Genomic DNA, 53230 nt, shown 5'->3' with positions numbered 1-53230 from the left:
CCCCCCCCCCCCCCCCCCCCCCCCCCCCCCCCCCCCCCCCCCCCCCGCCCCCCCCCCCCCCCCCCCCCCCCCCCCCCCCCGGGGAGCGGGGGTCACGGGGACCCTGCTCCCGCGGTGATCACGGATCGATGAGCGTTCGACCGTCCATGATCACCGCGGGGCGGGGGTCACTCTCCGGCGGGCTGCTCCTGGGCGGGCTGCTCGTCGGCGGCCGGGGCGGCGGCGGGGGCGGCCGTCACGGCGATCCGCTGCGGCCGGGCGGCGGCGTGCACGCCGGCGACGCGCACGGTGAGCACCCCGGCGTCGTAGGTCGCGCTGACGGCCTCGGGGCCGACCGTGGTGGGCAGCGCGAGGGCGCGGCGGAAGCTGCCGTAGCGGAACTCGCTGCGGCGCACCGCACCCTCGGACCGCTCGCGGGTGTCGCGCCGCTCGCCGGAGACGACGAGGCGGTCGCCGTCCAGCTCCACGGTCACGTCGTCGGCGGTCAGCCCGGGCAGCTCGACGCGCACGAGCGCGTCGTCGCCGTCGCGGTCCACCTCGACGGCGGGGCTGAACCCGGTGCCGGGGCGGGCGGCGGTCCGCACGGGCGCGGCGAACGCCGAGCGCACGAGGGCGTCGAACTGCTGGTCGAACTGGCGGGCGAGGGAGAGGCTGTTCACGGTGTCCTCCTGGACTCCCGGCGCTCGGGGTGAGCGCCACCAGCTCGTACAACGTGAGCCGCCCCGGCTCAATCCCGTCGTTCGCTGGCGGCGTACGGTCCGCCGCACCACGATCGCGGTATGGACTACGTGAAGCTGGGCTCGACCGGTCTCGAGGTCTCCCGCCTGTGCCTGGGGTGCATGAGCTACGGCGAGCCGGACCGCGGCGGGCACCCGTGGACGCTGCCCGAGCACGAGAGCCGCCCCTTCCTGGAGCGGGCCCTGGACCTGGGCGTCACCTTCTTCGACACCGCGAACGTCTACTCGAACGGCTCCAGCGAGGAGATCGTCGGGAAGGTCCTGCTGAGCCGGGTCCGCCGCGAGGAGGTCGTCATCGCGACCAAGGTCCACGGCCGGATGCGCCCGGGCCCCAACGGCGCCGGGCTGTCGCGGCACGCGGTGCTCACCGAGGTGGACGCCAGCCTGCGGCGGCTGGGCACCGACTACATCGACCTGTACCAGATCCACCGCTGGGACCCCGCGACGCCGGTGGAGGAGACGCTGCAGGCGCTGCACGACGTCGTCCAGGCCGGCAAGGTCCGCTACCTGGGGGCCTCGTCGATGTGGGCGTGGCAGTTCGCCAAGGCGCTGCACCTGCAGGAGCTCAACGGCTGGACGCGGTTCGTGACGATGCAGGACCACTACAACCTCCTGTACCGCGAGGAGGAGCGGGAGATGCTGCCGCTGTGCGCCGACGCCGGGATCGGCGTGATCCCGTGGAGCCCGCTGGCGCGCGGCAAGCTGACGCGCGACTGGGACGCCACGACGAACCGCTCGGAGACCGACGAGTTCGGCAAGACGCTGTACCGGGACTCCGACGCCGACGTCGTGGCGGCCGTCGCCCGCGTCGCCGAGCGCCGCGGGGTGCCGCGCGCGCAGGTCGCGCTGGCGTGGGTGGCCCGCAACCCCGTGGTGACGGCGCCGATCGTGGGCGCCACGAAGCCGCACCACCTCGAGGACGCCGTGGCGGCCCTGGAGCTGGAGCTGACCGACGAGGAGGTCGCCGAGCTGGAGGCGCCCTACGAACCGCACGAGGTCGTCGGCTTCTGACCCTCCCCCTCCCCCTCCCCCTCGCCGTGATCTTGCTGGGACTCCCTGCAAGATCACGGAGGGGGTCACGGCGGGGGTCACGGCGGGGGTCAGGGCAGGGCGAGGACCGCGCGGGCCAGGGACGCGTGCGTGACGACGGTGGAGACCACCCCGCTGCGCAGCACGGCCGCGGTGGCCTCCGCGCGCACGCCGGCGTCGCCGGTCGCCATCGCCAGGACCTCGGGGGTGCGGCGCAGCTGCTCGCCGGTGACGCCGACGACGCGGTCGGCCAGCCCGGGCACCTCCCGCCCGTCGGCCCCGAACAGCACCCCGGTGATCTCCGCGACGGCACCGGCGGCGGTCAGCTCCCGCACGAGGGCGGGGTCCATCGCCTGCAGGGAGTCCAGGGCCGTGGACTCCCCCGGCAGCCAGGCGCCGATGGAGACGACCGCGCGCGTCATGCGCTCGTGCTCGGCGAGCGCCTCGGCGATCCCCGACTGCGCGCGCAGGCCCTCGGCGGCCGCGGCGTCGGGCACGGCCAGCGGCGCGTAGAACGTGGCCGCGGTGGAGGCGGTGGCCTCGGCGGTGCGGCGCACGAGGTCCACGGCGCTGTCCTCCACGTCGGGGCGCGGCAGGGCCCCGGACAGCTGCACGAACCGGCAGCGCAGCGGGCTGCGCACGGCGGCCGCCAGCACCGAGATGGCCCGCCCCCAGGCCAGGCCGACGACGTCCTCGGGGACGACGACCTCCTCCAGCAGCCCCGCGGTGAAGCGGGCGATGGTGCGGCGCTGACCCAGGACGGTGTCCTCCTCGGGCAGCAGGACGTAGGCCGCGCGCACCCCGAAGCGGGCGCGCAGCCCCTCGGCCAGCTCGGCGTCCAGCGAGGAGGGGACGGTCACCCGGATGTGGACGAGGCCGGCCGCCCGCGCGTCCTCGAGCAGCCGGGCGACCTTGAAGCGGCTGACGCCCAGCTCACGGGCGATGTCGACCTTCGTCCGCCCCTCGACGTGGAAGCGCTGAGCGGCGACGGCGGCCAGGGCGAGGCCGCTGTCGGTGGTGCCCGCGCGGGCCGGCGCCTTCGCCATGGTCCACCCCTCCCGGTCGACGTCCCGCCGTGCGGCGGGACCCAGTTGACACACCCCTGTGCCGCCGGTCACTATCGCACAACTGAGACTACCCCGCTCACATGAGCGGCAGGCTCGGTCCTGGACTGTCGACGAGGACACTGGAGGGGACGATGGCCGGACGCCACACGCGACGGGTCGCGCTCGCGGGGGCCCTCAGCGGCGCCCTGCTGCTGACGAGCTGCTCGGGCGCGGGAGGCGGTGGCGGAGGTGGCGGCGGCGCGGGCGGCGGCGAGGACGGCGGCGCGCAGAGCATCAACGTCATCATGGTGAACAACCCGCAGATGGTGGACCTGCAGGAGCTGACCCCGCGGTTCACCGAGGAGACCGGCATCACGGTCAACTACACCGTGCTGCCCGAGAACGACGTCCGCGACCGCATCACGCAGGAGTTCTCCAGCCAGGCCGGCCAGTACGACGTCGCCTCGATCTCCAACTACGAGGTGCCGTTCTACTCCGAGAACGGCTGGCTGGCTCCCCTGGACGACTACATCGCCGAGGACACCGAGTTCGACCAGGACGACATCCTGGACTCGATGGAGAGCTCGCTCACCGGCTCCGACGGCTCGGTGTACGCCGAGCCGTTCTACGGCGAGTCGTCCTTCCTCATGTACCGCACCGACGTGTTCGAGGAAGCCGGCCTGACGATGCCGGAGAACCCGACCTGGCAGGAGGTCGCCGACCTCGCCGCCCGCGTCGACAACGTCCGCCCGGGCATGCGCGGCATCTGCCTGCGCGGCCAGCCCGGCTGGGGGCAGGTCTTCGCCCCGCTGACCACCGTCGTCAACACCTTCGGCGGCACCTGGTTCGACGAGGACTGGAACGCCCAGGTGGACTCCCCCGAGTTCACCGAGGCCACGCGCTTCTACGTCGACCTCGTCCGCACCCACGGCGAGGCCGGCGCCCCGCAGGCCGGCTTCACCGAGTGCCTGAACAACATGACCCAGTCGAACGTGGCCATGTGGTACGACGCGACGTCGGCCGCCGGGTCGCTGGAGGCCGAGGGCTCCCCCGTCGCCGGGCAGATCGGCTACGTGCCGGCCCCGGTCGTCGAGACCGACTCCTCCGGCTGGCTGTACACCTGGGCGTGGGGCGTGCAGGAGGCCTCGCAGAACAAGGACGCCGCGTGGGAGTTCATCTCCTGGGCCTCCAGCCAGGGCTACGAGGAGCTCGTCGGCCAGGAGCTCGGCTGGGCGCGCGTGCCGGCCGGCAAGCGCACCAGCACCTACGAGAACCCCGACTACCAGGCGCAGGCCGGCCCGTTCTACGAGGCCACCCGCGACGCCATCCTCGCGGCCGACCCGCAGGACCCCGGCGTGCAGCCGCGCCCGGCCCCGGGCATCCAGTTCGTCGCGATCCCCGAGTTCGCGGCCATGGCCACCGAGGTCTCGCAGTTCGTCAGCTCGGCCATCGCCGGCCAGACCAGCGTCGAGGACGCCCTCGCGCAGGGCCAGCAGGTCGCCGAGCAGCAGGTGACGCAGGTCTACCAGGAGTGAGGCGCCGGCCGGCCCGCCCCGCACCCGCGGGGCGGGTCGGCCGCACCCGTCCCGCGCGCCACCCCGACACCCGCACCGACTCCCCGCAGGAGCAGACCGATGAGCACGGGCACCGACACCCCGAGCGCCCCCGGCGGCCGGTCGGCCGCGGGCAGCGCCGTCGCACCGCCCCCCACCACCTCCGCGACCGGCGCGCGCCGCGTCTCGAACTGGGCCCGCCGCGCACCGCTGATGCCGGCGTTCATCTTCCTCTTCATCGCCACCCAGCTGCCGTTCATCACCACGATCGTCATCTCGTTCACGAACTGGAACGCGCTGCGACCGGGCAACCGGTCCTTCATCGGCTTCGACAACTACGTCGAGGTCTTCTCCAACGCCCGGCTGCGCGAGTCCGTGTGGAACACCGTCGTCCTGACCGTCGTGGTGGTCGGGGTCAGCCTCGTCCTGGGCATGCTCATCGCGCTGCTGCTGGACCGGAAGTTCTTCGGCCGCGGCGCCGTGCGCACCATGATGATCGCCCCGTTCCTCGTCGTGCCGATCGCCGCGGCGCTGCTGTGGAAGCACGCGCTGTTCAACCCCTCCTACGGCCTGCTCAACGGCGTGCTGACGTGGGTGTGGGGCCTCTTCGGCAGCGACAGCCCCCCGCAGCCGGAGTACCTCACCGTCGCCCCGATGATCTCCATCCAGGTGGCGCTCATCTGGCAGTGGACGCCGTTCATGATGCTGATCCTGCTGGCCGGGTTGCAGTCCAAGCCCGCCGACGCGGAGGAGGCCGCGCGCATGGACGGCGCCAGCGGCTGGCAGATCTTCCGCTACCTGACCTTCCCGCACCTGCGCCAGTACCTGGAGCTGGGCGGTCTGCTGGGCGCCATCTACATCGTCCAGAACTTCGACGCCGTCTTCACCATCACCTCCGGCGCCCTGGGCACGGCGAACCTGCCGTACACGATCTACCAGACGTTCTTCCAGGCCGGTCAGTACGGCCTGGCCTCGGCGATGGGCGTCGTCGTCGTCATCGCCACGATCATCATCGCGACGTTCGCGCTGCGGGTCGTCTCGACCATGTTCAAGGAGGAGGGCGCCCGATGAGCACCGCCGCCCGCACCGCCCCCGCCGTCCGGCCCAGCGCCGGGCACGTCCCCACCAGCCGCCGCGAGCGCCGCGCCCGCGAGCTGAACCGCGGCAACCCGCTGTGGGGCCTGCTGGCCTGGATCGTCGGCCTGCTGTTCGTCGCACCCGTGCTGTGGATGGTCCTGACCTCCTTCCACTCCGAGACCGACGCGGCCACCAACCCGCCGGCCGTGGCCGCCGCGCTCACCCTGGACGGCTACCGCAGCTTCTTCGCCGCCGGCCCGTGGCCGCCGCTCATCAACTCGCTGTCGGCGTCCGTCGTGTCGACGATCATCGTGCTGTGCCTGGCGATCCCCGCCGCGTACGCGCTGTCGATCCGGCCGGTCAAGCGGTGGAGCGACGTCATGTTCTTCTTCCTGTCGACGAAGTTCATGCCCGTCGTGGCGGCCGTCCTGCCGCTGTACCTGTTCGCCCGCTACGCCGGGCTGCTGGACAACGTCACCTACCTGGCGCTGCTGTACACCGCGATGAACCTGCCGATCGCGGTGTGGATGATGCGCTCCTTCCTGGCCGAGGTGCCGGTGGAGATGCTGGAGGCCGCCTCCATCGACGGCGCCGGGCTGATCCGCACGCTGCGCTCGGTCGTCGCCCCCGTCGCGGTGCCCGGCATCGCGGCCACCGCGCTCATCTGCTTCATCTTCAGCTGGAACGAGCTGCTGCTGGCCCGCACCCTGACGGCGGTCGTCGCGCAGACCTCCCCGGTGTTCCTCACCGGGTTCGTCACCAGCCAGGGCCTGTTCCTGGCCCAGCTGTGCGCCGCGGCCACCGTCATCTCCCTGCCCGTGCTGGTCGCCGGCTTCGCCGCCCAGGACAAGCTCGTCCAGGGCCTGTCGATGGGCGCGGTCAAGTGACCGGCCCGGCGGCCCCGTCCACCCACACCCCCGGAGAGCTGCTGTGACCTCCACGACCTCCGCCGTGCCGCTCTCGCCCGCCACGCTGACCGAGGTCGGCCGCCGGGTGCCCGTGCCCACCTACGACCGCTCGGCGCTGACGCCGGGGATCGTCCACCTCGGGGTCGGCGGCTTCCACCGCGCCCACCAGGCGATGTACCTGGACCGGCTCATGGAGCGGGGGCTGGCGCACGACTGGGCGGTCCGCGGCATCGGCGTCCTGCCCCACGACGCGCGCATCCGCGACGCGATGAACTCCCAGGGCGGGCTGTACACGCTGGTGCTGAAGGACCCCGACGGCGGCCGCGAGCCGCGCGTCGTCGGCTCGGTCCTCGACGTCCTGCTGGCCCCCGACGACCCGGACGCCGCGGTGGAGGCCATGGCCGACCCGCGGATCCGCGTGGTGTCCCTGACGGTCACCGAGGGCGGCTACAACGTCGACGCCGTCACCGGCGAGTTCCTGCTCGACACCCCCGCGGTGGCCGCCGACCTGGCGCCGGACGCCGTGCCGAGCACGACGTTCGGGCTGGTCACCGAGGCGCTGCGCCGGCGCCGCGACCGCGGCCACGGGCCGTTCACCGTCATGTCCTGCGACAACATCCAGGGCAACGGGCACAACGCGCACAAGGTGTTCGTCGCCTTCGCCACCGCCAAGGACCCCGAGCTGGGCGCCTGGATCGACCAGCACGTGTCCTTCCCCAACTCCATGGTCGACCGGATCACCCCCGGCACGACCGAGGAGGACCGCGCCGAGGTGCGCGAGCGCTTCGGGGTCGAGGACGCCTGGCCGGTCGTGTGCGAGCCGTTCGTGCAGTGGGTGCTGGAGGACGACTTCGTCGCCGGCCGGCCGCCGCTGGAGGAGGCCGGCGTGCAGGTCGTCGAGGACGTCGAGCCCTACGAGCTGATGAAGCTGCGCCTGCTCAACGCCAGCCACCAGGCGCTGTGCTACTTCGGCCACCTGGCCGGGTACCGGCTGGTGCACGAGGTCGCGCAGGACCCGCTGTTCGCACGGTTCCTGCTGGACTACATGGAGCGCGAGGGCTCCCCCACCCTGCCGCCGGTGCCGGGCATCGACCTGGACGCCTACCGGCGCGAGCTGGTGCACCGCTTCTCCAACGGCGAGGTGCGCGACACCGTCGCCCGGCTGTGCAACGAGAGCTCCGACCGCATCCCCAAGTGGCTGCTGCCCGTGGTGCGCCACCAGCTGGCCACCGGCGGGGAGTTCCACCGCGCCGCGGCCGTCGTGGCCAGCTGGGCCCGCTACGCCGAGGGCGTCGACGAGCAGGGGCAGCCCATCGAGGTCTCCGACCGCCTCGCCGAGCGCCTCGTCGCCACCGCGCGGCGCAACCGGGAGGACCCCACCGCCTTCATCGCCGACCGCAGCCTGTTCGGCGACCTCGTGGACGACGAGCGTTTCGTCGCCGAGTACACGAGGGTCCTGCGCTCCCTGCACGAGCGGGGGGCGCGCGCGACGCTCGAGGAGGTCGTCGCCCGCTGACGCCACCGGTGCGGCGGCGGTGACGCCCCCCGCCGCACCGGTGGCCCCGGTCGCCGCCCGCCGCGGTCAGCGCCAGACGTCCAGGACGACGTCGCGCAGCCGCTCGCTGAAGCGGCCGTCGTCGCTCGCGCCCGCCAGCAGGCGGCGCAGGTCCGCGTCGAAGGCGCCCAGCCGGTCGCCGAACAGGTGGGGCGCCGCACCGGACAGGGAGTGGACCGCGGCGAGGACCTCCTCGGCGCTGCGGACGACCACCGGGCCCGGCACGACCAGGCGCTGGGGGCCGGTGAACCCGGCGGCGCGGTAGACGGCCTCCTCGTCACCGCCCGCGGTGTCCGGCAGCACCGACCGGCCGGCGCGCGGGCGCGGTCCCAGGTAGCGGCGCACCAGGTCGGTGACGGCCGGCCACGGCGGGCGGGGGTGGGGCAGCGGCTGGCCCGCGTCCTCCGAGGCGTCCAGGCCCCGGTGGGTGGTGGCGTGCACGTGCACCAGCGCCCCGCCCGGCAGCAGCAGGCCGCGCACCGCGGCGGCCACCCGCGGGCGGTCGGTCCAGTGGAACGACTGCGCGAAGGTGACCACGTCCACCCGCGGCAGGCCGGCCGGCAGGTCCTCCGCGCGCAGCCGGACCCACTCGGTGTTCGCGACGCCCCACCGGCGGGCCAGGTCCTCCGCCTCGGCGAGCATGTCGGCGTCGGCGTCCACGCCGATCGCCCGGGCGACGTGCGGGGCCATCGGCAGCGTCAGCGACCCGGGACCGCACCCCACGTCCAGCAGCGTCCCCGTGCCGTCCAGCCCCAGCGCCCCGACCAGCGCGGTCACCACCTGCGGCGGGTACGGCACCCGGCCGACGGCGTAGTGGGCGGCGCTCCCGGCGTACAGCGTCGGGTCCCACGTCCACCCGCGGTCCACGGCCGAACCGCCCCGCGCGTCCGTCACCCCGCCACGGTGGCAGCCCGGTGGGACCACCGCCAGGTGCTCGCACGTGGTCGTCGCGCGGTGCACCCGGCCCGGCGAGATCCAGCTCAGCGACTCGGAGCGTCCTGCGACCCGTCTGGCGATGCCAGCGGTCAGGAGCACCGACGCGCCGCTGCACGGCTCCGAGGCTTGATAAGTTTATCATCGTGCGTTCTGCGATCAACAACCCGTTCAACCCGGGGTCGGACATCGTGCCGCAGGTGTGGGCCGGCCGGACGACGCAGCTGGACGACTGGCGCAGCGTCCTCCGGCCCCGCCTGGCGAGCGGCCTGCCGGAACGCGGCCGGACCGTCCTCGGCGAGCCCGGTCTCGGCAAGTCCGCCCTCGTGCGCAAGATCGCCTCCGAGGCGGCCGGAGCGGGCGACTGGACCACACCGCAGATCAGGGTGCCGCTGGGGTCCGACCCGCTCAAGCTCGTCGCCGGCGCCCTGCTGGACCTCGCCCACGTCGCCGGGTTGCCCCCGCGCAGGGAACGTCGTCTCCAGGAACTGCTGGGCCGCGTCGAAGCCGTCGCGGTGAGCGGTGTCTCCCTGAGCCTGCGCCAGGGCGACGGGGCGGACCCGCACCTGGTGCTCAGCGAGCTGCTCGTCGAGATCGGCCGTGCCGCCGTGGGGCGGGGCGTCGTGTGCCTCCTGCACGTGGACGAGGTCCAGAACATCACCGACGAGCGAGCCCTCTCGCAGCTCCTCATCGCGCTCGGCGACGCCCTCACGCACCGGACCGTCGTCGACGGGCCGGGAGGAGTGCGGTTCGAGCGGTCCCTGCCCGTCGCGGTCTACCTGACCGGACTGCCGGAGTTCGAGGACCGGGCCGGGGCGCGCAAGGGCGCGACGTTCGCCCGCCGCTTCGCCACGACCGTCCTCGAGGCGATCGACGACGACGACTTGACCACGGCGCTCCAGGTGTTCGTCTCACCGGGCTGGGAGGTGACGGACGACCGGGGTGGCCCGGCCACCGTCCACATGACCCAGGACGCCGTCGCGCTGCTCGTCGACCTCTGCCGCGGGGAGCCCTTCCTGTTCCAGCTCGCCGGGCAGGAGGCCTGGTACGCCGGCGAGGACACCACCATCACCGCCGCCCAGGTCGAGGCGGGGTGGAGGGCGGCGCAGCGCGAGGCGTCCGCCCACGTGGAACGGATCCTCGGCCGACTGCCGCAGCGCGAGCGCGAGTTCCTCGAAGCGATGGCCCGGCTCCCTCCGGCGGACCGGACGCTCACCCGCATCGCCGCCACGGCCGGTTTCACGTCGGCCGCGGCAGCCGGACCCACGTCCCAGCGCCTCGACACCGTACGCGGGATCATCGGCCGAGGAAGGCCCTACTCGTTCCGGCACCGGGCGGTCGAGGCGTACCTGACGAGCGACTGGCCCGCCGTCCGGTAGCCGGGGCTGCACGAGGTGGACCTGCGGTGCGGACCTCCCACCCCTCCGCTGTCCGTCACCCGCCCTAGGCTCTCCGCGTGGTCGACGGCGCCCCCGCCCGCGGCCGGGCCGAGCGGCTCGTCGCGCTCCTGTTCGTCCTGCAGCGGCGCCGGCGCGCCACCACCGGCGAGCTCGCCGCCGAGCTCGGGGTCTCCGAGCGCACCGCCGCGCGGGACGTGGCCGCGCTGCGCGAGTCGGGTGTGCCGGTGTGGACCGAACCCGGCCGGTACGGCGGGGTCCGGCTCGTGGACGGCTGGCGCTCGCGGCTGGACGGCCTGACCGAGCGGGAGGCGGTGGCGCTGCTGGCCATGAGCCCGCCGCGGGCGCTGGCCGACCTGGGACTGGGCGGGGCGGTCGCGGCCGCTCACGCGAAGCTGTCCGCCACGCTGCCGGCCGCGCTGGGCGAGGAGGCCCTGCGCGTGGCGCGGCGCTTCCACCTCGACGCGCCCGGCTGGTTCGCGCGCCCCGACGGGGGCACCGGGGGCACCCACCTGCCGGCCCTCGCGCACGCCGTCCTCACGGACCGGCGGGTGGCCCTGGCGTACGCGCGCGGCGACGGCGAGGTGCGGCGCGACCTGGTCCCGCTGGGCCTCGTCCTCAAGGCCGGCGCCTGGTACCTCGTGGCCGCCGGGGACGGCGAGGACGGCGGGGCCGTCCGCACCTACCGGGTCTCGCGCGTGCGGGCCGTCGCCGACGCGGGACCGGCCGAGCGCCCGGCGGGGTTCGACCTGGCGGCGTGGTGGGCGGCGTCCTCCGCGGCGTTCGAGCGGTCCCTGCGGCGCGTGCCCGTGCGGGTGCGGCTGAGCCCGCGCGGCCTGCGCGCGCTGCCGCGCGTCCTCGACCCGGGCGTGGCGGCCGAGGCGCTCGCGGCGGCGCAGGCACCGGCTGCGGACGGGTGGACGGAGGTGGTCCTGCACCTGGAGGACCCCGCGATCGCAGCCGGTCAGCTCCTGCCGCTGGGGACCGAGGTGGAGGTCCTGGACCCGCCGGCGGCGCGGGCGGCGTTCGCGGCGACCGCCCGCGCGATGGCCGCGCGCCACACCCCCCGACACCGCCCGCGCACCGGATGACGCGCCTCAGCGGTACCCCGTCGTGTCCGCGGGCCGGCCGGTGTCCACCACCTCCGCCACGTAGCGCCACCCGTCGGGCCGGCTGCCGTCGACGTCGTCGACGCCGTAGACGCGCGCCAGTTCGCCGCTGGACGTGGTGCGCCCCGCGAACCGGGCGTGGGCGGGGTCGGCGGCCAGGGCGGCGACCGTCCGCCCGACGAACGTCGGCGTCTCCGAGATCGCGAAGTGCGGCTCCTGGGCGAGGGCGTCGCGCCAGGTCTCCTCGGTGACGCCGAAGGTGTCCAGCATCGCCTCCGAGCGCAGCCAGCCGGGGGTCAGGGCGAGCGCCGTCACGCCGTGCGGGGCCAGTTCCGCGGCCAGCGCGGTCGCCAGCGGGTGGGCGGCGGCCTTGGCGACGTGGAACGCGAGGGTGGTGCCCTCGCGGTAGCGGCTGTTGTGCTCGGCGGTGCCGTCGGTGAGGAGGACGACGAGGCCGCGACCGGGCCGGTCGAGCCGGTCGGGACGGCCGGTGCGCAGCAGCAGCGGCAGCAGGTGGTGGGCGGTGACGACGTGGCTGTCCACGCCCAGCCGCACCATGCGCAGGCTGGCGGCGAGGTCGTGCTCCCAGACGGGCTTGCCCCAGTCCAGGTGCCCGTCGCCGCCCCACACGCCGTCGACGAGGACGTCGAGGCGGCCGTGCTCGTCCTCGACGCGCGCGGCCAGCGCGGCGACCTGGCCGGGGTCGAGGTGGTCCACGCGCAGCGCGGTCGCGGTGCCGCCCGCGGCGCGCACGAGGTCGGCGGTCTCCTCGATCGTCTCCGGCCGCCCCACCTCGGAGCGGCGCCCGGCGCTGCTGCGGCCGGTGACGACGACGTGCGCGCCGGCGCGGCCGAGCTCGACGGCGACCGCGCGGCTCGCCCCGCGCGTGCCGCCGGCGACGAGGGCGACGCGGCCGCTGAGGTCGGGAGCGGCGCTGGAGCGCTGGTCGGGGTGCTGGTCGGTGTCCACGCCGGCCACGGTGGGCGCGGACCCCGACACCTGCTGTCGGGGTTCGCGCAGGAGTCCTCGGCGCGCCCGCCCGGGCGCGCGTGATCGCTCCGTGACGGGGCAGGGGGACACCATGACGAACCCCCGCCACAACGGCCTGAGGTCGGTCGCCGACCAGTCCGAGGAGGAGCGCGGCGGGCCCGGCAGCGTCCTGTCCCGCCAGAGCCGCGACCACGCCGACCTCGACGCGCTCATGCGCGCGCACGACGCCGAGACCGACCCGGACGCCCGCGGCCGGATCCTCGCCGAGCTCGGCGAGCGGGCGCTGCGGCACGCCTTCGCCGAGGAGACCGTCCTGTTCCCCGCCTACCGGCGCTTCCTGGCCGGGGCGGACGACGAGCTGACCGCCCACATCGAGGGCGACCACCAGCGGGTCAACGACGCGCTGGAGGCGCTGCAGCGCTCCGACCCGCGCTCACCGGAGCACGAGGAGACGGTCCGGGGCGCCTTCGCGGTGATCCGCCACGACGCGCACGACGAGGAGGACGACCTGCTGCCGCGCCTGCAGCGGGCCGTGGGAGTGGAGGAGCTGCGCGCCATCGGCGCCGCCTGGGAGGTCCAGCGCCGCGCCTCCCCGACCCGCCCGCACCCGCGGGTCCCCCGGCGGCCTCCGGGCAACGTCCTGGCCGGGATCCCGCTGGCCGTCACCGACCGGGTGCAGGACGCCGTCGACCACGCCCTGCCGGTGGGCGCCGGCCGCCGCCGGCGGGCCCTGCCGGTCGTGCCCGCGCTCGCCGCCGTGGCCGTGCTGGCCCTCGGGCGGCTCCTGACCCGCCGCCGCCACCGCTGACCCTCCCCCGCCGTGGTCGTGGACGCTCACCCGCCCACGACCACGGCGAGGGGTCCGGGTCAGTCGGAGAGCGAGAAGACGGTGGTCGACTCGTACGTCTCGCCGGGACGCAGCACCGTGGACGGGAACTGCTCCTGGTTCGGGGAGTCGGGGAAGTGCTGGGTCTCCAGCGCCAGCCCGTCGCCCTGCCGGTAGACGGAACCGCCCGTGCCCACGAGGGTGCCGTCGAGGAAGTTGCCCGAGTAGAACTGCAGCCCCGGCTCCGTCGTGGCGATCCGCAGGGTGCGCCCGCTGTGCGGGTCGCGCAGCTCGGCCGCGTCCTCCAGGTCGTCCTCGCTGTCGCGGTCCAGGACCCAGTTGTGGTCGTAGCCCTGCCCGCGCAGCAGCTGCTCGAACGGCTGGCGGATCCGCTCCCCGACGGGCGTGGCGCGGCGGAAGTCCATCGGGGTCCCGGCCACGGGGGCGATCTCCCCGGTGGGGATGAGGGTGTCGTCGACGGGCGTGTACGCGTCGGCGTCGATGGTCAGCTCGTGGTCGTAGATCGTCCCGGAGTCCTCCCCGGCGAGGTTCCAGTACGTGTGCTGGGTGAGGTTCACGACGGTGGGCGCGTCGGTCGTCGCCTCGTAGTCCACCCGCAGCTGCTGGTGGCGGTCGAGGGAGTAGGTGACGGCCGCCTGCAGCTCGCCGGGGAAACCCTGGTCGCCGTCCGGGCTGGTCAGCTCCAGCCGCAGGCCCACCTGGGCGCGGCCGGGCAGCGGCGTGGCGCGCCAGACGCGCTTGTCGAAGGAGTCGGTGCCGCCGTGCAGGGTGTTCGGCCCGTCGTTCAGCGGCAGCTGGTGCTGCACGCCGTCGAGGGTGAACGTGCCGCCGGCGATGCGGTTGCCGTAGCGGCCGATGACCGCGCCGAAGTACGGGCCGGGGTTGTTGGAGGTGACGTAGCCCTCGAGGTCGTCGAAACCGAGGACGACGTTCTCCACCTCGCCGCGGGCGTCGGGCACCTCCAGGCTCTGGACGATGCCGCCGTAGGTGAGCACGCGCACGGTCATGCCGCCGTTGACGAGTGTCCAGCGCTCGACGGGCGTGCCGTCGGGGGTGGTGCCCCACGCCTCGGCGGACACGCCGGCGCGGTGCCCGCCGTGGTGCCCGCCGCGGCGGTCGTGGTCGGGGGCGGCGCTGGCGGCGCCGGCGCCGGTCGCGGCGAGCAGGCAGACCGCGGCGGCGGCGGTGAGGGTTCGGGTGCGAGCAGGCTGACGTGCGGAGTTCGACCGCATGTGGGGGTTTCTCCCGTCGGTGAGGCCTCGTTGCCCGTCCCGCCGCCGGACGGCGACCGGGACGCCCGGAACCTAGGACCGCCGTCACCGGGTGTCAACGGCGAGCACCGCCCGGTCCCGGAACTCCCCCGTCCGGGTGTGACCACGGACGAGGAGGGACGATCAGGCGGGGAGCCCCCGGGAAGGGGTCAGGCGGGGACGCGGTCGCGGGTGCGCCGGCGGCGGGCGACCGCCAGGCGCAGCAGGTCCGCGCGCTCGTCCGGCGGCAGGTCCTGCGTCGAGCGCTCCTCGCGGGCGTCCAGCCAGCCGCGCAGCCGGCCCGGGTCGTCGGTGATGATGCCGTCCACGCCCGCACGCACCAGGACCCGCCACAGCGCCGGCTCGTTCACCGTCCACACCCACGTGCCCAGCCCCGCGGCACGGTGCAGCGCCGGCACCTCCGGGCAGGCCACGACGGCCGCCGCGTGCGGGTTGCACGCCACGGCCCCCGTGCTGGCCGCCAGTTCCCGCGCCGCCGCCGCCACCTCGGCCGGGTCGGCGCCCAGCGCCGCCTGCAGGTCGCGCTCGGGGTCGTCCAGGGCCGCCAGGAACGACGCCAGCGGCAGCGGCTCGCCCGGGCGCAGCACCAGCACCGCGCGCGGCAGGTCCGGCGCGGCGACGGCCAGGGCCCGCACCGTCGCCAGCGAGAAGCTCTGCAGCACGCAGCGCTGCGCCACCCCGGTCCGGCGCAGCACCGCGACCGCGACGCCCGCCTGCTCGGCGGTCCAGTCGCCCTTGAACTCCACGAGCAGGCCGCGGCCGGGGTGGCGGGCCAGCAGCTGCGCCACCCGCCCCAGCGACGGCACGCGCTGCCCGGCGAACGCCGGCGAGAACCAGCCGCCCGCGTCCAGGCGCTCCAGCCGCTGCCACGGCGTGTCGGCCACCGCACCGGTGCCGTCGGTGGTGCGGTCCAGCGTCGCGTCGTGCAGCACCACGGGGACGCCGTCCGCCGTCAGCTGCACGTCCAGCTCCAGCAGGTCCGCGCCCGCCCACAGGGCCGACTCGAACGCCGCCAGCGTGTTCTCCGGCGCCGTGGCGCTCGCACCCCGGTGGGCGACGACCAGCGGGCTCCGGCGAGGACGACGAGGTCCCGGCTCCGACAGCGGTTCCCACTCCGACTCAGAGACCAGCACCGTGCGCACGCTCCCGGTGGTCGTTCGCGGTGCCCCGGGGCGGCCGCCGGTGGTCCGGCCACCGACCTCCGCGGGCCTTCAGGACGACGCTAACCCGGCCGGTGCCCGGGCCGGCGCGACACGGGCTCGCGTCCGGCGAGCCGTCACGAGGAGTTCACCGCCGCGCTCCCGGTCCCGGTCCCCCACCGCCGCCGGTTCACCCGGCGTTCGCCGCCGGGGCCGGGCCGGGCTGGCAGTGCGGGCACCACCAGGTGCGCCGGCGCTCCGGGTCGCCCGCGACCTCCGCCACGACCCGCACCGTCGTCCCGCAGCGCAGGCACGGCTGCCCGGCCCGGCCGGAGACCCAGTGCCGCCGCCCCGGCCGGGTGTCGCCCGTGGTGACCTGCGCCGCACCGGGGGTCGAGACGGAGAAGCGCAGCATCCGCGCGACCAGGTCCACCGCGCGCGCCAGGTCCGGGACGTCGGACACCGGCGTCCACGGCGAGAGGCCGCGCAGGAAGCACAGCTCGTCGGCCCACAGGTTCCCGATGCCGGCGAGGTTGCGCTGGTCCAGCAGCGCGGCCTTGACCTCCCGGTCGGGCTCGCGCGACAGGCGGGCCACCGCCCGCTCGACCACCTCCTCGCGGGTCAGCTCCTCCGACAGCAGGTCCGGGCCCAGGTGGCCGACGACGGTGTGCTCGGCCTCGGTGGGCAGCAGTTCCACGACGGGCATCCGCAGCGCGAGGGCCGTCGGCCCGTCCGTCTCCAGGACGACGCGGACGTCCGGCTGCAGGCGCTGCGGCAGCCGCCTGCCGGGCGCCAGCACCGTCCACTCCCCGTCCATGCGCAGGTGCGTGTGCAGGGTCGTGGGCACCTCGGGGCCGTCGAGGCGGGTCAGCAGGTGCTTGCCGCGCGAGACGGTGCCCAGGACCCGCGCGCCGGCCAGGTCGGCCGTCGCGAACCGCGGCACCCGCAGGTCGCTGCGGCGCACGGTGCGCCCGCGCAGCCGGTCGTCGAGCCGGTGCGCCACGCGGTAGACGCTGTCCCCCTCCGGCACGCCGACCAGCCTCGGCCAGGCCGCTGCCCCGCGCGAGCCGGGCCCCGCGGCGGGCCCGTGCCCGGTGGCGGGAGCGCTCGCCCGCGCCCAGAGTGGGGCGTGGCCGGGGCAGGCCGCCCGACCTTCGGATCGAACACCACGGACGAACGGGACCCGACATGTACCTGCACGTGCAGAAGCTCATCCACGAGATCGCCGAGGACGAGCCGGACCCCGCGGCGGCCAACGCCCTGCAGGAGGGGCTCGGCGGCCAGTTCGGCGAGATGCGCACGATGATGCAGTACCTCTTCCAGTCGATGAACTTCCGCGGCGCGGCGGCCAAGCCGTACAAGGACCTGCTGCAGGGCATCGGCACCGAGGAGATCAGCCACGTCGAGCTCATCGGCACGACGATCGCGCGCCTGCTGGACGGTTCCCCGCGCTACCAGGGCAAGCAGACCGACCCGCTGGACGCGCCGGCCGCGGGCGGGACGACCCCGCTGAGCATCGCGCTGGACCACGGCAACATCCACCACTACCTGGTGGGCGCGCAGGGCGCGCTGCCGGTGGACTCCGCCGGCAACCCGTGGAGCGGCAGCTACGTCTACAACTCCGGCAACCTCGTGCTGGACCTGCTGTACAACCTCATGCTGGAGTCCACCGGCCGGCTGCAGAAGTGCCGCATCTACGAGATGTCGTCGAACAAGACGCTGCGCTCCACCGTCAGCTACCTCATCGTGCGCGACCAGGCGCACGAGAACGGGTACGCGAAGGCGCTGGAGACGCTGGGGGTGGACTGGAAGAAGCTGCTGCCGATCCCGAAGACCAACGCGGAGCGGTTCCCCGAGGTCAAGCAGATGGTCGACCTGGGCTGGCAGAGCAAGCAGTACACGTTCGACCTGACGGGCGCGTCGGAGGCCGCGAAGATCTACCGCGGCGCCTCCCCGTCCAACGACGGCACGCAGCTGGACGGCACGTCGCAGGTCCCCGAGGGCGCTCCGCTGACGATCGCGGAGGAGCGCTACGAGGAGTTCGCACCGGGCCTGGACCCGGAGCTCCTCGAGCTCATCCAGGCCACCGCCGACCTGGAGATGGCCGAGCCGGAGATGACGTACGGGCCGCTGACCCGCGACTCCTGACCGGCCGCCCCCTCACGACTCCTGGCGCGTCCTCCACCCCTCCTCGGACCGGGAGGGGTGGAAGACGCGCCAGGAGCGCGTCGGGGGGCGTCGAGGGGGGCGTCAGGCGGCGTCGAGGAACTGCTCGGCGAGCTCCAGGGCGAGGGTGCGGTACCCCTCGGCCTCGAACAGGACGGTGACCCGGTCCTCCTCGTAGTGCATGACCTGCCCGGCGCCCCACTCCGCGTGCACCACGACCGAGCCCACCGGGAACGGCTCGTCGGCGGCGGCGACGGACTGCTGCGCGGCCGTCCCGGCGCGGCAGGTGTCGCAGTGCCCGCACGGCTCGCGCAGCTCCTCGCCGAAGTAGCCGAGCAGGAACTGCCGCCGGCAGCCGGTGGTCTCGGCGTAGCCGCGCACCATCTCCAAGCGTGAGCGCTCCACGCGGCGGCGCTGCTGCGACAGCTCGACCGCCGCTCGCGCGGCCTCGCCGGGCGCCGGACCACCGGCGGTGGGGACCAGCCGCCCCTCGGCGTCCTCGCCGACGGCGCCGACCTGGACGAGCAGGTTGACGATCCCGGCCAGCCGGGTCGCGGACGTGCCCAGCTCGCGGCGCAGCTGCGCGGGCGGCACCGGGCCGTCGTGCGCGCGCACCGCCGCGGCGACCTGCCGCAGCGGTTCCTCCTTCGCCACCCCGGCGGCGAAGAACCTGCGCAGCCCGAGGTCCTCGGGGCGGTGGTGCAGGACCGCCCGCGCGGGGTTCCCGTCGCGCGCGGCCCGGCCGACCTCCTGGTAGTAGCTGTCCAGGGAGTCGGGGACGTGGGCGTGGACGACCGCGCGCACGTCGGGCTTGTCGATGCCCATGCCGAAGGCGTTGGTGGCCACGACGACGTCGAGCTCGCCGGCGAGGAACCGGTGCTGCACGTCGTCGCGGTCGGCGCGCCGGCGCCCCGCGTGGTAGTGGTCCGCGTCCCGGCCGGCGGTGCGCAGCGCGGCGGCGTACTCCTCCGCGTCGCGGCGGCGGGCGACGTACACGAGGACGGCGCCCTGGACCGCCAGCACGCTGTCCAGGACCTCGCGCCGCTGCACGTCGGCGTCGCGGTGGTGGCGCACCTCGAGGTCGATCTCGGGGCGGTCAAAACCCTCGACGACGACGAACGGGTCGCGCAGCCGCAGGTGCTCGGCGATCTCCGCGCGCACCTGCGGGCTGGCCGTGGCGGTCAGCGCGACGACCTGCGGACGCCCCAGCCGCTCGGCGGCCGAACCCACCCGCAGGTACTGCGGGCGGAAGTCGTGGCCCCAGGAGGAGACGCAGTGCGCCTCGTCCACCACGAGCGTCCGCGGCCGCAGCCGCGCCAACTCCTCGACGACCTCGTCGCGGGCCAGCTGCTCCGGTGCCAGGAACACGAACTTCACGCCGCCGGCGCGCAGCTGCTCCTGCGCCTCGCGCCACGCCGGCGCGGTCAGCTGGGAGTTCAGCATGACCGCGCCACCGCGGCGGGCGTCCTCGCGGATGCCGTCGACCTGGTCGCGCTGCAGCGCGATGAGCGGGGAGACCACGACCACCGGCGCCGTGTGCATCAGCGAGGGCACCTGGTAGACGGCCGACTTGCCCGCGCCGGTCGGCATGACGGCCAGGACGTCGCGGCCGTCGGCCACGGCGCGCATGGCCTCCGCCTGCCCGGGGCGCAGCGCCTCGTAGCCGAAGGCCTCGCGGGCGGAGGTGCGCAGCAGGTCCAGCGGGTCGAAACCGCCGTCGTCGATCGTCACGGTACGGGCATACCCCCGTTGACGTTGATCACCTCGCCGACCACGTAGCTGGACTCGGGGGAGGCGAGGAACACGTACGCGGGGGCCATCTCGGCCGGCTGGCCGGCGCGGCCCAGGGGCGTGGAGGTGCCGAAGGAGGGCATGGCGTCGTCGGGCTGGCCGCCGGAGACCTGCAGCGGCGTCCACACCGGCCCGGGGGCCACGACGTTCACGCGGATGCCCTTGGGCGCCAGCTGCTGCGCCAGCGCCTTGCACATCGTGGTGATCCCGGCCTTCGTCGTCGCGTAGTCGACGAGGTTCGGGGACGGCTGGTAGCCCTGCACGGAACTCGTGCCGATGACCGTGGAGCCGGGCGGCAGGTGCGGCACGGCCTCCTGCACGATCCAGTGCAGCGCGTAGAGGTTCGTGCGCATCGTCTCGTCGAACTGCTCGCTGCTCAGCTGCGTGACGTCCTCGACGTGCTGCTGCTTGCCGGCGACCACGGCGATCAGGTCGATCCCGCCGAGCTCCTCGACGGTGCGGCGCACCAGGCCGCGGGCGACCTGCTCGTCGGAGACGTCGCCGGGGGCCAGGACGGCCCTGCGCCCGGCCCGCTGGACGAGCTCCTCCACCTCGTTGGCGTCGGCCTGCTCGCTGGAGAGGTAGCTGAGGACGACGTCGGCGCCCTCGCGGGCGAACGCGATGGCGGCGGCGCGGCCGATGCCGGAGTCCGCCCCCGTCACCAGCGCCCTGCGGCCCTCCAGGCGGCCGGTGCCGCGGTAGGTCTCCTCGCCGTGGTCCGGCTTCGGGGACAGCTGCCCGGCCAGGCCCGGGCCCTCCTGCGGCTGCGGTTCGAAGCCCTCGGAGTGGTAGAGGCTGACGGGGTCGGTGAACGTGAACTGGGTCCGCACGCGCTCCACGCTAGGCAGCCGCGCCCGCCACCGCACGGCGACGCCGCGGGCCCGTCGTGTCGGTGGCGGGGGCGATGATGGTCGGGTGCGCCAGCAGCAGCTCCTCGACGTCACGAGGATCTACGTCGAGCCCGCGGCGGCCGAGCTGCCGCGCGGGCAGGAGGTCCTCGCCCGCTGGCCCGACGCCACCCGCGTCGAGGTCGCCAGCCACTGGAACATCCCCGAGCTGCACGGTGACGAGGCCAACGCCGCCCGCTGGGTGCGGATCAAGCGCGAGGCCCTCGTCCTCGGCGTGAAGAAGTCGCTGGCCGCGCGGCCCAACGGCCGCTCGGCGGACTTCATCGCCCCCTCCACCGCCAACGGCTGCGCGATGGCCTGCTCCTACTGCTACGTGCCGCGGCGCAAGGGCTACAGCAACCCGATCACGGTGTTCGCGAACATCGAGCAGATCACCGGCTACCTGGAGCGGCACGTGCGCCGGCAGGGCGTCAAGGCCGAGCCGAACCAGTGCGACCCGGACGCGTGGGTCTACGACGTCGGGGAGAACAGCGACTGCTCCGTGGACGCCGAGGTCTCCGCCAACGTCGACGACCTCGTCGCGCTGTTCGCCCGCCTGCCCACCGCCAAGGCGTCCTTCGCCACCAAGCACGTCAACCGCCGCCTGCTGGAGCTGGAGCCCGCCGGGCGCACCCGCGTCCGGTTCTCCCTCATGCCCGCGCGGTTCGCCAAGCTGCTGGACCTGCGCACCTCCCCGGTCGCCGAGCGCCTGGCCGCCCTCGACGACTTCGTCGAGGCCGGCTACGAGGTCCACGTGAACCTGTCCCCCGTCGTCGTCGCCGAGGGCTGGCTGGCGGCGTGGGCGGAACTGCTCGACGAGCTGGACGCCGCCACGAGCCCGGCCACGAAGCGGCAGATGGCCGCCGAGGTGATCTTCCTGACGCACGAGGAGCGCCTGCACGAGGTCAACCTCGCCTGGCACCCGAAGGCCGAGGACCTGCTGTGGCGGCCGGCGCTGCAGGAGGCCAAGCGCTCGCAGTCGGGCGCCGCGACCGTGCGGTACCGCACCGGCGACAAGGGCCGGTACGTGCGCCAGCTGCTGGACCTCCTCGAGCAGCGCACGCCGTGGCTGCGGGTGCGGTACGCGTTCTGAGCGACCACGCTGACCGCATGGCGAAGAGCAGCAGCGACGACGAGCGCCGCGAGGTCCGCGAGCGCTTCGGGGACGCCGTCAACATGACGCCCAAGGAGCTCGAGGACTGGCTGGCGACGGACGAGTCGCAGTCCGTGGGCGCCGGGGAGGGCGAGTCCGTCGGGCACGAGTCCGGCCGGCGCATCGTGCAGATCCTGCGCGCCAAGCAGGCCGACCTCGACGACGACGACCACCAGCACATGAAGAAGGTCGCCGGCTACGTGGCCCGGCACCTGGCCCAGCGACCCGACGGCGACGTCACCGGGACCCGCTGGCGCTACAGCCTCATGAACTGGGGCCACGACCCGCTGAAGTGAGGCCGCCGCTCTCGACGTGCGCACCGCGCGGTGCAGGAGCACAGTGGGAGGGCCGCCTGGACGAGACGGGCGGCCCGCCCCCGCGGCCCCCGCGCCGCGCCGGGGCTGGTGGCGGAACCATCGACGGCGCACCTCGCAGCGTGCGCCACGTGAGGAGCCGACGCATGAGCAGTGTCACCGAGAGCATCGACGTCCAGGTCCCCGTGCGCACCGCGTACGACCAGTGGACCCAGTTCGAGTCGTTCCCCGAGTTCATGGGCGGCGTCGAGTCCGTCACCCAGACCGGCGAGACCATGACGCACTGGAAGACCAAGATCGCTGGTGTGGAGCGCGAGTTCGACGCCGCGATCACCGAGCAGCACCCGGACGAGCGCGTCGCCTGGAAGGCCGTGGACGGCAAGTCCCACGCCGGTGTCGTGACGTTCCACCGCCTCAGCGACTCCGAGACCAAGGTCACCGTCCAGATGGACTGGGAGGCCGAGAGCCTGGTCGAGAAGGCCGGCGCGGTGATCGGCGCCGACGACCGCCAGATCAAGAAGGACCTCGCGCGCTTCAAGGAGTTCATCGAGTCCCGCGGCTCGGCGAGCGGCGCCTGGCGCGGGGACGTCACCCCGCCGAAGTGACACCCGCCTGAACGACGCGAGGCCCGGGACCTGCTGGTCCCGGGCCTCCGTCGCGTCCGGACCCGGACGACGCGCCCGGGTGACGCGCCTCAGGAGGTGCTGAAGCGCAGCTCGGTGACGGCGTGGAACTCCTCGCCCGGGCGCAGCGCCGTCGTGGGGAACCCCGGCCGGTTCGGCGCGTCGGGGAACGCCTGCGTCTCCAGGGCGATGCCCGAGCGCGGTCCGTACGGCTGGCCGGAGGCGCCGACGAGGGTGCCGGCCAGCGTGCCGCCCGTGAACACCTGCACCCCGGGCTGGTCCGTCCACACCTCCAGGACGCGGCCGGACAGCTCGTCCTCCAGCCGCGCGGCCCGCGAGGGCGGGCGGGAACCGGCCGGCACGTCGGCCAGCACGAAGCAGTGGTCGAACCCCGACCCGCGACGCAGCTGCTCGTCCTCGCCGGCGCGGTCCCCGCCGACCCGGTACCCCACGGGCACGGGCCGGCGCAGGTCGAAGGGCGTGCCCTCCACGGCGCGCACCTCCCCCGTCGGCAGACCGTCCTCGTCCACGGGCAGGAACGCGTCGGCGTCCACCTGCAGCAGGTGCGCGTCGACCGTGCCGCTGCCCTCGCCGGCGAGGTGGAAGTACGCGTGGTTGGTGAGGTTCAGGACGGTCGGCGCGTCGGTCGTCGCGAAGTACTCCACGACCAGCGTGCCGCCGCTGAGCACGTAGCTGACGTGCACCGACAGGTTCCCGGGGAACCCGTTGTCACCGTCCGGGCTGAGCAGCGAGAACCGCACGCCCGCCCGGCCGTCGACCGGGTGCGCCGACCACAGCCGCTCGGAGAACGGGTGCGGTCCCCCGTGCAGCGCGTTGCCGCGGTCGGTGGCCGGGACGACCACCTCGGTGCCGTCGACGCGGAAGCGCCCGCCGGCGATGCGGTTGGCGAAGCGGCCCACCGTCGCCCCGAACGAACGCCCCTTGCCGGTGTAGGGCGCCAGGTCCGCGAACCCGAGCACGACCCCGGCGCGCCGGCCGTCCCGGTCGGGCGCCTCGAGCGCCTGGATCCGCGCGCCGTGCTCCAGCAGCGACACGCGCAGCGTGCCGTCGTCGAGGGTCCAGCGCCCCACGGGGGTGCCGTCCTCGAGGTGCCCCCACGCCCGCTCGTGCTCGACCGTCCCCGTCGCGCTGCTCACGGTGACGACGCTACCGCCGCTGCCCGCACCGCCGCTGCCCGCGCACGGCCCCGGCGAGCGCAGCCGCGACGCTGGCCAGCACGACCGCGAGTCCCGCCACGAGCAGGACGCCCGTGGCGCTCCAGCGCCAGTCCCACGTCACGCCGGCGACCTCGCGGGCGCCGACCACCGCGGCGAGCGCCAGCAGCACGGTGGCGCCGACCACCCCGGGCACGTCCACCGTCCACGGCCGGCGCTCGGGGGCGGCGTCCGGGACCTCCGGCTCCTCGACGGCAGCGGTCGCCCGGGCCGCGGGTCCCTGCGGGGCGGGCTCCTGCGACCAGCGCCCCGCGGCGTCCCGCTGCCACTCGCTCCACTCCTGCCAGGCGTCCGGCCCGCCGCGCTCGTCGTGCCGTCCGTCGTGCCGCTCGTCCACGTCGTCCTCCTCAGCTCGTCTCGAGGAGCTCGCCGCCCGGGGCACCGAGCGCGACCTCCCCCGCCCACGCGGTGGCCCGCAGCAGGTCCGTCCCGGCCGGCACGCTCCACCCGTCCCGGTCGTCGCCGGGGCGGTCGGTGCGCGCGGCCTCGGCGACGGCCTGGGCGTCCGGGCCGACGGCCAGGACGGCCCGCACGTCCAGCCCGCCCGAGGCCCGCACGCGCGGACCGGCGTCGTCGTCCACGAAGGATCCGCGGCCGTCCGCGACGGCGACGACGTCGGCGCGCTCCCAGCGCACGCTGCCGGACAGCGCGGTCGCCTCGACCAGCACCGTGCGGTCCTCGGGCACGACGACCTCCAGGCGCCCGGCGGCCACGGTGGCGCTGCCCCCGGCCGTCCCCTCGTCCAGGTCCACCCGCAGGCGCCCCACGGGTACCGCGACGGCGTCCTCGCGGGCGGTGGGCGACCACACCAGGTCCGGCGACCAGCGCCAGCCGCCTGACGGCGGTGCCAGCGTCAGCGCGAGCGCCACCAGCGCCAGCGGCCACGCCAGCCCCTGCAGCGCGCTGCGCCGGCCGCGCAGCGCGGCGAGCAGGGCGCCCAGGGCCAGCACCGCGACGGCCGCGGCCAGCGCGGTCGCCGCCTCGCCGCCGGGCAGCTGACCGGCGCGGTGGGCGACGGTCACGGCACCGGCGGCGAGCAGCGCCAGGCCGGTGGCCGCGGCGGACAGCAGCGGCGAGCCGGGGCGGCGGCGGGCGCGCGCGGCCTCGGCGCGCTCCTTCGCGGCGCGGCGGGCGGCCGCCCGGCGCTCGGTGGCGGAGCGGTGCCCGGCCAGCGGGTCCAGCGTCGTCAGCGGGTCCAGCGTCGCCAGCGCCTCGTCGACCGCGCGGTCCACCGCCGTGGCGACGTCCTCGTCCCGCCGCTCGTGCTCGCGCAGGTCCACGGGAGCGCCGGCCGGCGCTGCGGGCCCCGGCGGGTCGGGGCGCTGGTCGGCGCGCGGGTCGCGCTGCCCCGGCCGGACGAGCGCGACGCGGTCGCGCAGCAGCCACCAGCCCACCCCGGCCAGGGCGGCGGTGATGAAGAACCCCCACCCGGCGCCGGCGTTCCACCAGCCGGCGCCCGCGCCGAGCAGGCCGCGGCCGATGAGCAGGTCGAGCAGGACGAGGGCGACCGCGCCGGCCAGGGACCCGGACACGTCGCCGCGGGAGGCGGCCTCCGCCTCGATGCGGCCGCGCGCGTCGGGCAGCAGCGCCCAGCCGATGCCGTAGGCGGCGAACCCCAGGCCGCCGACCACGGTCAGGCCGATGAAGGCGCCGCGGACGACGACGGGGTCGACGTCCCAGCGGCGGGCGAGCGCCCCGGCCACGCCGGCGAACCAGCGGTCCTCGTCGTCGCGGACGGCGCCCCAGGCGCGGACGCCGTCGAAGAACCGGTCGGTGGACGGCCGCGGCGCGGCGGGTCCGGCGGGCGTGGCGCCCGCCGCCGGCCGGTCCTGCTGCTCCTGCTGCTCCTGCTGGTGCTGCTGGTGCTCCTGCTGGTCCACGGTGCCACTCTCCCGGACGTGCGGTGCGGTGCGGCGGGTCAGAAGACCCAGCCGACGCTCCACGGGTTGACGCCGAACAGCAGGTCGCCGACGACGAGGAGGCCGGCGACGACGAGGGCGACGGACACGTCGCCGCGCTGGGCGGCCTGCGCCTCGATCCGGCCGGTGCTGTCGGGCAGCAGCGCCCACGCCAGGCCGTACAGGGTCAGGCCGGCGCCGCCGAGCAGGGCGAGCACGACGAACGCCGCGCGCACCGTCCACGACGGCACGGACAGGCGCTGCGCCAGGCCGCCGGCGACGCCGCCGACCCAGCGGTCGCCGCCGCGGACGACGCCGAGGCCGCGGACGCGGTCGAAGAACCGGTCGGCGCCGCTGCGGGCCGGCCCGGCGGTGACGGCGGGCTCCTCGGTGACCGGCGGGACCTGCTGGGAGGTCTGCGAGGTCGAGCCCGGGTACTGGTCGGAGGGGCTGGGGAACTCGTTCGTGGTCATGGCTCCACGGTGCCCGCGCCAGTACTCCCGCCACATCGGGGACGACCCTGAGACGACCCTGGACGTGGGCCCGGAGGACCCTGGTCCCCGCCCCCGGGGGGATCCCGGACCGCCTGTCGCGTGCCACGATCGCCGCGTGGAGACGACCACCGAGGAACCCGCGGCCGCGGCCCCGCCGGTGCGGCGCGCGCTCGTGCGCCCCGTCGCGGGGCGGCGGGCCGCGGGGGTGGCCGCGGGGCTGGCCGCGCACCTGGGGCTGCCCGTCTCGCGGGTGCGCACCGCGTTCGTCGCGGCCGCCGTCCTGGCCGGGGCGGGGTTCTTCCTCTACGCCGCCTGGTGGCTGCTGGTGCCCGACGAGCGCGACGTCACCCCCGGCGGGCCGCGGCCCGGCAAGCGCGCCGACCCGTCCGCGTGGGTGCTGGAGCACCGCGACACCCTCGTCGGGGTCGCGCTGGTCCTGACCGCGGCCGTCGCCGCCGGGCGGGTGTCCGACTCCGACGTGCTGCTGCAGGTCCTCGTCCCGCTGCTCGTGGTCGGCGCCGGCCTCGTCCTGGCGTGGAGCCAGCTGGACGCCACGCGCCGCGCCCGCCTCGTCGGCGGCGGGGGGCGGCGCGCGGCGCTGCGGGTGGGTGCCGGCGCGTCCCTCGTCGCCACCGGGGTGGTCCTCGTCCTCGTCGTCGGCGACCCGGCCGCGTTCGGGCAGTCGACGCTCGCGGGGCTGGCCGTGTTCGCCGGGCTGGCGATCGTCGTGGCCCCGTGGGCGGTGCGGCTGTACGGCGACCTGGGCGCCGAGCGCGCCGCCCTGGCCCGCGAGCAGGAGCGCGCGGAACTGGCCGCGCACGTGCACGACTCGGTGCTGCAGACCCTCGCGCTCATCCAGCGCCGCAGCGGCGACGGCGCCGAGGTGGCGCGCCTGGCGCGCGCGCAGGAGCGCGACCTGCGCCGCTGGCTCTACGGCGACCACGGCACCGCCACCGGGACCCTCGGGGCGGCGCTGCGCGCGGCGGCCGCCGAGGTGGAGGACGCCACCGCCGCCACCGTCGACGTCGTCCTCGTCGGCGACCTGGACACCCTGCCGCTGGAACGCTCCACGTCGGCGCTGGCGCAGGCGGCGCGGGAGGCGCTGCTGAACGCCGGCCGCCACGCCGGGGGCGCGGTGTCCCTGTACGCGGAGCGGATGGGCGGGGACCTGGAGGTGTTCGTGCGCGACCGCGGTCCCGGTTTCGACCTGGACGCGGTGCCGGAGGACCGGCTGGGGGTGCGCGAGTCCATCGTGGGCCGCATGCGGCGCGCGGGCGGACAGGCGCTCGTGCGCCGGCCGGCGGACGGGGGCACCGAGGTCGTGCTGCGGCTGCCAGGATCGGGCGGGTGAACGGGACGGTGAAGCGCGTCGTCGTCGTCGACGACCACCGGATGGTGCGGGTCGGGGTGCGGGCCGAACTGGCGGGCGCCGCCGACGTGGAGGTCGTCGGGGAGGCCGCCGACGCGGCCTCGGCCGTCGACGTGGTGCACCGGCTGCACCCGGACGTCGTGCTCTTGGACGTGCACCTACCCCTGACCGCCGGGGAGTCCACCGCCCCCGGCGCCGGCTCGGGCGGGGCGGAGGTCCTCACCCGCTGCGCGGACCTGCTGGCCGCGGACCCGCCCGTGCGGTTCCTGGCCCTCAGCGTCTCCGACGCCGCCGACGACGTCATCGCCGTCATCCGCCGCGGCGCGCGCGGCTACGTCACCAAGTCCATCGCCGGGGACGAGCTGGCCGCCGCGGTGCGGCGGGTCGCCGACGGCGACGCCGTGTTCTCCCCGCGGCTGGCGGGTTTCGTCCTCGACGCGTTCGGCGCGATGAGCGGCGAGGTGGCCGCCGCCGACGACGAGCTGGACCGCCTGTCGGCGCGCGAGCGGGAGGTGATGCGGCTCATCGCCCGCGGCTACGCCTACAAGGAGGTCGCCAAGGAGCTGTTCATCTCCGTCAAGACGGTGGAGACCCACGTGTCCGCGGTGCTGCGCAAGCTGCAGCTGTCCAACCGGCACGAGCTGACGCGGTGGGCGGCGGCGCGCCGGCTGCTGTGAGGGAGCCGGGCCCCGCTCACACGTGCTCGGACACCAGCACGGCAGTGGTTCCGGGTTCCAGCGCCTCGAAGACGTGCTCGACGTCCCCGGGGTAGCGCACGTAGTCGCCGGGGGCGAGCTCGACGGTCTCGTCCGTCGTGCCGACCCGCGCGCGCCCGGCGGACAGGACGACGTGCTCGACGACGCCCTGGCCGTGCGGGTCGGCCAGCCGCGGACGGCCGGGGTCGGCGCTGACGAGGTAGAGGTCGCGGCGGGCGTTCGGCGGGCTGGTCGTCAGCAGCGTCGCGGCGTAGTCGGCGTCGCCCGCGGTGAACCGCACGCCCTCGCCGAACCGCACGACCTCGACGGCGGCGCGCGGCGGGTCGACGAGGTGGGAGAACGGGACGCCGAGGGCGGTCGACAGCGCCCACAGCGTCTCGATCGAGGGGTTCCCGGTGGCCGACTCCAGCTGCGACAGCGTCGACTTCGCGACGCCGGCGCGGCGCGCGAGCTCGGTCAGCGACAGCCCGGCGCGCGTGCGCTCGCGGCGCAGGGACCGCGCAAGGACCTGCGCGACGCCCGGCGGTGCGCCCGCCGGACCCGGTGCTCCATCGGTCACGGTGACCCGCCTCCCCGCGGTTGACGACGACCTCCGACTGTGTTCATCCTAGCGAACATGCGTTCGTTCTGGCGAACACCCCTCGTGCGGGACGCCCTGCTCGTCGCCGTGGCCAGCGGCGTGGTCGGCGTGGCCTTCGGCGCCGTGGCCACCAGCACCGGCCTGCCGTGGTGGCTCGTCCTCCTGTCCTCCCTCGTCGTCTTCGGCGGCGCCTCGCAGTTCCTGCTCGTGGCCCTGCTGGCCTCCGGCGCCGGGGTCGTCGCGGCGGTCGTCGCCGCCCTCGTCGTCAACGTGCGGTTCCTGCCGCTGAGCTTCGCCGTCGCCGGCTCCCTGCCCCGCGGGCGGGCGCGGTGGCTGGCGCTGCACCTCGTCACCGACGAGACCGTCGCGTTCGCGCGCACCCGCGGCGGCGCCCGGGCGTTCGCGCTCCTCGGCGTCGCCCAGTTCGCCTGCTGGAACGTCGGCACCCTCGCCGGCGTCCTCGCGGCCGGCGCGATGGGCGACACGGCCGCGTGGGGCGTCGACGCGGCCTTCCCCGCCGCGCTGCTCGCACTCGTCCTTCCGTCCCTGGCCGACCGGTCGGTGCGCCGCACGGCGGTCGCCGGCTGCGCGCTCGCCGTCGCCGCCACCCCGGTCCTGCCCGCGGGAGTTCCCGTCCTGCTCTCCCTGCTCGCGCTGGGACCCGCTGCGCTGCAGCTGGTCCGCGAGCGCGGGACGCGCACCGCGCAGGTGGCGCCGTGAGCGGCGCGGTCCTGCTGGCCGTCGGCGTCTGCGCCGCCGGGACGTACGCGCTGCGCGCGCTGGGCGTCCTGCTCGCCTCCCGGGTGGCGCTGCCGGAGCCCGTGCAGGACCTCGTCGGGCGCGGCACGGTCGTGCTGCTGCTGGCCCTCGTCGCGACCAGCACCCTGTTCGAGGGCGACGGCGGTGCGGGCGTGGCCCGGCCCACCGGGGTGCTGGTCGCCGGGGTCCTCGCGTGGCGGCGGGTGCCGTTCGTCGCCGTGGTGCTGGTGGGTGCGGGGACCGCTGCGGCACTGCGGGCGGTGGGCGTCCCGTAGGTGCGGGGAACGGGTGGGGGCGGTGCGCTCGTGGGAGGCTCCGACCGTGCCGACGACGTTCGCACCCGAGGACCTGCAGGACGCCGCAGAGCTGTTCGTGCGCGTCTTCACGGGAGCACCGTGGAACGAGCCCTGGCGCCTGGACGCGGCGCGACAGCGCCTGGCTGACGTCCTGGCGACCCCCGGCGCAGCCGGCACCTGCCTGCGCGAGGCCGGCGCGCTGGTCGGCTTCGCGCTCGGGCACGTGGAGCGGTCGCACTCGGCGCGGCACTTCCTGCTCAAGGAGATGTGCGTCGACGCGGGCCGACAGCGGCGGGGGCACGGCCGCGCGCTCCTGACGGCACTCGTCGAGGGCCTCGACGACGTCGAGGAGGTGTACCTGGTCACCGCCTCGACAGGCACGGCCCGGCTCTTCTACGAGAGCACCGGCTTCCGCGCCGCCCAGCACCACGGCGTCATGGTGAAGCGGGTCCGCGCCGGGTAGGACGGGCTCCGGCAGGCCCTCCCCGGCTCGACGGCCCCCGTTCGCGCCGCCCTCCGCCCGGTCACCGGCGGAACGCACCGGCGTTCCGCCGCGCCCACTCCTCGAACGTCGTGGCCGGACGGCCCGTCACCTCCTGCACGACGGAGGTCGTCACGGCGCCGCCCTCGGCGAAACCCGCCAGCACGGTGTCGACGTACCAGGCGGCGTCCTCGCCCATCGCCGCCGCCAGCGCCTCGACGGCCTCGTCGCGGTCCACCCGCACGAACGGGACGTCCCGGCCCAGCGCCCGGCCGAGGGCGGCGGCCAGGTCGCGGCGCGTCAGCACCTGCGGACCGGTCAAGCTGAGCGCGCGGCCCTCGTGCCCCTCGCCGAGCAGAGCCGCCGCGGCGACCTCGGCGACGTCGTCCAGCGCGACCGGCGCGCTGACGGCGTCCGGCCACGGCTCGCGCACGGTGCAGCGCTCGCGCACCTGCGGCGCCCACAGCAGGGCGTTCTCCGTGAAGTCCCCCGGCCACAGGTGCGTCCACGGCAGACCGCACGCCTCGACGGCCGCGGTCACCGCGCCCCACCAGCTCTCGGGCTCGCCGGACAGGTCCACGACGCGACCGACCCCGGCGTGGCGGGCGGCCGTCACCACCCGTTCCGCGGTGGCGGGCGACGGCGCCAGGTAGAGGCGGTCGACGCCCCTCAGCGCCTCCTGGAGCACCGCCGGCCGCGTCACCGTCCCCCGCACCACCCGCACCCCCGCGGGCAGCGCCGCACGCTCGGGGTCCACGGTCAGGGCGACGACGTCGTCGGCGCCCCGGGCCAGGAGGTGGTCCACCACCCGGCGGCCGACGCTGCCGGTGGCACCGGTGACCAAGAACCGCACAGCACCTCCTCCCGCACGACGCGGCAGCAGGTCACCACGGACCGCGCCCCTGCGGCAAGGCCCTGCCGAGCGGATCAGGCCGGTTCCACCGGCAGCCACAGCTCGCACGTCGCGGTCGTGAAGTCGTCGCTGCGCTCCAGCACGGCGACGACCTCCGGGCCCGGCCGCAGCCGCCACGGGTTCGAGGGGAACCACTCCGTCGCGGTGGCCGCCCAGACCTCCTGCAGCACAGACGGGTGCGGGCCGGAGCTGCGGAACACCGCCCACGTCCCGGCGGGCACCTCGAGGACGTCCAGGTCCCCGGGCACGGACGCGCCGGCCCCCACGGCGACCCCGTGCAGGTGCGTCAGCTCGCTGCCCTCGGCGCGGTCCGGGTCGAGGTCGTCGCTGACGGACAGCAACCCCGCCGGTTCAGCGCCGCTCAGCGCCTTCAGCCGCTCGTGCTCGGCGGGCGGGACCGCGGCGACGTGCTCGGCGATGCGGGGGTTCACCCCCTCGTGCACGAGGGGGACGCGGGCCGCGCGGCCCACGAGGCGGAAGGCGGGACGGTCGACGACGCGGACGTCCACCGGATCGGCTCCTCTCACGGTCAGCTGGAACGACAGGCGCGGTTGCGCCCGCAGCGGCCCGCCGGTGCGGCGGACCTCGGAGGGACCGGCGCCGTGCACCGCGCGGAACGCGCGGGCGAACGCCTCGGTCGAGCCGTACCCGTGGTGGACGGCGATGCCCAGCAGGTCGCGCTCGCCGCGCACGACGTCCGCCGCGGCCAGCGTCATCCGCCGCCGGCGCACGTACTCCGACAGCGGCATCCCGGCCAGCGAGGAGAACATCCGGCGCAGGTGGTGCTCGGTGGTGCCGAGCGACCGCGCCCAGGCGGCGACGTCGAGGTCACCGGCGGGGTCGCGCTCGATCAGGTCGACGAGCCGGTTCAACGTTCCGATCACGGGTCCTCCCTCCTGACGTCCAGCCTGGACCGCGGCGCGCACCGCGCGCCCGACACCTGCGGACCGGTGCGGTCGGGTGCGGACCCCACCCCGCCCCACCCCTCCCGTGATCTTGCAGGGTTCCCCAGCAAGATCACAGCGGTGGTACGACCGGGCCCGGCTCTGGCCCCCACCAGCCGAGAACTCCGTGGCGGTCGCGGTACCGCGGCGGTACCGTCCCGGTGTGGCCATGAACCTGCGCTTGACCGACGAGGAGACCGAGGCTCTGCGCCGCCGCGCTGAGCAAGAAGGACGATCCATGCAGGAGGTCGCTCGCACCGCCATCGACCAGTACGTGTCCGACCGCTCCGCTCGCCTGCGCGCCGCCGTGGAACGGGTGCGCACCGAGGACGCCGAACTCCTCGCCCGTCTGGCCCGGTGAGCCGGCCGGAGCGCCCGGTCGACCACCTGTCGCTGGGGGATCTCCTGCAGATCGCCGACGGCGTGGTCGACGGCGTCCAGGTGCGCGACGCTGGACTCCTGGCGTCAGCGGCGGCGCGCCCGCGCACCACCGTCTTCGGCCGTGAGGCGTACCACGGGCTGGCCGACAAGGCCGCGGCCCTCATGCACTCGCTGGCGCGGAACCACCCGCTGGTCGACGGCAACAAGCGTCTGGCGTGGTCCGCCACCCGTGTCTTCTGCCTGCTCAACGGCACGGACCTGGTGATGGACGTCGACGACGCCGAGCGCATGGTGCTCGCGGTGGCAGCGGGCGAGCTCGACGCCGCAAGCCTCTCCGCGCTCATCGGTGATCACCTGACCTGACCGCCCTGCACCCGACGCCCCGCCCGGGTGCCGTCACCGCCGGCCCGGGCGAGGATCGGGCGGTGCCCCAGCTGCCGCCCCCGCCCGCCGACCGCGACGGGGTCGTCGCCTGGGTCGGCACCCACCTGGGCCACCTGACGCACGAGGGCCCGGACGCGCCGGTCGCCGCCTCGCCGGTGCGCGGCGGGCAGTCCGCGGCCGACGCCGCGCTGGCCGCGCTCGACCTCACCGGGTACGCGGCCCGGCGCAGCGAGGTCCTGCCCCGCGAGCGGCGCGGCGCGACCCGCCTGTCCCCCTACGTGCGGCACGGCCTGCTGCCCCTGCCGGCGGTGTGGGCGGCGGCGGCCGGCGCCCCGCCGCGGGACCGGGCGAAGTTCCGCGACGAGCTGCTGTGGCAGGAGTACGCGCGCCACCTGTACGCGCGCCTCGGCCCGGCGACCTCGCGGCCCCTGCGCTTCGGCGACCCCGTGCCCGCGCAGCCGTGGACCGGCGAGCCGTGGCCGGACGACATGGCGTGCGTCGCGGAGACCACCGCCGAGCTGCGCGAGGAGGGCTGGCTGGTCAACCAGACCCGCATGTGGCTGGCCTCGCAGTGGTCGGTGCGCGCGGGGCGGGACTGGCGCCAGGGTGCCGCGGAGATGTACCGGCACCTGCTGGACGGCTCCCCCGCCGCGAACCGCCTCGGCTGGCAGTGGGCCGTCGGCACCGGCACGGGGAAGGTGTACGGGTTCAGCCGCTGGCAGGTGGAGGAGCGCGCACCGGGCCTGTGCGGCACGTGCGCGCTGCGGCGCGCCTGCCCCGTGCAGGACTGGCCGGAGACCGACGCCGGCCCGCGCGTGGAACCCCCCGACGGCCTGGCCGGCGGGCCCACCGACGCCGGGCCGCGCCGGCCCGAGGTGACCGGCGAGCCGGACGCGGTGTGGCTGACCGCCGAGTCGCTGGGCGACACCGACCCCGCGCTGACCGCGCACCCGGACCTGCCCGCGGTGTTCGTCCTGGACGACCCCCTCCTGGCGCGGTTGCGGCTGTCCGGCAAGCGGCTGGTGTTCCTCGCCGAGACGCTGGCGGAACTCGGCTGCGAGGTCCGCCTGGGCGACCCCGTCACCGAGCTGGCCGGGCGCCGCCTGGCCGTCACCCACGCCCCCGTGCCGGGTTTCCGGCGCCGCGCCGAGCGCCTGGACGTCGTCGCCCGCCACCCGTGGCCGTGGTTGCGCCGGCCCGGTTCCGGGTCGCTGCGCTCGTTCAGCGCGTGGGCGCGCGCGGCGCGCTGAGCGGCGGCGACGACGCGCGACCGCGGGACGGGGAGCGCGAGCACCGGTAGCTTGGGCGAACGAGTCCCTGCGACGGAGCGGAGAGCGACGTGACGGAGAAGAGGACGCCGGGAGACGGCGAGCGGGAGTCGTCGCTGGGCCTGGAGGACTGGGAGGGCGCCAGCCGCTGGCCCGAGGACGACAGCCCCGTCCGCGAGGACCAACCGCACGAGGTGCTGCCGTGGGCCAACGTGGACCCCGGTCAGCCCAGCACCGGCCCCTGAACCCGCCGGGCACGACGACGGCCCCGGGCCGCGCAGCGGGTGCTGCGCGGCCCGGGGCCGTGGTGCGTCCGGATCAGGCGCGGGTGGGGTCCGCGTCCCGGTCGGCGCCGGTGGACTGGAACGGCAGGCTGGGCGCCTCGCCGTCCTCGCCGGGGCGCGCGTCGGACTGCGCGGCCTCCGCCTCGCCCTCGCTCATCGCCGTCGTCGAGGACAGCGGGATCTCCGGCAGGAACAGGGCGATGACGGTGCCCAGCAGGAACACCGGCACCATCCACCCGAAGATCGGGGTCAGGGAACCCGCGTAGGCGTCGACGACACCGCCGGCCACCTCCGGCGGGAGGTTCCGCACGATCTCCGGCGTCAGCGAGGTCGCGCTCTGCTCGCCCGCCCCGGCCGGGAACAGGGTGACGAGGCGGTCGGTGAGCCGGCTGGTGAACACCGCGCCCAGCGCCGCCGCGCCGACGGTCACGCCCAGCTCGCGGAACAGGTTGTTCGAGGAGGTCGCGACGCCGACCTCGCGCGGGGCGACGGCGTTCTGCACGGCCAGCACGAGGACCTGCATGAACACGCCGAGGCCCGCGCCGAGGACGGCCAGGTACACGCCCAGCTGCCACAGCGGGGTGCCCACGTCGATGGTCGCCAGCAGCGCCATCCCACCTGCGGCGACGGCCGTGCCGACGACGGGGAACACCTTGTAGCGGCCCGTCCGGGTGATGAGGACGCCGGAGCCGATGCTGAGGACGAGCAGGCCGAACACCATCGGCAGCAGCAGCAGACCGGACTCGGTGGCGTTCACGCCGTAGACCATCTGCAGGTACGTCGGCAGGTAGGCCAGGGCGCCCATGAGGCCGGCGCCGACGACGAACCCGAGCAGCGTGGTGACGACGAACGTGCGGTTGCGGAACAGCCGCAGCGGGATCACCGGGGAGGCCACGCGCTGCTCGACGGCGACGAACGCGAGCGCCAGCACGACGGTGGCGGCGACGAGGCCGAGGATCGTCGGCGAGGTCCAGGCGTGGTCGGTGCCGCCCCAGCTGGTGACGAGGACCGTGCCGGTCAGGGCGAGGGCCAGCAGGACCATGCCCGCGTAGTCGATGCGCTCGGTGTTGCGCCGCGCGGGCAGCTTCAGCGTGATCGCCGCGACGGCGAACGCGACGGCGCCCAGGGGCAGGTTGATCCAGAAGATCCAGCGCCAGTGCGCGGAGTCGGTGAGCCAGCCGCCCAGCAGCGGGCCGAGGACGGCCGAGGCGCCGAACACGGCGCCCAGCGGGGCCATGAACTTCGCGCGGTCCCGGGCGGGCACGACGTCCGCGATGATGGTCTGCGACATGATCATCAGGCCGGCGCCGCCGAGGCCCTGCACACCGCGGAAGGCGACCAGCTGCAGCATCGACTGCGAGAAACCGGCCAGCGCCGAGCCGAGCAGGAACAGCGCGATCGCGACGAGGAAGAGGTTCTTGCGGCCGACGAGGTCACCGAGCTTGCCGTAGACGGGCATGGCGACGGTCAGGGCCAGCGTGTAGGCGGTGATGGTCCACGCCATGTGCCGCAGGCCGTCGAGCTCGCCGACGATCGTCGGCAGCGCGGTGCCCACGATCGTCTGGTCGAGCGAGGCGAGCAGCATGACGAGCACCAGCGAGGTGAAGATCCAGCCGATGCGCGGCGCGGTCTGCGCGCGTCCGGCCGGGGCGGCGGCGGTCACGGGTCCTCCGGTGGGGCGGTGCGGGCGGGAGAGGGTCAGGCGGTCAGGGCGCGCAGGGCGTCGAGGACGCGGCGCACCGAGCGCTGCGGGTCGGCGCGCGGGTCGTGCACCCACTCGTGGGCGCTGACGCGCAGCAGCGCGCCGACGACGGCGGCGACGGCCTGCGCGTGCAGGTCGTCGCCGCCGGGGCTGCGGCGGGCGTAGGCCCCGGCGAACACCTGCTCGGTCTCGTGGAAGCGGGCGAGCATCCCGGGCAGCAGGTCCGGGTTGGCCTCGACGACGCCCACGACGCGCAGGAAGCGGTCGCGGTCGGCGGCCATGACCGCCGACTGGGCGACCAGCAGCTCCTCCAGCGCGGGCAGCAGCGGCCCGGTGGAGGTGGCGAAGCGCTCGAGGGCGGCCTCGTCCCAGGTGTGCCCGGAGTGCAGCAGGGCGTCGTCCTTGGACGGGAAGTAGTTGAAGAAGGTGCGGCGGGAGACGCCGGCCTCGGCGGCGATGGCGTCGGCGGTCACGGCCGCCCAGCCGTCGCGGCAGGCGAGGTCGAGGGCGGCGGCCGCGATCTGGTCGGCGGTCTCCTGCCGGCGGCGCTCGCGCAGGGGGGAGGTCACCGGCTGAATGTGCACTCAGTGCACGTCGTGCGTCAAGTGCATTCTCCGCACGGTGTGCACCGGACGGGGGGTGCGCCGCGTGCGGGCCGCGCGAGCGGGTGGTCGACTGGCCCCATGACCCGCATCGGCACCTCCGAGCTCGACGTCCGCCCCCTGTGCCTGGGCACCAACACCTTCGGCTGGACCTCCGACGAGGCCGAGTCCCACCGCGTGCTCGACGCCTTCGTCGACGCCGGCGGCGACTTCCTCGACACCGCCGACGTCTACTCGGCCTGGTCCGACGGCGGCGCCGGCATCTCCGAGACGATCATCGGGTCCTGGTTCGCGAAGTCCGGCAAGCGCGACGCCGTCGTCCTGGCCACCAAGGTCGGCAAGGCCCCCGGCCTGGACGACCTGCGCGCCGACACGATCCGCCGCGGCGTCGACGCCTCCCTGCAGCGCCTGCGCACCGACCGCATCGACCTGTACTGGGCGCACGCCGACGACGAGGGCACCCCCCTGGCCGAGACCCTCGGCGCCTTCGACGAGCTCGTCACCGCCGGGAAGGTCCGCGCGATCGGCGCCTCCAACTACAGCGCCCCCCGCCTGGAGGAGGCGCTGGAGACCTCCCGCCGCGAGGGCTTCGCCAGCTACGTCGCCCTGCAGAACCACTACAACCTCGTCGAGCGCGGCGAGTACGAGGAGCGCACCGCCGACGTCGTCGCCGCCAACGGCCTGGCGATGGTCCCCTACTCGGCGCTCGCCTCCGGGTTCCTCACCGGCAAGTACCGCCCCGGGCAGCTCGCCGACAGCCAGCGGCAGGCCAAGGCCGCCGCCTACCTCGACGACCCCCGCGGCCCCCGCGTCCTCGCCGCCCTCGACGAGGTCGCCGCCGCCCACGGCACCGACGTCACCAGCGTCGCCCTGGCCTGGCTCGCCCAGCAGGACACCGTCGTCGCGCCCATCGCCTCCGCGCGCACCGTCGAGCAGCTGCCCACCCTCCTCGCGGCCGCCGACCTGCAGCTCACCCAGGACGAGCTCGCCGCCCTGGAGCGCGCCTCCCGCTGATCCTCACCACTCCCCCACGGCTCGGGGCGACGCGCGCGCGGGCGGTGCCGCACAGTGGAGGCATGGCGACCTCGACCCCCGTGCAGCAGCGACCGCGCTCCGGCCGGCGGCCCGCGCGCGCGTCCGTCGCGGCCGCCGCCACCGCCCTCGTGCCGGCGGCCGCCCTGGCCGTCCTCTACTGGGCCGCCGTCCTCACCTCGCGGGGGCAGACCGCCGAGAACGCCCTGCACGCCGCGGCCAGCGGGCGCAGTGTCGCGGACGGGGTGGGCTGGCTGCAGCCGCTGTTCGGCGTCGAGCAGTCGCTGCGGCCCGTCCACCTGCTCGCCGGCCTCGCCGCGCTCACCGCCGTCGGACTGCTCAGCGGGCGCGGGCGGCTGCGGCGCACCGTCCAGGGCGTCGGGGTCGCCCTCGGCACCCTCGGCGTCACCGAGGTCCTCAAGCACGTCGTCCTCGAGCGGCCCGACCTCGGCGCGGTCTACGGCCCCTACGCCAACAGCCTGCCCAGCGGTCACACCGCCGCCGTCCTCGGCCTCGCGCTCGGGCTGCTGCTCGTCGTCCCCCGCGTCCTGCGCCTGCCCGTCGCCCTCGCCGGCGCCTTCGCCGCCGGCAGCATGGCCGCCTTCGTCGTCGACGACGGCTGGCACCGCGTCAGCGACGTCCTGGCCTCCGCGCTCGTCGGGGCGAGCGTCCTGTGCCTCGCGCTCGCCCTGCCCTCCCCGGCGCGCCGGCGCCCCGGCCGGCTGCTCGCGCTGGCCACCGGCGTGCCCGTCCTGTCCGCGCTGGCCCTCGTCGTCACCTACACCGGCCCCGTGGCCGGGTTCCGCACCGGCGTGGCCGCCGGCGCCGCCGTCGTCGCCGCCACCGTCCTGCTCGCGGCGCGCGCCGTGCCGCGCGAGCCCGGCCGCCGCGGGTGAGCCGCGAGAGGTGGGCCGAGGGCACGGCGGGCAGGATGGGAGCCATGTCCGACGCCACGTCCGACCCCACCAACGTCCCCGAGGACCCCACCCCGCCCGACGCGCCCCGCGAGACCGCGGACGGCCCGGACCCGCGGGTCGTCGTCGTCACGCCCCAGGGGATGGGCATCGCCGAACCGCCCGAGGACGGCGCGCCGGGACCGGCCGACATGGTCTCCCAGCCCGCCAAGGTCATGCGGATCGGCAGCATGGTCAAGCAGCTGCTGGAGGAGGTGCGCTCCGCCCCCCTCGACGAGGCCGGCCGCGCGCGCCTGGCGTCCATCCACGACCGCTCCATCTCCGAGCTGGAGGACGGCCTGGCCCCCGAGCTGGTCGAGGAGCTGCGCCGCATCGCGCTGCCGTTCGCGCAGGGCTCCGCGCCCTCGGAGAGCGAGCTGCGGATCGCCCAGGCCCAGCTCGTCGGCTGGCTGGAGGGCCTCTTCCACGGCATCCAGACCGCCCTCGTCGCCCAGCAGATGGCCGCGCAGGCGCAGCTGCAGGAGATGCGCCGCGCCCTACCCGGCGGCGGGCCGCAGGGACCCCGCGGCGGGATGCCGACCGTGCAGCCGCCCACCACCGGGCAGTACCTGTGAGGCGGCCCGCCCGGCCGTGAGGCTCGCCTTCTGGCGGCGCGCGCCCGATCCCCTCGGCGAGGGCGTCTGGGCGCGCGCCGCGCACACCGTCGACCGCTCGGTGCGCCGCTTCGAGCAGGTCACCGACGGTTGCCCGCCCGGCCCCGCGCGCACCGCGCTGGAGGCGTACCTGCCGCGCGTCGACCTCGTCGCGCGCGCGGCCCGGGCCCGCGCCGTGCAGGCGCAGGCCGAGGCCCCCTCGACGGAGTTCCTCGTGCCCGCGGGCCCCGACGGCGAGCACCCCGAGGTCCACCGGCGGCTGACCCGCACCGCGACCGCCTGCGCGCAGGCCGCCGAGGCCGCCGCCCTGCTGCGGGTGGGCGCGGGCAGCGTGGAGGCCGTCGAGCGGGCCGTGGTCCGCGCCGAGGAGCTGGCCGGCCTGCCGCCCGGCGGTCAGCCGGACGGCGGGCGGTAGCGCGTGCGGACGTTGCGCACGCCGAAGAGCACCGCGTACGCCAGGTAGAGCGCGAAGGCCGCCACCGCCCACCACGGCAGCTGCCCGGTGCCCGTGCGCGCCGCGTGCAGCGGGGCCAGGACCACGACGACGGCCAGCAGCAGCACCGTCGCCGCGCCGAACTCCGCCAGGTCCTCCCGCAGCCGCCGGCGCAGCTCCGGCTCGTGCTCCGGGGCGCTCCACACGTCCTTGTGCGGGACGTTCACCCACTCCAGCGGCAGCCGGTGCGCGGTCAGCACCAGGACGGCCAGCAGCGCCACCGTGCCCCCGCCCACGAGGACGTCGAGGGTCAGCGCCTGCGCCCGCGTGCCCCAGCGGTCCACGTCGCCGCCGGCGCCGAAGTGCAGCGGCACCCGCTCCGGCAGCAGCACCGCGCTGAGGGCGAGCACCCCCGCGAACAGCACCACCGACACCCAGAACAGCCGCTCCCGCCCCACCCGCCGAGCTTCGCACGGGTGCCCCTGTCGGAGCTGGGTGCCACAGTGAGCCGCGGCGCCACCACCCGGCGTCACGAGCTGCAGCACCGTGAGGAGACGCCGCCGTGCACATCGACAACGCCCGCGAGCTGAAGGCCCGGCTGCGCGCGGAGGCCCTGACCACCACCGCTCAGGCGGCCGGCGCCCCCGCCGGCGTCGCCTCCGTGGGCATCAGCGTCCTCGGCAGCGGCACCGACGGACCCCGCTACGGCCTGGCCGTGCGCTGGTCCGGCCCCCGCGGCGAGGCCCTCCTGGACCGCACCCGGACCCTGACCAGCGGCACCGGCGCCGAGCAGGAGGTGGACGTGCGCGACGTCGGCCGGATCGTCGCCCTCACCGCCCCCACCGCCGACCGCACCTGGACCCCCGGCTCGCTGCAGCGGCGCGTGCGCCCCCTGCACCCCGGCCTGTCCATCGCCCACGACCGGGTGACCGCCGGCACCCTGGGCGCCTTCGTGCGCGTGGAGGGCTCCGACGGCGTCTACGCGCTGTCGAACAACCACGTCCTCGCCGACTCCGACCGCGCCCGGCTCGAGGACGCCGTCCTGCAGCCCGGGCCCGCCGACCGCGGCGGCGCCCGCGACCGCGTCGGCCGCCTCGCGCGCGCCGTGCCGCTGGAGGCCGGCGGCGGCAACGCCGTCGACGCGGCCGTCGCCCTGCTCGAGGACGTCGGCGACGGCGACTGGGACCCCACCTACCCCGTGGGCAGGCTCGTCGGCTGGACCGAGCCCGACGACGAGGTCCCCGTCGAGAAGGTCGGGCGCACCACCGGCTGGACCACCGGCCGCATCAGCGCCATCGAGCTGGACGACGTGGCCGTCGAGTACCCCGTCGGCGTCGTCTCCTTCGACGGGCAGGTCGAGGTCACCGGCAGCGGCGGCCCCTTCTCCGCCGGCGGCGACTCCGGCTCCCTCGTCTACCGGCCCGACACCCGGCAGGCCGTCGGCCTGCTCTTCGCCGGCAGCGAGCGCGGCGGCGAGGACGGCACCGGCCTCACCTTCTGCAACCCGATCGGCCTGGCGCTGGAACGGCTGGGTGCGACACTGCTGGTGTGACCGCTGGCGCCGTGCCCGACGGGGTGCCCGACCGCGCGCTCGCGCGCGCGGCGAAGGCGCACGTCCAGGCGATGCTCGCCGGGGACGCGCGCGTCAACGGGATCGGCCTGACGCGCGTGTCCAGCTCCTGGGCCGTGAAGGTCAACGTCGCCACCGACGACGAGCTGCCCGAGCTGCCCCCGACCGTCGACGGGGTGCCCGTCGAGGTCGTGCACGTCGGGCGGATCACTCCCCGCGGAGCCTGAGCAGCCGCTCCAGCACCTGCGCCACACCGTCGTCCTCGCACGCGCCGGCGACGTCGTCGGCCGCCGCGAGCGCGTCGGGGTGGGCGTCGGCCACCGCGTAGGAGCGGCCCGCCCAGCGCAGCATCTCCAGGTCGTTGGGCATGTCCCCGAACGCGACGACGCCCCCGGCGCCCACCCCGCGGTCGGCGGCGACCTCCGCCAGCGTCGACGCCTTGCTGACGCCGGCGGCCATCACCTCGATGAGGGAGTCCACCGCGTTGGAGTGGGTGACGTTCACGAGGTCCCCCACCTCGCGGCGGGCCACGGCGAGCATCTCGTCGCTGGGCACGCCCGGGCACTTGGCCAGGACCTTCACCAGCGGCGGGGCGTCGGCCAGCAGGTCGCCCATCGCCCCGACCCGCTGCTCCAGGCCGGTGTCGAAGCGGGTGGCGTAGGAGTCCTCGCGGCGGAACCCGACGACGGCCTCCAGGGCGAACCCGATCCCGGGCAGCGCGGCCCGCAGCCGCCCGGTCACCTCCTCGACGACGTCGCGGTCGATGACGTGCTCGCGCACCACCCGGTCGGTGTCCAGGTCGTAGACGACGGCGCCGTTGGCGCACACCACCTGACCGGCCAGCCCGGCCTCGGCGGCCAGCGGCGTCACCCACCGCGGCGGGCGGCCCGTCACCGGGACGACGGGGACGCCGGCGCGCGCGCAGGCCGCGAACGCGGCCAGGGTCCGCTGCGACAGCGGCCGCTCGCGGGGGATCACGGTGCCGTCCAGGTCGGTGGCCACCAGGCCCCAGCCGGCGGCGAAGGCGCGCTCGGCGTCGGCGCGCTCGGCGGGGGCGTCGGGGCGGGTACCGGTCGCGGGCTCCGTCGTCACCGCCTCATCCTCCCCCACGCCCGCCGGGCCCTCGCCCCGCCCGCCTCCCCCGCACCCCCTCCCGCGGTGATCACGGGTGGTCGAGCTCTCACCCATCCGTGATCACCGTGATCTTGCTGGGAAACCCTGCAAGATCACGGAGGGAGGGGCGGGGCTCAGCGCAGGAGGTCGTCGAGGACGTCGGCCAGGCCGTCGTCGCGCACGTCGCCCGTCACGGCGTCGGCGGCCGCCCTGACCTCCTCGGGGGCGTTGCCCATCGCGATCCCGCGCGCCGCCCACCGCAGCATCTCCACGTCGTTGCGCCCGTCGCCGACCGCCACCGTCGCCGACCGCGGCACCCGCAGGCGCTCGCGGACGTCCTCCAGCGCGCTCGCCTTCGTCACGCCCTCCGGGGCCAGGTCCAGCCACGCCGTCCAGCCCACCGAGTACGCCACCCCGTGCAGGCCGACCCGGTCGACCAGCTGCAGGAACTGCGCGCTCGTGTGCTCGGGGCTGCGGACCACGACGCGCAGCACCGGCTCGGTGAACAGCTCCTCGAACGGCACGACCTCCAGCTCACCGGTCAGCTCCCCGTCCGGGAACGGCGCCGTCACCTTGAACCCGCGGCCCAGGACCTCCACCGCGAACAGGCCCGCGGGCAGGTCCTCGCGCAGCGCCCCGGCGACCGCCGACGGGTCGAACGTGTGCACCGACACCACCCGGTAGCCCTCGGCGACACCCGTGTCCAGCTCCACGGTGGCCGCGCCGTTGCTGCACACCAGGTACCCGGAGTCCAGCCCTAGGCGCTGCACCACCGGCAGCACGCCGTGCAGCGAGCGGCCCGTGGCCACCACGACGTGCGCGCCGCTCTTGGCCAGGCGCTGCACCGCCTCGCGCACCCGGTCCGACAGCGCCTCGTCGTGGTCGACGATCGTGCCGTCGACGTCCAGGCAGACCAGCAGCTCCCCGCCCGCACCCGTCCCCGTGTCCACCCGACGACCCTACGGCGCGGGCAGCGGACGCACCGGCTGGAGCACGTCCAGGCCCACGAACGGACGCAGGGCCTCCGGCACGCGCACCGAGCCGTCCGCCTGCTGGTGGTTCTCCAGGATCGCCACCAGCCAGCGGGTGGTCGCCAGGGTGCCGTTGAGGGTCGCCACCGGGCGCGTGCCGCCGCCGGCGTCGGCGCCCTGGCGCTCGCGGATCCCCAGCCGGCGCGCCTGGAACGTCGTGCAGTTCGACGTCGAGGTCAGCTCCCGGTAGGCGCCCTGGGACGGGATCCACGCCTCGCAGTCGTACTTGCGCGCGGCCGAGGAGCCCAGGTCGCCCGCGGCGACGTCGATGACGCGGTACGGCACCTCGACGGCGTCGAGCACCTCCCGCTCCCAGCCCAGCAGCCGCCGGTGCTCCTCGGCGGCGTCCTCGGGCCGGCAGAAGGAGAACATCTCCACCTTGTGGAACTGGTGCACGCGCACGATCCCGCGGGTGTCCTTGCCGTAGGAGCCCGCCTCGCGGCGGTAGCAGGCCGACCATCCGGCGTAGCGCAGCGGGCCGCCGGACAGGTCGAGGATCTCGTCGGCGTGGAACCCGGCCAGCGCCACCTCCGAGGTGCCCGTCAGGTAGAGGTCGTCCTCCTCCAGCCGGTACACCTCCGCCGCGTGCGCCCCGAGGAACCCGGTGCCGGCCATCACCTGCGGCTTGACGAGCGTCGGGGTGATCACCGGGGTGAACCCGGCCTCCAGGGCCTTGGCGACCGCCAGGTTCAGCAGCCCCAGCTCCAGGCGCGCGCCCACGCCCGTGAGGAAGTAGAAGCGCGAGCCGGACACCTTCGCGCCGCGCTCGGTGTCGATGGCGGCCAGCGCCTCGCCCAGCTCCAGGTGGTCGCGCCAGGCGGCCAGCCCCTCCGGCAGCTGCGGCGGGGCGCCGACCTCCTCCAGGACGACGAAGTCGGCCTCGCCGCCGGGCGGGACGCCGTCCTCGACGACGTTGGGGATGCGGCCCAGCAGCGCCTCGAACTCCGCCGCGGCCGTGTCCGCCTCGGCCTGGGCGGCCTTGACGCGGTCGGCGAGCCCCTTGACCTCCGCCAGCAGCGCCCGCTTCTCCTCGCCCTGCGCGCGGGCGACGTCCTTGCCGCGGGACTTCTGCTCGGCGCGCAGCCGCTCGAACTCGGCGATCGCGCCGCGGCGCCGGGAGTCCGCGGTCAGCGCGGCGTCGACGACCGCGTCGTCCTCGCCCCGCGCGCGCTGGCTGGCCCTGACGGCCTCCGGGTCGTCCCTCAGCAGTCGCAGGTCGATCACCCGCAGAACCCTATCGCCGGCGCGGGCCGCCGCACCGGGGCGGGCGGGGCGGGCCGGTAGCGTGCCGGGGTGGCCGGCGGTGATCTCCAGGCGAGCGACGCCCTCGTCGCCGTCCCGCTGGCGGCGACGGTGGCGCTGGCGGTGGCGCTGGTCGTGGTGACGGGCCTGTGGCTGCGCGAGCGGCGCGCCGCTCGCCGGTACCGCGCCCTGTTCGAGACGCCGCGCCCGCAGGTGCCCGTCCACGTCCCGCCCACCCCCGCGACGGTGCGCCGGCAGCGGGCCGCGGTCGTGGTGAACCTGTCGAAGTTCAGCGACCTGGACCCGGCCGCGCAGCTGCGCCGGCAGGCGTACGTGGACGCCGCCTTCCGCCAGCACGGCTGGGAGGAGCCGCTGTGGCTGCGGACCACGCCCACCGAGCACGGCGCCGAGCAGGCGCGCGAGGCGCTGGCCGCGGGCGTGGACGTCGTCGTGGCCTGCGGCGGGGACGGCACCGTGCGCTCGGTGGCCGAGGCGCTGGCCGGCACCGGCGTGCCGATGGGGGTGCTGCCGGCGGGCACCGCCAACCTCCTGGCCCGCAACCTCGACCTGCCGCACACCGACCTGGCGCGCGCCCTCGACGTGGTCTTCTCCGCCCCCGACCAGCCGGTGGACGTCGGCTGGCTGGAGGTGGACCGCACGGGCGCCGACCCGGTGCCCGAGCGGCACCTGTTCCTCGTCATGGCGGGCCTGGGCTTCGACGCGGCCGTCATGGCGGGCGTGGAGGACCGCCTGAAGCGGCGGCTGGGCTACGGCGCGTACGTCGTCTCGGGCGCCCGGGCCCTGTGGGGGCCGCAGGCGCGGGCGGGGGTGCGGGTCGACGACGGGCCCTGGCACCAGGTGCGCACGCGCGGGGTGATCGTCGGCAACTGCGGGAAGCTGACGCGCAACCTCGTGCTCATGCCCGACGCCGAGATCGACGACGGCTACCTGGACGCCGTGGTGCTCTCCCCCCGCGGCGGCATCGGCTGGGGCGAGGTCGCCTGGGCGATCCTCACCCGCGACCGGCGCGGGCAGCGGCGCGTGCAGCACCTGCGCGGGCGCACCGTGGAGGTGCGGCTGGAGGCCCCGCAGGAGGTCGAGCTGGACGGCGACCCGATCGGCGCGGCCCGGCGCGTGTCGGTCGCCGTGGACCCGGGGGTGCTGCTGGTGCGCGCGCACCCGTGGCCGCGCACCGCCCGCCGCTGACGCGGGGCGGCGGAGCTCAGCCGCCGACCTCGGCGGGCAGCGCCTCCGCCCGGTCGGGCGCCACGACGGTGCGGTCGCGGCCGGTGCGCTTGGCCCGGTAGAGGGCCTGGTCGGCGCGGGCGAGGACGGCCATCGGCACCTCGGCCCCGTCCCAGGTGGCCACCCCGATGGAGCAGGTCTGCCCGTCCGGCACGCCCCGGTGCACGGCGGCCAGGCGCTGCACCGCCTCCTGCGCCCCGCACGCCAGCAGGACCGTGAACTCCTCCCCGCCCCAGCGGGCCAGGAACGCGCCGGGCAGCGACCCGGTCCAGGCGCGCGCGGCCTCGCGCAGCAGGTCGTCGCCGCCGTCGTGGCCGTGGGCGTCGTTGTACTGCTTGAAGCGGTCCAGGTCGACGATGGCGACCGTCATGGGGGTGCCGGCGGCGCGGGCGGCGACGAAGGCGCGCGCGACGGTCGCGTCCCAGGCGCGGCGGTTGGGCAGCCCGGTGAGCGGGTCGGTCTCGGCCAGTCGCTCCACCTCGCTGCGCTGGGCCTGCACGGCGCGCAGGAGGCCGGACAGGCGCACCAGGACGAGCAGCACGACGACGACGGTGCCGGCCTGCAGCCACGGACCGTGGTCGTACCCGCCGAGGTCCAGCAGCTCGTCGGCCAGGGAGGCCAGCGGCAGCGCGACCGCGGCCACCCCGAGCACGGGCAGGCGCAGCTGCCCGGTGTCGCGGCCGGCGGGCGCGGAGCCCAGGGCGACGGCGCTGCGGCTGACGGCGGCCGCCGCGCACAGCACGTAGAAGGACAGCCAGCACAGCTCCACGGCCGCGGGCGGCACGTAGGACCCTGTCGCGGCCGTCCACAGCGCGTACGACAGGTCGGCCACGACGGTGCCGGCCAGGGCCGCGGCCAGGAACCAGTAGGCGCGGGGGCGGTGCCCGCTCCAGCCGGCGGTGCGCGCCAGCAGGACGACGACGGCGATGTCGAAGAGGGGGAAGAACGCCGCCGTCACCCGGTCCGCCCCCCGGGTCCCCTCCACGGCGGGCAGCAGGTTGAACAGGACGAGGAGGGTGCCGACGCTGACGGCCACGACGAGGGTGTCCACGAGCACCCCGCGCGAGACGCGCCAGGGGGGGCGGGTCAGGCGCAGCACGCCGGCCAGCAGGAGCACGTCGGCGACGACGAAGGCGACCTCGCCGGGCACCGGCGGGACGAACCGGTCGTGGCTCAGCTGCGCGACGGCGCTGACCGCCTCACCGGCGATGAACCCGAACTGCGCGAGGACGACGAGGGTCCAGCGCCGCCGCCACGGCGACCGGCTGACCGCGACGACGAGCGCGGCGACGGAGGCCACGAGGACCGTCCAGTACAGGGACCGGCGCCAGAGCCCGTCGGCGGGCAGCAGCAGGTAGACGGGCGCGACCAGCAGCAGGTAGACGGCCAGGACGACGTGCTCGGGACGGGTGCGCACCCCGCCTCCCCGGGCGGCGCGCAGCGCTCCCGCGAGGCCGGTGGCGCTCACGGCGCACCACCCGCGGGAGGGCGGCGCGGCGAGGACCCGGCGGTGCCCACGGCACCCAGGGTGCACCGTCCGTGACGGACGCGCCGCTCCTCGCGGAGCCCGCCGGCGCGCACCCGGCAGCGCGAGAGCCCCGGGCACCCCGCGCCGCGGGGGCACGGGGAGGGCGCGGCGCGCGGTCGGGTGTCCACGTCCCAGGTGTCGGGTCACCGGCGGTGGCGCTGGATGCTCCGTGCGGGTCACGCCCGTGCTGGCCGACCGGGTGACGGCGCGGGGCGCCGTGGTGGAGCGGCGGGCGGGGGCGGTCCGGTCAGGCGCCGGAGCCGGCGCGCAGCCGGTCCAGCCACGCCTGCGCGTCGGCGAACGCGGCGTCCGTCGGCCCGGAGCCGGTGATGGCGCTGCCGCCGTCGCCGCGCGGGTAGCTGCCCAGGAAGCGCACCTGCTCGCACACGCGGTGCAGCCCCATGAGGGTCTCGCCCACCCGCGGGTCGGCCAGGTGCCCGTCGCAGTCGATGGAGAAGCAGTACCGGCCCAGCGCGTCCCCCGCGGGCCGGGACTCGATGCGGGTCAGGTTGATGCCGCGGGTGACGAACTGCTCCAGCGCCTCCACGAGCGCGCCGGGGCGCTCCTCGCGCAGGAAGACGACCATCGACGTCTTGTCCCGCCCGCTGGGCGGCGGGGTGGCGCCGGGCCGGGAGACGAGCACGAAGCGCGTCTGGGCGCCCGGGCGGTCCTCGATGCCGGAGGCCAGGACCTCCAGGCCGAAGCGCTCGGCGGCGCCGAGGTTGCAGACGGCGGCCTCGCCGGGCTCACCGGCCCCGTCCTCCGCGAGCGCCTGCGCGGCGGCCGCGGTCGAGGTGGCGGGCACGTACCGCGCCCCCGGCAGGCTGGTCGCCAGCCAGCGGCGCACCTGGGCGTGGGCGTGCGAGTGCGTGGACACGCGCCGCACGTCGGCCAGCCGGGTGCCGGGGCGGGCGGCGAGCACGAAGGAGACGGGCAGGACGACCTCGGCGACGACGACGAGGGGGGCGCCGACGGCCAGGCCGTCGAGGGTGGCGGGCACCCCGCCCTCGACGGAGTTCTCGATGGGCACGCAGCCGACGTCGGCGCGCCCGGCGCGCACGGCCTCCAGCACGGCGTCGACGCTGGGCAGCGGCTCGGCGGGCGCCTCGCCGACGACCCGGCGCAGCGCCGCCTCGGTGAACGTCCCCGCGGGGCCGAAGTAGGCGTAGCGGGTCTGCGGGCTCGGTGTCGGCGCGGTCGGCACGGTCGGCCACAGTAGCCCCGGCCGCTCCTCCCCCGCCGTGGTCGTGGAGGGGTGAACCGTCACCCGTCCACGATCACGGCGGGGTGGAGCAGGGGCGGGACCGCACCCGGGTCAGCCGGCGCGGCGCAGCCGGCGGTCGGGGCGCCGGCTCCACATCTCCTCGCGCTGGTCCTCGGTCAGCCCGCCCCAGACGCCGTACGCCTCGCGGTGGCGCAGCACGTGCTCGCGGCAGCGGCGCAGCACGGGGCACTCGGCGCAGATGGCCAGCGCGGCCGCGTCGCGGTGCTGGCGGGCGGCGCCGCGCTCGAGCTCGGGGTGGAAGAAGAGCTCGGGGTCGGCCTCGCGGCAGGAGCCGCGCAGCTGCCAGTCCCAGTCGTCGCTGGTGGGGCGCAACGCCGCCCTGGCCGTCCTCGTCGCCGTCCTCGTCGTGGTCTCGGTCACCGTCGGTCCCCCCTCGGTGGAGTCGGTCGGGCCCGCGTCGCGGGTACGAGTGACGCAGTTCCCCGGGGTTCAGGACCCTAAACGCTCTGCGACTGATTAGTCACGGGTTGTCATCACGCGGGCGGGCTCGTCACGCTCCGGCACCGCCCGCTCCCGGCCGTCCGGCACCAGGCGCCACAGCGCGAACAGCGACAGGCACGCCCACCACAGTCCCCCGTTCTGCACGACCCGGGCCAGCACCACCGGCACGTCCCCCGACGCCAGCAGGTTCGCCCCGATCCACGGCCAGGCCACCCACGCCGTCGACAGCGCCACCGCGGCCACCACCGTCCGCCGCAGCGCCCGCCCGTCGCCCACCAGCGCCGCCACCACCACGACGCCCCAGTGCAGGTGGTGCAGCCACGAGACCGGCGAGACGAGGACCGCCACCAGCCCGCACGCCGCCACCTCCCCCACGAGCGAGCCGCGCCGGAACATCGCCCGCGCCACCGCGAAGCCCAGGACCGCGGCGAGGACCACCAGCGCCAGCCACAGCGCCTGCGTCGCCCCGTCCGACAGGTACAGGCGCAGCACGAAGCCGCGCAGCGACTGGTTGGAGGAGCCGGCGTTCGGGCCCAGCCGGTCGGAGGCGAACAGCGCCGAGGTCCAGAACTCGAACGACGCCTCCGGCGCCACCGCGAAGGTCCCCAGCGTCACCGCGACCGCCGCCGCCACCGCGTTGCGCAGCTCGCGCCACTGCCGGGTCAGCGCGAAGTGGACGAGGAAGACGCCCGGCGTCAGCTTGACCGCGACAGCCAGCCCGACGAGCGTCCCGCGCGGCCAGCGCAGGTGCCGGCGGCCCAGGCGCACGCCGTCGCGGCCGCGGACGACGTCCAGCAGGCACAGCGCCACCAGCAGCGCGTTGACCTGCCCGAAGCGGATCCCCTCGCCCACCGCGGAGATCCACACGCAGCCCGCCGCGACGAGCCCCTGCGCCAGCCCGGCCCGCGCACCGGCCCGCTCCAGCAGCGGCCGGAACGCCACGCCCACCGTCACCCACAGCAGCGCCAGCTGGAACGCCGTCCACAGCCAGCCCGCCACCGCGAACGGCACCAGCACCAGCGGCGTCGCCAGCAGCGCGGAGAACGTCGGGTACGTGAAGGGCAGGACCTGCGGGACCTCGGTGGTGAACTCGTACAGCGGCCGGCCGATCAGCAGGCTGCGGCCCGCCTCCCGGTACACCTCCAGGTCGACCTGCCACTGGTCCTCCGGGTAGCCCACGAGGTACCGGTGCACGATCGGCGCCGCGGCCGCCAGGAGGACCAGCACCCCCAGCAGCTGCCAGCCCCGGCGCGCCCGCGCCGCCGTCCGCCCGCCCGTGTCCACGCGGGCGATCCTCCCGCAGGTCCGCACGGGACCCGCCCACCACGCCCGCACGAGCCCCCCGCGCAGCGCCCGGGACGGCCCGCGCGCCCACCTAGCCTGGGAGGGTGCCGCGCCCCGCCCCCGTCCCCGCCCCGCGGGTCAGTCCCGCGAGCCCCCCGGCCCGGCGGTGGCTGCCCGCGGTCCTGGCGGTCCTCGCCGCCCTCGTGCTCGCGCTGCCCGCCCTCGCGCTGCCCGCCCGCGCGCTCGCCGCGGCCCCCGGCCCGGACGGCACCGCCGCCGCGGGACCGGTCGTCCTCGTCGGCACCGGCGGGCTGCGCTGGTCGGACGTGTCCGCCGACGCCACCCCGGTGCTGGCCGGGCTGGCCGGCGAGGGCGCGGTCGGCACCGTCGCCGTGCGCAGCGTCTTCACCGCCGCCTGCCCCGGCGACGGCTGGCTCGGGCTGTCGGCGGGGCGGCGGGCCACGGACTTCGACGGCACGTCGGCCGAGCACGTGCGCGCGGCCTGCGCGCCCCTGTCCGATCCCGTGCCCGACCCCGTGACCGCGGACGGCCCCGCCGACGCCACCGCTGACGGCGCGCCGGCCCCCGCGCAGCAGCCCGACGCCGAGCGCTACCGCGCGATCGCGGCCGCCGGCACGTTCGGCGCCTCCCCCGGCCTGCTCGGCGACGCCCTGCGCGGGGGCGGCGCCTCGACGCTCGCGCTGGGCCCCGGTGCGGCGATCGCCCTCGCCGGCCGCGACGGGTCCGTGCCCGCCTACGCCGGGCCCACCGGGCCCACCGCCGACGGCTGGGAGCCCGCCGAGCTGGCCGAGCGGGTCCGCGAGGCCGTGGCCGGCGGCACCGACCTCCTCGTCGTCGACGCCGGCGCCGTGCGCGACCCCGCCGACCTGCCCGCCGAGGAGGAGCCTCCGGCCGCCTCCCGCGCCGAGCAGGTCGCCGCCGTCGAGGCCCGCGTCGCCGCCGTCCGCGAGGCCCTCACCGCCGCCGGCGCCGACCCGGCCACCGGGGCGTCCACGCTGCTGGTCGCCTCGCTGGCCGACGCCGGGCGCACCGCCCACCTGCAGTACGCCGGCGCCGTGGGGGCCGCGCCGGTGGGCGGCGACCTCTACGACGGGCTGCTGGAGTCCCGCTCGACCCGGCAGACCGGCATCGTGCAGACCACCGACCTGACGCCCACGCTGCTGGCGCTCGCGCTGGGCGGCGACCACGGCACCCCCGGCCTGGTCGGCGCGCCCGTCGGCTCCACGGAGGCGGGCACCAGCGCCGCCGAGCGGGTGGAGAAGGTGCGCGACCTGGACCTGGCGGCGCAGGCCGTCCAGCCGCTCGTGCAGCCCTTCTACACCGGCTGGGTGCTCTCGCAGGTCGTCCTGTACGCGGTGGCCACCTTCGCGCTGCGCCGCTCCTGGGGCGGCCCGCGCGGGCGGCGGCGGGTGCTGGCGTGGCTGCGGGCGCTCGCCGTCGTCTACGGCGCGGTGCCCGCCTCGACGTTCCTGGCCAACACGCTGCCGTGGTGGCGGGCGGAGGGCTCGCACCTGCTCGCCGTGACCGGCGCCTGCGCCCTGCACGTCGCGCTCATCACGGCGCTGGCGCTGCTGGGGCCGTGGCGGCGCAGCCCGCTGGGGCCGCTGGGCGTCGTCGGCGCCGTCACCGCGGGCGTGCTGACGGTGGACGTGCTGACGGGCTCGCGGCTCATCACCTCCAGCCTCAACGGCCTGCAGCCGGTCGTGGCGGGCCGCTTCTACGGCCTGGGCAACGCCCAGTTCGCGCTGTTCGCCACGGGCACCCTGCTGGCGCTGGTCGCCGTGGCCGACGCGCTCGTGCGCCGCGGGCGCCGGCGCGCGGCCGTCGTGGTCGTCGCCGTGGTCGGGGCGGCGGCCGTGTGGGTCAACGGGGTGCCCGGCGCCGACTTCGGCGGGCCGCCCGCCTCCGTGCCCGCGTTCGGCCTGCTGGCCCTGTACGTGGCGGGGGTGCGGATCACCTGGCGGCGGGTGCTGCTGCTGCTGGCCGGCACGGTCGTGGTCATCACCTCCATCGCGCTGGTGGACTGGCTGCGCCCGGTCGACGACCAGACGCACCTGGGCCGCTTCGTGCAGACCGTCCTCGACGGCGGCGCCTGGCAGGTCGTGGAGCGCAAGGCGCTGCAGAACTGGCGCATCCTCGTCGGCTCGTGGCTGACGCTGGTGCTGCCGTTCGCGGCGGCGTTCACGGCGTTCGTGCTGGCCCGGCCCGGCGCGGTGGGCGTCTCGGCGCTGCAGCGCGCCTACGACCGCCACCCCGTCCTCAAGCCCGGCATGGTCTGCCTGGGCGTGCTGCTGGTCATCGGCTTCGCCGTCAACGACTCCGGCACGGCCATCCCGGCCGTGGGCCTGATGCTGGCGCTGCCGCTGCTGACCGCCGCCTGCACGCAGGTGCTGGCCCTGGCCGAGCGCCCGGCGCCCGGCGCGCCGGAGGCGGCCACCGCCAGCGCGTCCCCCGCCCCCCGCCCCTGACCGCTCCCCCGACCCTCCCGCCCTGCCCCTCCCCGGGGGGGGGGGGGGGGGGGGGGGGGGGGCGGGGGGCGGGGGGGGGGGGGGGGGGGGGGCGGGGGGGGGGGGGGCGGGCGGGGGGCGGGGCTGGGCCGCTCCGGCG

At 76.2% G+C, this 53230-nt stretch carries 55 protein-coding genes; 29 read left to right on the top strand and 26 right to left on the bottom strand.

Going from position 1 to position 53230, the window contains the following annotated elements; translation table 11 throughout:
• Positions 1–167: 167 nt before the first annotated feature.
• Positions 168–659, bottom strand: a complete 492-nt coding sequence (locus ACRYMY_RS13410; RefSeq protein WP_432547758.1) for an Hsp20/alpha crystallin family protein — start codon at positions 657–659, stop codon at positions 168–170.
• A 120-nt stretch (positions 660–779) separates the two neighbouring features.
• Between ACRYMY_RS13410 and ACRYMY_RS13405 the strand changes: the two genes are divergently transcribed.
• A complete protein-coding gene (locus tag ACRYMY_RS13405; RefSeq protein WP_432547757.1) occupies positions 780–1748 on the top strand; it encodes an aldo/keto reductase in 969 nt (322 codons plus the stop codon).
• 89 nt (positions 1749–1837) lie between these two features.
• On the opposite strand, the gene ACRYMY_RS13400 is transcribed toward ACRYMY_RS13405, so the two are convergent.
• On the bottom strand, positions 1838–2812 hold the full coding sequence (locus tag ACRYMY_RS13400; protein WP_432547756.1) for a sugar-binding transcriptional regulator: 975 nt from the start codon (positions 2810–2812) through the stop codon (positions 1838–1840).
• A gap of 152 nt (positions 2813–2964) precedes the next feature.
• Between ACRYMY_RS13400 and ACRYMY_RS13395 the strand changes: the two genes are divergently transcribed.
• The 4 genes from ACRYMY_RS13395 to ACRYMY_RS13380 all read left to right on the top strand — a co-directional run bounded on the left by ACRYMY_RS13395 (position 2965) and on the right by ACRYMY_RS13380 (position 7866).
• Complete coding sequence (locus ACRYMY_RS13395) at positions 2965–4347, top strand: ABC transporter substrate-binding protein (RefSeq protein WP_432547760.1); 1383 nt, start codon at positions 2965–2967, stop codon at positions 4345–4347.
• 231 nt (positions 4348–4578) lie between these two features.
• Positions 4579–5436: a carbohydrate ABC transporter permease gene (locus ACRYMY_RS13390; protein WP_432547759.1), complete on the top strand. Its 858-nt coding sequence runs from the start codon at positions 4579–4581 to the stop codon at positions 5434–5436.
• The gene (locus tag ACRYMY_RS13385) at positions 5433–6329 is read left to right on the top strand and encodes a carbohydrate ABC transporter permease (protein ID WP_369070311.1); all 897 of its coding nucleotides are present in this window, start codon (positions 5433–5435) and stop codon (positions 6327–6329) included. The genes ACRYMY_RS13390 and ACRYMY_RS13385 overlap by 4 nt, the downstream gene beginning before the upstream one ends.
• A gap of 43 nt (positions 6330–6372) precedes the next feature.
• Entirely contained in the window at positions 6373–7866 is a 1494-nt protein-coding gene (locus ACRYMY_RS13380; protein WP_432547755.1) for a mannitol dehydrogenase family protein, read from the top strand.
• A 66-nt stretch (positions 7867–7932) separates the two neighbouring features.
• Here the strand turns inward: ACRYMY_RS13380 and ACRYMY_RS13375 are convergent, their stop codons facing one another.
• Complete coding sequence (locus tag ACRYMY_RS13375) at positions 7933–8799, bottom strand: class I SAM-dependent methyltransferase (RefSeq protein ID WP_432547754.1); 867 nt, start codon at positions 8797–8799, stop codon at positions 7933–7935.
• 185 nt (positions 8800–8984) lie between these two features.
• Here ACRYMY_RS13375 and ACRYMY_RS13370 point away from each other — a divergent pair, with 185 nt between their 5' ends.
• Positions 8985–10217, top strand: a complete 1233-nt coding sequence (locus ACRYMY_RS13370; protein ID WP_432547753.1) for a P-loop NTPase family protein — start codon at positions 8985–8987, stop codon at positions 10215–10217.
• A 77-nt stretch (positions 10218–10294) separates the two neighbouring features.
• Positions 10295–11326 carry a helix-turn-helix transcriptional regulator gene (locus ACRYMY_RS13365; RefSeq protein WP_432547752.1) on the top strand — a complete coding sequence of 344 codons (1032 nt, stop codon included), beginning with the start codon at positions 10295–10297 and terminating at the stop codon, positions 11324–11326.
• 6 nt (positions 11327–11332) lie between these two features.
• Here ACRYMY_RS13365 and ACRYMY_RS13360 read toward each other — a convergent pair whose 3' ends face one another.
• Positions 11333–12313: an SDR family oxidoreductase gene (locus ACRYMY_RS13360; RefSeq protein WP_432547751.1), complete on the bottom strand. Its 981-nt coding sequence runs from the start codon at positions 12311–12313 to the stop codon at positions 11333–11335.
• 112 nt (positions 12314–12425) lie between these two features.
• Between ACRYMY_RS13360 and ACRYMY_RS13355 the strand changes: the two genes are divergently transcribed.
• Complete coding sequence (locus ACRYMY_RS13355) at positions 12426–13142, top strand: hemerythrin domain-containing protein (protein ID WP_432547750.1); 717 nt, start codon at positions 12426–12428, stop codon at positions 13140–13142.
• A gap of 59 nt (positions 13143–13201) precedes the next feature.
• Here the strand turns inward: ACRYMY_RS13355 and ACRYMY_RS13350 are convergent, their stop codons facing one another.
• The 3 genes from ACRYMY_RS13350 to ACRYMY_RS13340 form a co-directional block, all read right to left on the bottom strand.
• Positions 13202–14413: an aldose epimerase family protein gene (locus ACRYMY_RS13350; RefSeq protein WP_432547749.1), complete on the bottom strand. Its 1212-nt coding sequence runs from the start codon at positions 14411–14413 to the stop codon at positions 13202–13204.
• A gap of 188 nt (positions 14414–14601) precedes the next feature.
• A complete protein-coding gene (locus tag ACRYMY_RS13345) occupies positions 14602–15585 on the bottom strand; it encodes a glycerophosphodiester phosphodiesterase (protein WP_432547748.1) in 984 nt (327 codons plus the stop codon).
• A 196-nt stretch (positions 15586–15781) separates the two neighbouring features.
• Positions 15782–16621 (bottom strand): Fpg/Nei family DNA glycosylase, encoded by an 840-nt coding sequence (locus ACRYMY_RS13340; protein ID WP_432547747.1) that lies wholly within the window; start codon positions 16619–16621, stop codon positions 15782–15784.
• Positions 16622–16779: 158 nt separating this feature from the next.
• Here ACRYMY_RS13340 and ACRYMY_RS13335 point away from each other — a divergent pair, with 158 nt between their 5' ends.
• The gene (locus ACRYMY_RS13335; RefSeq protein WP_432547746.1) at positions 16780–17739 is read left to right on the top strand and encodes a manganese catalase family protein; all 960 of its coding nucleotides are present in this window, start codon (positions 16780–16782) and stop codon (positions 17737–17739) included.
• A 102-nt stretch (positions 17740–17841) separates the two neighbouring features.
• Here the strand turns inward: ACRYMY_RS13335 and ACRYMY_RS13330 are convergent, their stop codons facing one another.
• Together ACRYMY_RS13330 and ACRYMY_RS13325 are read right to left on the bottom strand one after the other, a co-directional pair.
• Entirely contained in the window at positions 17842–19488 is a 1647-nt protein-coding gene (locus tag ACRYMY_RS13330) for a RecQ family ATP-dependent DNA helicase (RefSeq protein ID WP_432547745.1), read from the bottom strand.
• On the bottom strand, positions 19485–20378 hold the full coding sequence (locus ACRYMY_RS13325; RefSeq protein ID WP_432547744.1) for an SDR family oxidoreductase: 894 nt from the start codon (positions 20376–20378) through the stop codon (positions 19485–19487). Before ACRYMY_RS13325 ends, ACRYMY_RS13330 begins: the two co-directional genes overlap by 4 nt.
• Positions 20379–20463: 85 nt before the next feature.
• Here ACRYMY_RS13325 and ACRYMY_RS13320 point away from each other — a divergent pair, with 85 nt between their 5' ends.
• The 3 genes from ACRYMY_RS13320 to ACRYMY_RS13310 all read left to right on the top strand — a co-directional run bounded on the left by ACRYMY_RS13320 (position 20464) and on the right by ACRYMY_RS13310 (position 22507).
• Positions 20464–21528 carry a spore photoproduct lyase family protein gene (locus tag ACRYMY_RS13320; protein WP_432547743.1) on the top strand — a complete coding sequence of 355 codons (1065 nt, stop codon included), beginning with the start codon at positions 20464–20466 and terminating at the stop codon, positions 21526–21528.
• A 17-nt stretch (positions 21529–21545) separates the two neighbouring features.
• Positions 21546–21884 (top strand): DUF3140 domain-containing protein, encoded by a 339-nt coding sequence (locus tag ACRYMY_RS13315; RefSeq protein WP_432547742.1) that lies wholly within the window; start codon positions 21546–21548, stop codon positions 21882–21884.
• Between the two features lie 164 nt (positions 21885–22048).
• Entirely contained in the window at positions 22049–22507 is a 459-nt protein-coding gene (locus ACRYMY_RS13310; protein ID WP_432547741.1) for an SRPBCC family protein, read from the top strand.
• Positions 22508–22596: 89 nt separating this feature from the next.
• Here the strand turns inward: ACRYMY_RS13310 and ACRYMY_RS13305 are convergent, their stop codons facing one another.
• From ACRYMY_RS13305 to ACRYMY_RS13290, 4 genes are read right to left on the bottom strand one after another with little or no spacing between them, the layout of a single operon-like run.
• Complete coding sequence (locus ACRYMY_RS13305) at positions 22597–23682, bottom strand: aldose epimerase family protein (protein WP_432547740.1); 1086 nt, start codon at positions 23680–23682, stop codon at positions 22597–22599.
• A gap of 10 nt (positions 23683–23692) precedes the next feature.
• Positions 23693–24097, bottom strand: coding sequence for a hypothetical protein (locus ACRYMY_RS13300; RefSeq protein WP_432547739.1), 405 nt, complete (start codon positions 24095–24097; stop codon positions 23693–23695).
• 10 nt (positions 24098–24107) lie between these two features.
• Complete coding sequence (locus ACRYMY_RS13295) at positions 24108–25640, bottom strand: PspC domain-containing protein (RefSeq protein ID WP_432547738.1); 1533 nt, start codon at positions 25638–25640, stop codon at positions 24108–24110.
• Between the two features lie 38 nt (positions 25641–25678).
• Positions 25679–26131 carry a PspC domain-containing protein gene (locus ACRYMY_RS13290; RefSeq protein WP_432547737.1) on the bottom strand — a complete coding sequence of 151 codons (453 nt, stop codon included), beginning with the start codon at positions 26129–26131 and terminating at the stop codon, positions 25679–25681.
• A gap of 136 nt (positions 26132–26267) precedes the next feature.
• Between ACRYMY_RS13290 and ACRYMY_RS13285 the strand changes: the two genes are divergently transcribed.
• Positions 26268–27503 (top strand): sensor histidine kinase, encoded by a 1236-nt coding sequence (locus ACRYMY_RS13285; RefSeq protein WP_432547736.1) that lies wholly within the window; start codon positions 26268–26270, stop codon positions 27501–27503.
• Positions 27500–28198 carry a LuxR C-terminal-related transcriptional regulator gene (locus ACRYMY_RS13280; protein ID WP_432547735.1) on the top strand — a complete coding sequence of 233 codons (699 nt, stop codon included), beginning with the start codon at positions 27500–27502 and terminating at the stop codon, positions 28196–28198. The genes ACRYMY_RS13285 and ACRYMY_RS13280 overlap by 4 nt, the downstream gene beginning before the upstream one ends.
• Positions 28199–28214: 16 nt before the next feature.
• On the opposite strand, the gene ACRYMY_RS13275 is transcribed toward ACRYMY_RS13280, so the two are convergent.
• Entirely contained in the window at positions 28215–28796 is a 582-nt protein-coding gene (locus tag ACRYMY_RS13275) for a helix-turn-helix domain-containing protein (protein ID WP_432547734.1), read from the bottom strand.
• 57 nt (positions 28797–28853) lie between these two features.
• Between ACRYMY_RS13275 and ACRYMY_RS13270 the strand changes: the two genes are divergently transcribed.
• The 3 genes from ACRYMY_RS13270 to ACRYMY_RS13260 are packed head-to-tail and all read left to right on the top strand — an operon-like array spanning position 28854 to position 30335.
• Entirely contained in the window at positions 28854–29537 is a 684-nt protein-coding gene (locus ACRYMY_RS13270; RefSeq protein ID WP_432547733.1) for an AzlC family ABC transporter permease, read from the top strand.
• The gene (locus tag ACRYMY_RS13265) at positions 29534–29851 is read left to right on the top strand and encodes an AzlD domain-containing protein (protein WP_432547732.1); all 318 of its coding nucleotides are present in this window, start codon (positions 29534–29536) and stop codon (positions 29849–29851) included. The genes ACRYMY_RS13270 and ACRYMY_RS13265 overlap by 4 nt, the downstream gene beginning before the upstream one ends.
• Positions 29852–29897: 46 nt before the next feature.
• Entirely contained in the window at positions 29898–30335 is a 438-nt protein-coding gene (locus ACRYMY_RS13260) for a GNAT family N-acetyltransferase (RefSeq protein ID WP_432547731.1), read from the top strand.
• Positions 30336–30396: 61 nt separating this feature from the next.
• Here ACRYMY_RS13260 and ACRYMY_RS13255 read toward each other — a convergent pair whose 3' ends face one another.
• Together ACRYMY_RS13255 and ACRYMY_RS13250 are read right to left on the bottom strand one after the other, a co-directional pair.
• On the bottom strand, positions 30397–31206 hold the full coding sequence (locus ACRYMY_RS13255; protein ID WP_432547730.1) for an NAD(P)H-binding protein: 810 nt from the start codon (positions 31204–31206) through the stop codon (positions 30397–30399).
• 74 nt (positions 31207–31280) lie between these two features.
• The gene (locus ACRYMY_RS13250; RefSeq protein WP_432547729.1) at positions 31281–32150 is read right to left on the bottom strand and encodes an AraC family transcriptional regulator; all 870 of its coding nucleotides are present in this window, start codon (positions 32148–32150) and stop codon (positions 31281–31283) included.
• A 229-nt stretch (positions 32151–32379) separates the two neighbouring features.
• On the opposite strand from ACRYMY_RS13250, the gene ACRYMY_RS13245 reads away from it, so the two are divergent.
• The 4 genes from ACRYMY_RS13245 to ACRYMY_RS13230 all read left to right on the top strand — a co-directional run bounded on the left by ACRYMY_RS13245 (position 32380) and on the right by ACRYMY_RS13230 (position 34488).
• Positions 32380–32571 (top strand): FitA-like ribbon-helix-helix domain-containing protein, encoded by a 192-nt coding sequence (locus ACRYMY_RS13245; RefSeq protein ID WP_373694984.1) that lies wholly within the window; start codon positions 32380–32382, stop codon positions 32569–32571.
• The gene (locus ACRYMY_RS13240; protein WP_432547728.1) at positions 32568–32954 is read left to right on the top strand and encodes a type II toxin-antitoxin system death-on-curing family toxin; all 387 of its coding nucleotides are present in this window, start codon (positions 32568–32570) and stop codon (positions 32952–32954) included. Before ACRYMY_RS13245 ends, ACRYMY_RS13240 begins: the two co-directional genes overlap by 4 nt.
• Positions 32955–33016: 62 nt before the next feature.
• Positions 33017–34225: an FAD-binding domain-containing protein gene (locus tag ACRYMY_RS13235; RefSeq protein WP_432547727.1), complete on the top strand. Its 1209-nt coding sequence runs from the start codon at positions 33017–33019 to the stop codon at positions 34223–34225.
• 89 nt (positions 34226–34314) lie between these two features.
• Positions 34315–34488: a hypothetical protein gene (locus tag ACRYMY_RS13230; RefSeq protein ID WP_432547726.1), complete on the top strand. Its 174-nt coding sequence runs from the start codon at positions 34315–34317 to the stop codon at positions 34486–34488.
• Between the two features lie 73 nt (positions 34489–34561).
• Here the strand turns inward: ACRYMY_RS13230 and ACRYMY_RS13225 are convergent, their stop codons facing one another.
• The gene (locus ACRYMY_RS13225; RefSeq protein WP_432547725.1) at positions 34562–36190 is read right to left on the bottom strand and encodes an MDR family MFS transporter; all 1629 of its coding nucleotides are present in this window, start codon (positions 36188–36190) and stop codon (positions 34562–34564) included.
• A gap of 35 nt (positions 36191–36225) precedes the next feature.
• A complete protein-coding gene (locus ACRYMY_RS13220; RefSeq protein WP_432547724.1) occupies positions 36226–36798 on the bottom strand; it encodes a TetR/AcrR family transcriptional regulator in 573 nt (190 codons plus the stop codon).
• Positions 36799–36912: 114 nt separating this feature from the next.
• On the opposite strand from ACRYMY_RS13220, the gene ACRYMY_RS13215 reads away from it, so the two are divergent.
• The 4 genes from ACRYMY_RS13215 (at position 36913) to ACRYMY_RS13200 (ending at position 39845) form a co-directional block, all read left to right on the top strand.
• Positions 36913–37845, top strand: a complete 933-nt coding sequence (locus ACRYMY_RS13215) for an aldo/keto reductase (protein ID WP_432547723.1) — start codon at positions 36913–36915, stop codon at positions 37843–37845.
• Positions 37846–37907: 62 nt separating this feature from the next.
• Complete coding sequence (locus tag ACRYMY_RS13210; protein WP_432547722.1) at positions 37908–38759, top strand: phosphatase PAP2 family protein; 852 nt, start codon at positions 37908–37910, stop codon at positions 38757–38759.
• Between the two features lie 44 nt (positions 38760–38803).
• Positions 38804–39391: a bacterial proteasome activator family protein gene (locus tag ACRYMY_RS13205; protein ID WP_432547721.1), complete on the top strand. Its 588-nt coding sequence runs from the start codon at positions 38804–38806 to the stop codon at positions 39389–39391.
• A gap of 16 nt (positions 39392–39407) precedes the next feature.
• Complete coding sequence (locus ACRYMY_RS13200; RefSeq protein ID WP_432547720.1) at positions 39408–39845, top strand: hypothetical protein; 438 nt, start codon at positions 39408–39410, stop codon at positions 39843–39845.
• Here the strand turns inward: ACRYMY_RS13200 and ACRYMY_RS13195 are convergent.
• On the bottom strand, positions 39824–40321 hold the full coding sequence (locus tag ACRYMY_RS13195; RefSeq protein ID WP_432547719.1) for a DUF1648 domain-containing protein: 498 nt from the start codon (positions 40319–40321) through the stop codon (positions 39824–39826). The genes ACRYMY_RS13200 and ACRYMY_RS13195 overlap by 22 nt on opposite strands.
• 104 nt (positions 40322–40425) lie before the next feature.
• On the opposite strand from ACRYMY_RS13195, the gene ACRYMY_RS13190 reads away from it, so the two are divergent.
• Both ACRYMY_RS13190 and ACRYMY_RS13185 read left to right on the top strand, forming a co-directional pair.
• Entirely contained in the window at positions 40426–41415 is a 990-nt protein-coding gene (locus ACRYMY_RS13190) for a chymotrypsin family serine protease (protein WP_432547718.1), read from the top strand.
• The gene (locus ACRYMY_RS13185) at positions 41412–41660 is read left to right on the top strand and encodes a hypothetical protein (protein ID WP_432547717.1); all 249 of its coding nucleotides are present in this window, start codon (positions 41412–41414) and stop codon (positions 41658–41660) included. The genes ACRYMY_RS13190 and ACRYMY_RS13185 overlap by 4 nt, the downstream gene beginning before the upstream one ends.
• On the opposite strand, the gene ACRYMY_RS13180 is transcribed toward ACRYMY_RS13185, so the two are convergent.
• From ACRYMY_RS13180 to serS, 3 genes are all read right to left on the bottom strand, one after another.
• The gene (locus tag ACRYMY_RS13180; RefSeq protein WP_432547716.1) at positions 41641–42525 is read right to left on the bottom strand and encodes an HAD family hydrolase; all 885 of its coding nucleotides are present in this window, start codon (positions 42523–42525) and stop codon (positions 41641–41643) included. The genes ACRYMY_RS13185 and ACRYMY_RS13180 overlap by 20 nt on opposite strands.
• Positions 42526–42680: 155 nt before the next feature.
• Positions 42681–43496, bottom strand: coding sequence for an HAD family hydrolase (locus ACRYMY_RS13175; RefSeq protein ID WP_432547715.1), 816 nt, complete (start codon positions 43494–43496; stop codon positions 42681–42683).
• A gap of 9 nt (positions 43497–43505) precedes the next feature.
• Positions 43506–44801 (bottom strand): serine--tRNA ligase, encoded by a 1296-nt coding sequence (serS, locus tag ACRYMY_RS13170; protein ID WP_432547714.1) that lies wholly within the window; start codon positions 44799–44801, stop codon positions 43506–43508.
• Between the two features lie 69 nt (positions 44802–44870).
• Between serS and ACRYMY_RS13165 the strand changes: the two genes are divergently transcribed.
• Positions 44871–46025, top strand: coding sequence for a diacylglycerol/lipid kinase family protein (locus ACRYMY_RS13165; RefSeq protein ID WP_432547713.1), 1155 nt, complete (start codon positions 44871–44873; stop codon positions 46023–46025).
• A 16-nt stretch (positions 46026–46041) separates the two neighbouring features.
• On the opposite strand, the gene ACRYMY_RS13160 is transcribed toward ACRYMY_RS13165, so the two are convergent.
• The 4 genes from ACRYMY_RS13160 to ACRYMY_RS13145 all read right to left on the bottom strand — a co-directional run bounded on the left by ACRYMY_RS13160 (position 46042) and on the right by ACRYMY_RS13145 (position 50602).
• Complete coding sequence (locus ACRYMY_RS13160) at positions 46042–47532, bottom strand: GGDEF domain-containing protein (RefSeq protein ID WP_432547712.1); 1491 nt, start codon at positions 47530–47532, stop codon at positions 46042–46044.
• A gap of 307 nt (positions 47533–47839) precedes the next feature.
• The gene (gene pheA, locus ACRYMY_RS13155) at positions 47840–48796 is read right to left on the bottom strand and encodes a prephenate dehydratase (protein ID WP_432547711.1); all 957 of its coding nucleotides are present in this window, start codon (positions 48794–48796) and stop codon (positions 47840–47842) included.
• A gap of 111 nt (positions 48797–48907) precedes the next feature.
• Positions 48908–49237, bottom strand: a complete 330-nt coding sequence (locus tag ACRYMY_RS13150) for a WhiB family transcriptional regulator (RefSeq protein ID WP_432547710.1) — start codon at positions 49235–49237, stop codon at positions 48908–48910.
• A gap of 96 nt (positions 49238–49333) precedes the next feature.
• Entirely contained in the window at positions 49334–50602 is a 1269-nt protein-coding gene (locus ACRYMY_RS13145) for a glycosyltransferase 87 family protein (RefSeq protein WP_432547709.1), read from the bottom strand.
• 104 nt (positions 50603–50706) lie between these two features.
• Here ACRYMY_RS13145 and ACRYMY_RS13140 point away from each other — a divergent pair, with 104 nt between their 5' ends.
• Positions 50707–53091 (top strand): hypothetical protein, encoded by a 2385-nt coding sequence (locus ACRYMY_RS13140; protein ID WP_432547708.1) that lies wholly within the window; start codon positions 50707–50709, stop codon positions 53089–53091.
• Positions 53092–53230: the final 139 nt, after the last annotated feature.

Origin of the sequence: Kineococcus haloalkalitolerans (assembly GCF_050871905.1) — a bacterium.
Lineage (GTDB): Bacteria > Actinomycetota > Actinomycetes > Actinomycetales > Kineococcaceae > Kineococcus.
Note: the sequence above shows the minus strand (reverse complement) of the source record. Positions and strands in the feature narration are given on the sequence as shown.

Excerpts from the sequence above, each read along its gene's own strand:
- ACRYMY_RS13205 (WP_432547721.1), top strand. The coding sequence starts at position 38,804 with ATGTCCGACGCCACGTCCGACCCCACCAACGTCCCCGAGGACCCCACC.
- ACRYMY_RS13210 (WP_432547722.1), top strand. The coding sequence starts at position 37,908 with ATGGCGACCTCGACCCCCGTGCAGCAGCGACCGCGCTCCGGCCGGCGG.
- ACRYMY_RS13310 (WP_432547741.1), top strand. The coding sequence starts at position 22,049 with ATGAGCAGTGTCACCGAGAGCATCGACGTCCAGGTCCCCGTGCGCACC.
- ACRYMY_RS13390 (WP_432547759.1), top strand. The coding sequence starts at position 4,579 with ATGCCGGCGTTCATCTTCCTCTTCATCGCCACCCAGCTGCCGTTCATC.
- ACRYMY_RS13215 (WP_432547723.1), top strand. The coding sequence starts at position 36,913 with ATGACCCGCATCGGCACCTCCGAGCTCGACGTCCGCCCCCTGTGCCTG.
- ACRYMY_RS13335 (WP_432547746.1), top strand. The coding sequence starts at position 16,780 with ATGTACCTGCACGTGCAGAAGCTCATCCACGAGATCGCCGAGGACGAG.
- ACRYMY_RS13385 (WP_369070311.1), top strand. The coding sequence starts at position 5,433 with ATGAGCACCGCCGCCCGCACCGCCCCCGCCGTCCGGCCCAGCGCCGGG.
- ACRYMY_RS13405 (WP_432547757.1), top strand. The coding sequence starts at position 780 with ATGGACTACGTGAAGCTGGGCTCGACCGGTCTCGAGGTCTCCCGCCTG.
- ACRYMY_RS13355 (WP_432547750.1), top strand. The coding sequence starts at position 12,426 with ATGACGAACCCCCGCCACAACGGCCTGAGGTCGGTCGCCGACCAGTCC.
- ACRYMY_RS13350 (WP_432547749.1), bottom strand. The coding sequence starts at position 14,413 with ATGCGGTCGAACTCCGCACGTCAGCCTGCTCGCACCCGAACCCTCACC.
- ACRYMY_RS13245 (WP_373694984.1), top strand. The coding sequence starts at position 32,380 with ATGAACCTGCGCTTGACCGACGAGGAGACCGAGGCTCTGCGCCGCCGC.
- ACRYMY_RS13290 (WP_432547737.1), bottom strand. The coding sequence starts at position 26,131 with ATGACCACGAACGAGTTCCCCAGCCCCTCCGACCAGTACCCGGGCTCG.
- ACRYMY_RS13400 (WP_432547756.1), bottom strand. The coding sequence starts at position 2,812 with ATGGCGAAGGCGCCGGCCCGCGCGGGCACCACCGACAGCGGCCTCGCC.
- ACRYMY_RS13270 (WP_432547733.1), top strand. The coding sequence starts at position 28,854 with ATGCGTTCGTTCTGGCGAACACCCCTCGTGCGGGACGCCCTGCTCGTC.
- ACRYMY_RS13315 (WP_432547742.1), top strand. The coding sequence starts at position 21,546 with ATGGCGAAGAGCAGCAGCGACGACGAGCGCCGCGAGGTCCGCGAGCGC.
- ACRYMY_RS13395 (WP_432547760.1), top strand. The coding sequence starts at position 2,965 with ATGGCCGGACGCCACACGCGACGGGTCGCGCTCGCGGGGGCCCTCAGC.